Annotated in this window: 56 protein-coding genes (2 of these 56 running past the window's edge); 26 read left to right on the top strand and 30 right to left on the bottom strand. The window is 71.4% G+C overall.

Annotated elements, in window-relative coordinates:
- Positions 1-942 carry the 5' portion of a hypothetical protein gene (locus N1031_RS00550; RefSeq protein ID WP_259477634.1) on the bottom strand. It extends 285 nt beyond the left edge of the window, so 942 of the gene's 1,227 nt are visible here — the first part of the coding sequence; its start codon is at positions 940-942; the stop codon falls past the left edge of the window.
- Positions 943-1,038: 96 nt separating this feature from the next.
- Positions 1,039-1,593 (bottom strand): cupin domain-containing protein, encoded by a 555-nt coding sequence (locus N1031_RS00545; protein ID WP_259477633.1) that lies wholly within the window; start codon positions 1,591-1,593, stop codon positions 1,039-1,041.
- A 237-nt stretch (positions 1,594-1,830) separates the two neighbouring features.
- Here N1031_RS00545 and N1031_RS00540 point away from each other — a divergent pair, with 237 nt between their 5' ends.
- The 4 genes from N1031_RS00540 to N1031_RS00525 all read left to right on the top strand — a co-directional run bounded on the left by N1031_RS00540 (position 1,831) and on the right by N1031_RS00525 (position 5,062).
- On the top strand, positions 1,831-2,493 hold the full coding sequence (locus tag N1031_RS00540; RefSeq protein WP_259477632.1) for a hypothetical protein: 663 nt from the start codon (positions 1,831-1,833) through the stop codon (positions 2,491-2,493).
- Entirely contained in the window at positions 2,490-4,154 is a 1,665-nt protein-coding gene (locus tag N1031_RS00535; protein ID WP_259477631.1) for a polysaccharide deacetylase family protein, read from the top strand. Before N1031_RS00540 ends, N1031_RS00535 begins: the two co-directional genes overlap by 4 nt.
- Before the next feature lie 72 nt (positions 4,155-4,226).
- Positions 4,227-4,859, top strand: coding sequence for an alpha/beta hydrolase (locus N1031_RS00530; RefSeq protein WP_259477630.1), 633 nt, complete (start codon positions 4,227-4,229; stop codon positions 4,857-4,859).
- 32 nt (positions 4,860-4,891) lie between these two features.
- Entirely contained in the window at positions 4,892-5,062 is a 171-nt protein-coding gene (locus N1031_RS00525) for a hypothetical protein (protein ID WP_259477629.1), read from the top strand.
- Between the two features lie 16 nt (positions 5,063-5,078).
- Here the strand turns inward: N1031_RS00525 and N1031_RS00520 are convergent, their stop codons facing one another.
- Positions 5,079-5,918 (bottom strand): class II glutamine amidotransferase, encoded by an 840-nt coding sequence (locus N1031_RS00520; protein WP_259477628.1) that lies wholly within the window; start codon positions 5,916-5,918, stop codon positions 5,079-5,081.
- Positions 5,919-6,004: 86 nt separating this feature from the next.
- Here N1031_RS00520 and N1031_RS00515 point away from each other — a divergent pair, with 86 nt between their 5' ends.
- A complete protein-coding gene (locus tag N1031_RS00515) occupies positions 6,005-6,325 on the top strand; it encodes a hypothetical protein (protein WP_259477627.1) in 321 nt (106 codons plus the stop codon).
- Between the two features lie 21 nt (positions 6,326-6,346).
- Here the strand turns inward: N1031_RS00515 and N1031_RS00510 are convergent, their stop codons facing one another.
- The 5 genes from N1031_RS00510 to N1031_RS00490 are packed head-to-tail and all read right to left on the bottom strand — an operon-like array spanning position 6,347 to position 11,544.
- A complete protein-coding gene (locus N1031_RS00510; RefSeq protein ID WP_259477626.1) occupies positions 6,347-6,745 on the bottom strand; it encodes a PGPGW domain-containing protein in 399 nt (132 codons plus the stop codon).
- A 49-nt stretch (positions 6,746-6,794) separates the two neighbouring features.
- Positions 6,795-8,207 (bottom strand): hypothetical protein, encoded by a 1,413-nt coding sequence (locus tag N1031_RS00505; RefSeq protein ID WP_259477625.1) that lies wholly within the window; start codon positions 8,205-8,207, stop codon positions 6,795-6,797.
- Positions 8,197-9,030: a TIGR03943 family putative permease subunit gene (locus N1031_RS00500; RefSeq protein WP_259477624.1), complete on the bottom strand. Its 834-nt coding sequence runs from the start codon at positions 9,028-9,030 to the stop codon at positions 8,197-8,199. Before N1031_RS00500 ends, N1031_RS00505 begins: the two co-directional genes overlap by 11 nt.
- Positions 9,023-10,060, bottom strand: coding sequence for a permease (locus tag N1031_RS00495; protein WP_259477623.1), 1,038 nt, complete (start codon positions 10,058-10,060; stop codon positions 9,023-9,025). Before N1031_RS00495 ends, N1031_RS00500 begins: the two co-directional genes overlap by 8 nt.
- Positions 10,061-10,110: 50 nt before the next feature.
- Positions 10,111-11,544 (bottom strand): SulP family inorganic anion transporter, encoded by a 1,434-nt coding sequence (locus N1031_RS00490; protein WP_259477622.1) that lies wholly within the window; start codon positions 11,542-11,544, stop codon positions 10,111-10,113.
- A gap of 220 nt (positions 11,545-11,764) precedes the next feature.
- Here N1031_RS00490 and N1031_RS00485 point away from each other — a divergent pair, with 220 nt between their 5' ends.
- The 7 genes from N1031_RS00485 to N1031_RS00455 all read left to right on the top strand — a co-directional run bounded on the left by N1031_RS00485 (position 11,765) and on the right by N1031_RS00455 (position 20,912).
- Positions 11,765-12,775, top strand: coding sequence for a LacI family DNA-binding transcriptional regulator (locus tag N1031_RS00485; RefSeq protein WP_259477621.1), 1,011 nt, complete (start codon positions 11,765-11,767; stop codon positions 12,773-12,775).
- A gap of 141 nt (positions 12,776-12,916) precedes the next feature.
- Positions 12,917-14,212 carry an ABC transporter substrate-binding protein gene (locus N1031_RS00480; protein ID WP_259477620.1) on the top strand — a complete coding sequence of 432 codons (1,296 nt, stop codon included), beginning with the start codon at positions 12,917-12,919 and terminating at the stop codon, positions 14,210-14,212.
- Positions 14,213-14,226: 14 nt separating this feature from the next.
- Positions 14,227-15,219, top strand: a complete 993-nt coding sequence (locus N1031_RS00475; protein ID WP_259477619.1) for a carbohydrate ABC transporter permease — start codon at positions 14,227-14,229, stop codon at positions 15,217-15,219.
- Positions 15,216-16,046 (top strand): carbohydrate ABC transporter permease, encoded by an 831-nt coding sequence (locus N1031_RS00470; protein WP_259477618.1) that lies wholly within the window; start codon positions 15,216-15,218, stop codon positions 16,044-16,046. The genes N1031_RS00475 and N1031_RS00470 overlap by 4 nt, the downstream gene beginning before the upstream one ends.
- Positions 16,047-16,104: 58 nt before the next feature.
- Positions 16,105-18,426 carry an alpha-xylosidase gene (yicI, locus tag N1031_RS00465; RefSeq protein WP_259477617.1) on the top strand — a complete coding sequence of 774 codons (2,322 nt, stop codon included), beginning with the start codon at positions 16,105-16,107 and terminating at the stop codon, positions 18,424-18,426.
- Positions 18,423-19,883 carry a GH1 family beta-glucosidase gene (locus tag N1031_RS00460; protein WP_259477616.1) on the top strand — a complete coding sequence of 487 codons (1,461 nt, stop codon included), beginning with the start codon at positions 18,423-18,425 and terminating at the stop codon, positions 19,881-19,883. Before yicI ends, N1031_RS00460 begins: the two co-directional genes overlap by 4 nt.
- A gap of 30 nt (positions 19,884-19,913) precedes the next feature.
- A complete protein-coding gene (locus N1031_RS00455) occupies positions 19,914-20,912 on the top strand; it encodes an acetylxylan esterase (protein ID WP_259477615.1) in 999 nt (332 codons plus the stop codon).
- On the opposite strand, the gene N1031_RS00450 is transcribed toward N1031_RS00455, so the two are convergent.
- The 3 genes from N1031_RS00450 to N1031_RS00440 are packed head-to-tail and all read right to left on the bottom strand — an operon-like array spanning position 20,876 to position 24,608.
- Complete coding sequence (locus N1031_RS00450; RefSeq protein ID WP_259477614.1) at positions 20,876-22,207, bottom strand: MFS transporter; 1,332 nt, start codon at positions 22,205-22,207, stop codon at positions 20,876-20,878. The two genes, N1031_RS00455 and N1031_RS00450, sit on opposite strands and share 37 nt — an antisense overlap.
- A 56-nt stretch (positions 22,208-22,263) precedes the next feature.
- Positions 22,264-23,253 (bottom strand): amidohydrolase family protein, encoded by a 990-nt coding sequence (locus tag N1031_RS00445; protein WP_259477613.1) that lies wholly within the window; start codon positions 23,251-23,253, stop codon positions 22,264-22,266.
- Positions 23,250-24,608 carry a homoserine dehydrogenase gene (locus tag N1031_RS00440; protein ID WP_259477612.1) on the bottom strand — a complete coding sequence of 453 codons (1,359 nt, stop codon included), beginning with the start codon at positions 24,606-24,608 and terminating at the stop codon, positions 23,250-23,252. Before N1031_RS00440 ends, N1031_RS00445 begins: the two co-directional genes overlap by 4 nt.
- 184 nt (positions 24,609-24,792) lie before the next feature.
- On the opposite strand from N1031_RS00440, the gene otnK reads away from it, so the two are divergent.
- Genes otnK through N1031_RS00420 form a run of 4 tightly spaced genes read left to right on the top strand, consistent with a single transcriptional unit; the run spans position 24,793 to position 29,330 of the window.
- Positions 24,793-26,046 (top strand): 3-oxo-tetronate kinase, encoded by a 1,254-nt coding sequence (otnK, locus tag N1031_RS00435; RefSeq protein ID WP_259477611.1) that lies wholly within the window; start codon positions 24,793-24,795, stop codon positions 26,044-26,046.
- Positions 26,043-26,786 (top strand): class II aldolase/adducin family protein, encoded by a 744-nt coding sequence (locus N1031_RS00430; protein ID WP_259477610.1) that lies wholly within the window; start codon positions 26,043-26,045, stop codon positions 26,784-26,786. The genes otnK and N1031_RS00430 overlap by 4 nt, the downstream gene beginning before the upstream one ends.
- A gap of 25 nt (positions 26,787-26,811) precedes the next feature.
- The gene (locus N1031_RS00425; RefSeq protein WP_259477609.1) at positions 26,812-27,624 is read left to right on the top strand and encodes a DeoR/GlpR family DNA-binding transcription regulator; all 813 of its coding nucleotides are present in this window, start codon (positions 26,812-26,814) and stop codon (positions 27,622-27,624) included.
- Positions 27,625-27,644: 20 nt separating this feature from the next.
- The gene (locus tag N1031_RS00420; protein ID WP_259477608.1) at positions 27,645-29,330 is read left to right on the top strand and encodes a sensor histidine kinase; all 1,686 of its coding nucleotides are present in this window, start codon (positions 27,645-27,647) and stop codon (positions 29,328-29,330) included.
- 25 nt (positions 29,331-29,355) lie between these two features.
- Here N1031_RS00420 and N1031_RS00415 read toward each other — a convergent pair whose 3' ends face one another.
- The 4 genes from N1031_RS00415 to N1031_RS00400 all read right to left on the bottom strand — a co-directional run bounded on the left by N1031_RS00415 (position 29,356) and on the right by N1031_RS00400 (position 33,634).
- Positions 29,356-30,405 carry a LacI family DNA-binding transcriptional regulator gene (locus tag N1031_RS00415; RefSeq protein WP_259477607.1) on the bottom strand — a complete coding sequence of 350 codons (1,050 nt, stop codon included), beginning with the start codon at positions 30,403-30,405 and terminating at the stop codon, positions 29,356-29,358.
- Between the two features lie 4 nt (positions 30,406-30,409).
- The gene (locus N1031_RS00410) at positions 30,410-31,300 is read right to left on the bottom strand and encodes a carbohydrate ABC transporter permease (protein WP_259477606.1); all 891 of its coding nucleotides are present in this window, start codon (positions 31,298-31,300) and stop codon (positions 30,410-30,412) included.
- Positions 31,300-32,229 (bottom strand): carbohydrate ABC transporter permease, encoded by a 930-nt coding sequence (locus N1031_RS00405; RefSeq protein ID WP_259477605.1) that lies wholly within the window; start codon positions 32,227-32,229, stop codon positions 31,300-31,302. Before N1031_RS00405 ends, N1031_RS00410 begins: the two co-directional genes overlap by 1 nt.
- Positions 32,230-32,335: 106 nt before the next feature.
- Entirely contained in the window at positions 32,336-33,634 is a 1,299-nt protein-coding gene (locus tag N1031_RS00400; protein ID WP_259477604.1) for an extracellular solute-binding protein, read from the bottom strand.
- 175 nt (positions 33,635-33,809) lie between these two features.
- On the opposite strand from N1031_RS00400, the gene N1031_RS00395 reads away from it, so the two are divergent.
- Positions 33,810-35,846: a beta-galactosidase gene (locus tag N1031_RS00395; RefSeq protein ID WP_259477603.1), complete on the top strand. Its 2,037-nt coding sequence runs from the start codon at positions 33,810-33,812 to the stop codon at positions 35,844-35,846.
- Positions 35,843-36,784, top strand: a complete 942-nt coding sequence (locus N1031_RS00390) for an aldo/keto reductase (RefSeq protein ID WP_259477602.1) — start codon at positions 35,843-35,845, stop codon at positions 36,782-36,784. The genes N1031_RS00395 and N1031_RS00390 overlap by 4 nt, the downstream gene beginning before the upstream one ends.
- Positions 36,785-36,899: 115 nt before the next feature.
- Here the strand turns inward: N1031_RS00390 and N1031_RS00385 are convergent, their stop codons facing one another.
- The 10 genes from N1031_RS00385 to N1031_RS00340 form a co-directional block, all read right to left on the bottom strand.
- Entirely contained in the window at positions 36,900-37,910 is a 1,011-nt protein-coding gene (locus tag N1031_RS00385; protein ID WP_259478043.1) for a LacI family DNA-binding transcriptional regulator, read from the bottom strand.
- Between the two features lie 102 nt (positions 37,911-38,012).
- A complete protein-coding gene (locus tag N1031_RS00380) occupies positions 38,013-39,407 on the bottom strand; it encodes an NtaA/DmoA family FMN-dependent monooxygenase (RefSeq protein WP_259477601.1) in 1,395 nt (464 codons plus the stop codon).
- The gene (locus N1031_RS00375; protein ID WP_259477600.1) at positions 39,404-40,831 is read right to left on the bottom strand and encodes a UbiD family decarboxylase; all 1,428 of its coding nucleotides are present in this window, start codon (positions 40,829-40,831) and stop codon (positions 39,404-39,406) included. Before N1031_RS00375 ends, N1031_RS00380 begins: the two co-directional genes overlap by 4 nt.
- On the bottom strand, positions 40,828-41,397 hold the full coding sequence (locus tag N1031_RS00370) for a UbiX family flavin prenyltransferase (protein WP_259477599.1): 570 nt from the start codon (positions 41,395-41,397) through the stop codon (positions 40,828-40,830). The genes N1031_RS00375 and N1031_RS00370 overlap by 4 nt, the downstream gene beginning before the upstream one ends.
- The gene (locus N1031_RS00365) at positions 41,394-42,890 is read right to left on the bottom strand and encodes an aldehyde dehydrogenase family protein (RefSeq protein WP_259477598.1); all 1,497 of its coding nucleotides are present in this window, start codon (positions 42,888-42,890) and stop codon (positions 41,394-41,396) included. Before N1031_RS00365 ends, N1031_RS00370 begins: the two co-directional genes overlap by 4 nt.
- A complete protein-coding gene (locus tag N1031_RS00360) occupies positions 42,887-44,254 on the bottom strand; it encodes an FGGY family carbohydrate kinase (RefSeq protein ID WP_259477597.1) in 1,368 nt (455 codons plus the stop codon). The genes N1031_RS00365 and N1031_RS00360 overlap by 4 nt, the downstream gene beginning before the upstream one ends.
- Complete coding sequence (locus N1031_RS00355; RefSeq protein ID WP_259477596.1) at positions 44,254-45,387, bottom strand: zinc-dependent alcohol dehydrogenase; 1,134 nt, start codon at positions 45,385-45,387, stop codon at positions 44,254-44,256. Before N1031_RS00355 ends, N1031_RS00360 begins: the two co-directional genes overlap by 1 nt.
- Positions 45,384-46,244 (bottom strand): class I fructose-bisphosphate aldolase, encoded by an 861-nt coding sequence (locus N1031_RS00350; protein WP_259477595.1) that lies wholly within the window; start codon positions 46,242-46,244, stop codon positions 45,384-45,386. Before N1031_RS00350 ends, N1031_RS00355 begins: the two co-directional genes overlap by 4 nt.
- Positions 46,241-46,972, bottom strand: coding sequence for a GntR family transcriptional regulator (locus N1031_RS00345; RefSeq protein ID WP_259477594.1), 732 nt, complete (start codon positions 46,970-46,972; stop codon positions 46,241-46,243). Before N1031_RS00345 ends, N1031_RS00350 begins: the two co-directional genes overlap by 4 nt.
- Positions 46,973-47,080: 108 nt before the next feature.
- Positions 47,081-47,473, bottom strand: a complete 393-nt coding sequence (locus N1031_RS00340; protein ID WP_259477593.1) for a hypothetical protein — start codon at positions 47,471-47,473, stop codon at positions 47,081-47,083.
- A 95-nt stretch (positions 47,474-47,568) separates the two neighbouring features.
- On the opposite strand from N1031_RS00340, the gene N1031_RS00335 reads away from it, so the two are divergent.
- The gene (locus tag N1031_RS00335) at positions 47,569-48,741 is read left to right on the top strand and encodes an epoxide hydrolase family protein (RefSeq protein ID WP_259477592.1); all 1,173 of its coding nucleotides are present in this window, start codon (positions 47,569-47,571) and stop codon (positions 48,739-48,741) included.
- A gap of 39 nt (positions 48,742-48,780) precedes the next feature.
- Here the strand turns inward: N1031_RS00335 and N1031_RS00330 are convergent, their stop codons facing one another.
- Positions 48,781-49,416 (bottom strand): hypothetical protein, encoded by a 636-nt coding sequence (locus tag N1031_RS00330; RefSeq protein ID WP_259477591.1) that lies wholly within the window; start codon positions 49,414-49,416, stop codon positions 48,781-48,783.
- A 121-nt stretch (positions 49,417-49,537) separates the two neighbouring features.
- Here N1031_RS00330 and N1031_RS20490 point away from each other — a divergent pair, with 121 nt between their 5' ends.
- Both N1031_RS20490 and N1031_RS00325 read left to right on the top strand, forming a co-directional pair.
- Positions 49,538-49,774 carry a type II toxin-antitoxin system HicA family toxin gene (locus tag N1031_RS20490; RefSeq protein ID WP_375163593.1) on the top strand — a complete coding sequence of 79 codons (237 nt, stop codon included), beginning with the start codon at positions 49,538-49,540 and terminating at the stop codon, positions 49,772-49,774.
- Positions 49,771-50,157: a hypothetical protein gene (locus N1031_RS00325; protein WP_259477590.1), complete on the top strand. Its 387-nt coding sequence runs from the start codon at positions 49,771-49,773 to the stop codon at positions 50,155-50,157. The genes N1031_RS20490 and N1031_RS00325 overlap by 4 nt, the downstream gene beginning before the upstream one ends.
- Before the next feature lie 19 nt (positions 50,158-50,176).
- On the opposite strand, the gene N1031_RS00320 is transcribed toward N1031_RS00325, so the two are convergent.
- Complete coding sequence (locus N1031_RS00320) at positions 50,177-51,820, bottom strand: ABC-F family ATP-binding cassette domain-containing protein (protein WP_259477589.1); 1,644 nt, start codon at positions 51,818-51,820, stop codon at positions 50,177-50,179.
- Positions 51,821-52,129: a putative quinol monooxygenase gene (locus tag N1031_RS00315; RefSeq protein WP_259477588.1), complete on the bottom strand. Its 309-nt coding sequence runs from the start codon at positions 52,127-52,129 to the stop codon at positions 51,821-51,823.
- Positions 52,130-52,303: 174 nt separating this feature from the next.
- Here N1031_RS00315 and N1031_RS00310 point away from each other — a divergent pair, with 174 nt between their 5' ends.
- Complete coding sequence (locus tag N1031_RS00310; protein WP_259477587.1) at positions 52,304-52,534, top strand: hypothetical protein; 231 nt, start codon at positions 52,304-52,306, stop codon at positions 52,532-52,534.
- 13 nt (positions 52,535-52,547) lie between these two features.
- Here the strand turns inward: N1031_RS00310 and N1031_RS00305 are convergent, their stop codons facing one another.
- Entirely contained in the window at positions 52,548-52,862 is a 315-nt protein-coding gene (locus N1031_RS00305) for a DMT family transporter (protein WP_259477586.1), read from the bottom strand.
- Complete coding sequence (locus N1031_RS00300) at positions 52,862-53,236, bottom strand: DMT family transporter (protein WP_259477585.1); 375 nt, start codon at positions 53,234-53,236, stop codon at positions 52,862-52,864. The genes N1031_RS00305 and N1031_RS00300 overlap by 1 nt, the downstream gene beginning before the upstream one ends.
- A gap of 113 nt (positions 53,237-53,349) precedes the next feature.
- On the opposite strand from N1031_RS00300, the gene N1031_RS00295 reads away from it, so the two are divergent.
- From N1031_RS00295 to N1031_RS00280, 4 genes are all read left to right on the top strand, one after another.
- A complete protein-coding gene (locus N1031_RS00295) occupies positions 53,350-54,261 on the top strand; it encodes a MetQ/NlpA family ABC transporter substrate-binding protein (protein WP_375163592.1) in 912 nt (303 codons plus the stop codon).
- A complete protein-coding gene (locus N1031_RS00290) occupies positions 54,261-55,304 on the top strand; it encodes a methionine ABC transporter ATP-binding protein (RefSeq protein WP_259477584.1) in 1,044 nt (347 codons plus the stop codon). The genes N1031_RS00295 and N1031_RS00290 overlap by 1 nt, the downstream gene beginning before the upstream one ends.
- Positions 55,297-55,956, top strand: coding sequence for a methionine ABC transporter permease (locus tag N1031_RS00285; RefSeq protein ID WP_259477583.1), 660 nt, complete (start codon positions 55,297-55,299; stop codon positions 55,954-55,956). Before N1031_RS00290 ends, N1031_RS00285 begins: the two co-directional genes overlap by 8 nt.
- Positions 55,957-56,017: 61 nt before the next feature.
- Positions 56,018-56,532, top strand: the start of a protein-coding gene (locus N1031_RS00280) for an amidohydrolase family protein (protein ID WP_259477582.1). It continues 787 nt past the right edge of the window; the window shows 515 of its 1,302 coding nt (coding positions 1-515); its start codon is at positions 56,018-56,020; its stop codon lies beyond the right edge, outside the window.

Genomic DNA, 56,532 nt, shown 5'->3' with positions numbered 1-56,532 from the left:
GGTGAACGGGGTGATGCTGAGCGGCAGGATCTGCCCGTCGGCGGGGTAGCTGCGCGGCGCCCCGAAGATGGGGAACCAGCAGTTGAAGCAGCCGTGCAGCAGGCGCGACACCGAGCCCTCGGTGGCCTTCGGGTGGTTCACCGCCCATCCGGTGCTCGTGGTGGAGAAGTCGTAGCTGTAGAGCCACAGGGGGTCGAGCAGCACGGGGAAGGCGGTGTCGGCGGCGAGTTCCACGTGCTGGATGAGGGTGTGCCCGCTCCAGCTGTAGCTCGTGGCGAGCTCGCGGCCGGTGGCATCCCGCGCCCAGGGCGCCTCGAGGGTGCCGATGTAGTGGTGCGCGGCGTCGGAGAGGAGGGTCTCCCCCGTGGGCAGCTCGGTGGGGTAGGCACCGTCGGGGAGGGCGAAGTCGTACGAGAAGTCGGAACCGGCGGCGGGGCTCGCGAGCGCGGTGAGCAGGCGCACGCCGTTCTCGACCGGTTGCACGTAGGCCGCCGAGTCGTGCCCGCCGGAGTACGCGGTGATGCCGCCGTGATTCTTGGCCTGCCCTTCGGCGCCGCCGATCGTGATGGCCACCGGCAGACCGGAGCCCTCGGTCTCGGTGGGCGTGAGCGAGAGCGCTGAGGACGGGTCGGCGGGGATCTCGACGTCGAACGCGGTGCCCGCACCCGCCGCCCGCAGGTCGGCCCGGGTGCCTGCACCGGCGGGGATGCGCGTGTCGTCGAGGAGCTCGGGGGCGATGGCGCCGAGCACGGCGAGAGGGTCGGCGAGGGAGCCGGCGGACACGGCGGGCGCGGAGGCCGGCAGAGGCGCGGCGGTGGCGGCGGCCGGAGCCGCGGCGGCGATCGCGACCGCGACCACCACGGTCGAGGCGGCGAGCACGCCCGAACGAGCGCGGCGAGGACGTCTGGGAGACGTGACGAACGGACTTCTGGGCAGGGGCATGGGGACCTTTCCTCGTGAATCGCCCCCGCGATGCCGTCGTCACACAGCCTATAGGCATGTGGCGTTTCTACCTCATGCTTTCGAGCAATTCTCTGCTTACGGCGCGTCGCACTTCGTGAGGTCGGTCTCCGCGAGCGGCTGGCCGGCCTCGATGACGTAGCTCACGAGCAGCACCACGTCTTCGGTTCCCTCGTTCCGCCCCTCGTGCACGTAGTGGGCGCCCTCCACGATCGAGTCGCCCGCCTGGTACTCGTGCACGCCACCCGGGTAGATCGGCGCGTAGTGCGTGAACACGCCCTGCTCCACCACGGCGATGAGCTGGCCGTCATGGCAGTGCTGCCCGGTGCCCGCACCGGGCGCGATCGTGATGCGGCGGAAGGCCACCTGGGCGGGGCCTGTGACCTCCACGTCGACGGCGGCCTCCTGCTCGCCGCGCCCGAGCTCCTCGACGGTCACCGGGGCCGGGCTCGCGGTGGCGGCGGCGGTGGCCGGAGCTGCGGCGGTGTGCGACGTCGTCGGCGTGGGCGAGGCGGCGATCGTGGGCGACGCGGTGATCACGCCCGGGTCGGCCGCGCATCCGGTGGCGGCGAGCACGAGGGCTGCGATCGCGAGGCCGGCGAGACGGATGCGGACGGTGCGCTGGGCGGGCATGAAGGACCTCGTCGTTCCTCGGCCGGTGGCCGTGCGGGTGGCGGGCCGGCGTCATGGCCCGCTGCAATGCTGGCAGGCGCGCGGGCCCGGCGGCCCACGGCCCGCACCCCCAGTTCGGGGCGATGCCGGGGTGCGGGGCGATGCGCGGCCCGATCTCTACACGCGTCGCCTATCCTGATCGCTGACCGCCCCGACCCGACCGGGCCGCCGGGCTCCGACCAGCCGAGCGAGCATCCGATGACCAGCACCCGAGAGCGCCTCTCCCGCCCCCGGCGACGTGGGCGCGTGCTGGTGATCGTCGCCGCCGCCGTGGTGGTGATGCTCGGGGCCGCCGCCGCGGTCGCACTCTGGCTGCTGCCACCCCGACTCGCCGAGCAGCCGCGCGAGCGGTTCACCGCCACCACCACGGTGGTGGTCACCGACGGCACGACCGGCGCCTCGGCATCACTCGAGTTCGACGCCGGCTGGCTGGCGATCGGGGTGGGCCCGTTCCTCCCCCACGACCGCGCCACCGTCGTCTCCCCCGACGGCGCCTACCGCGCCGAGCTGAGCCTCGCGCCCGCGGGAGCGTTCGACGCGGCCACCACGCTGCAGGCACTCGGACTCGGGGATGAGGACGAGCAAGCGAGGTGGGAGACCGCGGGGTGGAGCACCGAGACGCTCCCGGACGGCGTGCTCGTGCATCACGCGGAGCTGACGCGGGGTACCGAGACGCTCGTCGTGGCGTGGGCCACTCCGGCCGCCGCCGACCCCGCGGAAGGCACGACCGGGAGCGCTCCGGCCCTCCTGCTCACCGCCCGCGTTCCGACCGACGTCGCCGACGACTATCGCACGGTCACCGCCGCGCTGCTCGCCACGGTGCAGAGTTCCCCCGCCGCCGCGCCCGGAGATGCGTCGTGAGGCGCCGGCGCGCCGGGCGGAGCGCGCTCGCACTCGCCGCCGTCGGGCCGCTGCTCGGACTGCTCGCCGGGTGCGCGAGCATCCCGCCCGCGCCCGACTGGGCGCCGCCGCCGGCCGCCGTGCCCGCGGTGCAGGTGGGAGACACCGCCGCGCAACCGGACGGAACCACCCCACCTGACACCCCCGCTCCCGCCGTCGGCCCGGCCTGGGGCACCGCCGGCGCGGTCGCCGGCTTCGACGTGCGGATGATCTACAGCGCCGACCCCGCGTCGCCGGTGGCGGCGAGGTGGGGCGAGATCCCGGGCGACGCCTCGTTCACGGCCCTGCTGCGGGGCCGGATCGCCGACGCGATCGCCTCCCATGCCGCCGCGACCGGAACGCCGTGGACGCCCTCAGCCGACGCCCCCGCCATCACGCCCGACCAGCGCGGCTGCCTGCCGGGAAGCTCGACCCGCCCCGTCGCCGAACTGCTGGCCGACCCCGGTCTCACTCCCCAGGGGGCCGCGCCCGGAAGCCAGGTGCTCTCCGTCAGCTGCGAGGTACTCGCCGCCGCGGGCGGACTGGTGGTACAGGCGCTCCGCACCGTGACGGCCGTCGACGGCCAGGCGACCTCCGACGACACGACCGTCTACTACGTGCAGACGGATGCGGATGCACCCGGCGGCGCCTTCGTCACCACCTCCGACGGCTTCCTCACCGACGACGGCCTGCGCGTCCTCCACGGCTGGGTGGTGCAGGCTCTCAAGATCTCCGCCGGCGCGCTCCGGCCCGAGCCGACCGAAGACCCGACCGCGCTGGATGTCGCCGCGCTGCGCGCCTCCTTCTCTCACCTGGCCTTCCAGTCGGACGGCTCACTCGTCGTGACCCTGCCCGAGGGGTTCAGCACCCCGGAGGTGGATGCACTCGCGGGCGTCGCGCATCCGTCGCCCTTCGTCGTGACCGTGCCGGCCGCCGAGACCGCACAGCTGCTCGGCGACCAGGGTCTCCAGGTGCAGGCGGCCCTCGGTTCTGGTGCCGCGGTCGCCCTGCCCGCGGCGCCGTTCCGTGGGCGGGAGCAGGTGGACTGCGACTTCTTCGCGTGCGTGGCCGTCACCTTCGACGACGGGCCGGGCGAGTACACCGACGGCGTGCTCGACACCCTCGACGCGCGCCGCGCCGCCGCCACCTTCTTCGTGCAGGGATACCGGGTCGGCGGCCGCGCCGGCACGCTGCAGCGGATGCGCGACGAGGGCCATGAGATCGGCAACCACTCCTGGAACCACCCCGACCTCACCAAGCTCACCGACGACGAGGTGCGCGACCAGCTCGGGCGCACGAACGCGGCCATCGCGGCCGCCGTCGGCAGCCCGGCGACGACGTTCCGGCCGCCCTACGGCGCGGTCGACCAGCGCGTGCTCGACCTCACCCCGCTCCCGGCGATCCTCTGGACGGTCGACACCAACGACTGGCAGCTGCCCGACGACGCCACCCTGCTCGATCGCGCCGTCGGCCAGGCGTCGCCCGGCGCGATCGTTCTGCTCCACGACGTGCACGAGAACACCGCCCGCATGACGCCGGCCATCGTCGACGGCCTCCAGGGCCGCGGCTTCACCCTCGTCACCGTGCAACAGCTCCTCGGCGGCACCCTCCCCTCCCCGCACACCACCACCTCCCGCGGCTGAGCCGGGTCGAAGCGTCGATGCGTCCGTGACCGACCACTAGTATTGGTTGTCGGTACAACAATCGGAGGACCCATGGCCGCACTCGCCGTCTCGCACGCGCTCACCTCGTGGGGCGAAGGGACCCCAGGAGACGCTCCGGTGGTGGTCATGATGCACGGCTTCGGTTCGAACGAGGCCGATCTCGCCGGCCTCGCGCCCGCACTCCCCGCGGGCTGGGCCTGGGCGAGCCTCCGCGCCCCCCTGCCGATGGGCGGCCCCGCCTTCGCGTGGTTCCCGATCACCACCCCCGGCCGGCCCGACCCCCAGACCGTGATCGACGCGACCGACGCCGTCTCGGACTGGATCGCCGCGTCGCTGCCCGCGACCTCCCGCGTGGTCGCGCTCGGCTTCTCGCAGGGCGGGCTGATGGCCTCGCAGCTGCTCAGGGCCGCACCCCGCCGGGTGGAAGCCGCCGTGGTGCTGGGCGGGTTCGTGCTCGACGCCGAACTGCCGGGCGATGCCGCCCTGGCTGCGGAGCGCCCGCCCGTGTTCAGCGGGCGCGGAACCGCCGACACCGTCATCGCCCCCGATGCCGTGGCGCGCACCGAGGCGTGGCTCCCCGGCCACAGCACCCTCACCGAACGCCGCTACCCGGGCCTCGGTCACGGCATCAACCCCGACGAGCTCGCCGACGTGGTCGCGTTCCTGCAGCAGCTGCCCGGCTGAGCCGACCCGCCGCCTCCCGCTATCCTGGTGGCATGAACGCTCCGCACCAGCCCCGGCCCTCGGACGACGCTCCCGACCGCGACGCGGACGGCGACACGATCGGCGGCGAGGAGGTCGACTCCTTCGACCGCGACCTCGAGGCGAAGATCCACAAGTACATCGCCTCGGCCACCCCCACCGACGGGCCGGCCCCGGGCGCCTGAGCCTGCATCCGGCCGCTCACGCCGTCGGCACGAAGACCTCCTGCCGGCACTCCGTCCCGTCCACGATGACGACGCTCGACTCCGGCACCTCCACGAACGCGCCGGGCAGATCGCTCAGCGGCTCCGACACCACCACCCGCGCCCCACGCCCGAACACCCGCAACCGCGACACGTCGGGATAGAGCGACTGCAGCACCTCGATGTCGGCCGAGTGGAACAGCGTGCGCGAGTGGTGCTCGCTCGAGTACCGGAACGCCCACAGCGTGCTGCCGTCGCTCACGGCGAAGGTGCCCTGCACGGGATGCGCGACTCCGCACCGCGCACCGATCGCCTCCACCTCGCCGAGCGCCGCCGCCATCGCCGCCACCGGGTCGTGCGCCAGGCCTCGCGAGAGCGCGAGGTGGAACAGCGCCTCCGAGTCGGTCGTGCCCCGCACCGACGGGAACAGGGACGGTTCGATCGCGAGCATGATCTCGCGCCGCATCGCCGTGAAGCCCCTCAGCGAGCCGTTGTGCATGAACAGCCAGTTGTCGTGCCGGAACGGATGGCAGTTGCTCTGCTGGATCGGCGGCCCACTGGCCGCACGCACGTGTGCGAAGAACAGCGGGCTCTCCACGGCGCGGGCGATCTCGCGCAGGTTCTCGTCGTGCCAGGCGGGCTCGACGCTCCGGAACAGCACGGGCGCCGACCCGGGCACGGCCCCCGCCGGATACCAGCCGAGACCGAACCCGTCGCCGTTCACGGTCTCCTTGCCGAGCTCCGAGGCGAGCGACTGGGCCACCAGCGAGTGCGGGGTGTCGACGACCAGGGTGGAGGGATGCAGGGGTTCACCGGCGTAGGCGATCCAGCGGCACATGGCGACTCCTTCGTCCGGGCCGCGGCGCGCGCGGCTGCCTGGCCCGACTGTACGCCGCGGCGGAGCGGTCGCGGTAGCCTCGCTGCATGACCGTGCACCGGATCGTGATCGAACTGGAGATCGACGTCGACGACGAGGACGCCTTCAAAGACGCCCAGATCGTGGACATGGACCCGCGCGCGATGGCGCTCTCCGACGCCGACGACGAGTCGGTCACGCGGATGGTGACGGGGGCGGTGCTCTTCGACGTGCACTGGCGCCGCCGCGGCCTCAACCCGCGGCTGAGCTCGAGCGGTTGGCGGGTGCACGCCTCCGACGGCGGCTACCTCGAGCACGTGCTCCCGGCCGAGCCGCGCCCGGACGACCTGCAGCCGGACGAAGGGCCCCCGAACGACTCGCAGAGCTGAGCCTCAGGCACAGCCCGAAGTTCAGGATGCAGGACGCGCGGCGCGAGCGGCCCGTCGCCGATCCCGCACCTCGCCGGCCTTCGCGAGGGCCGACTTCGCCACACCCTCCGCCTTCACCCGGGCGCGTTTCGCCCCCTCGAACTCGCTGGAGAGGATGCCGAGCCCACCGAGCGCCACGAGCGCTCCCGGCCCGGGCAGCGGGATCATGACGACGCCGAGCGCAACCGTCCCCGTGCCCACGACCCCGACCCCCGCGCGGTAGACGCGGTCTGCGGTGGGGTTCCTGCGAATGCTCTCCCTGGTTCCCCGCGCGGCCCGGCCCGCGGTGCGGCCGGCGGCACGACCGAGCGCGAGGCCCAGGTCTTTGGCGGCGGCCCCGACCGTCGGCTGCTGCCCGGCTCCGGTCTTCTCCTCGCTCATGCCGCCCACCCTAGGCACCCAAGCTGAGCGGTGCCCGCGACCCGCGGCCTCAGCTGCACCAGTCGGGCAGGAACCCGGGAACGCTCCGCGTGCTGAGCCCGGTGGACACGTCGACGAACGAGGTGCTCACCTCGGAGTACCCCGGCAGGGGATATCCGTCGGTGAGCGCCCCCGCACCGACGGTCTCCACCGCGATGTACTGCCCGTTGGGCGAGAGGCAGAAGTCGCGCACCCGCGACCCAGGTGTCGCCGTGGTGTAGAGCTCCCGGGTGCCCGCGGCGTCGGCGACGACGATCCGCGACCCCGTCACCGGCACGTCGGAGGCATAGTCGACCTCGTCGTACTGCCGCAGCACCACCCCGTCGGCCGCCGTGACGATCGTCTTGGGGTACAGCGCCGGGTCGACGTCGGGGGCCGGTTGCGCGAGGGGCGACACGGCGCCCGTGGTGAGGTCGATCTGCGACACCGTCTCCCCGTCGGCCACGACCAGTGCTGCTCCTCCGGGCAGGAACCCGCGCAGTTCGGCGTGACGGCCGAGCGGTGTGGGCTCGCCGCCCGAGAGGGGGTCGATGAGGTAGAGCTGCTGGTCGACGCCCTGCGCCACGAGCGACGACGTTCCGGGCACGAACTCCCAGTCGACCACCCGCAGCGACTCGCCGCCGAACCCGGTCACCTCTTCGGCCCGCCCCGAGGTGCCGAGCGGATCGAGCACGAACAGGGCGTTCTGGTAGTCGCGGCCCTCCGCATCCGTGCCCCCGCTCACGGTGAAGCCGAACAGTCTCGCCGACGCGGAGGAGCGCAGGTTCTGCAGCCGCCCGCCCGAGGGGGTGTGCACCGTGTAGGGCGTGCCTCCGTCGAGGGCGAGCGTGAGCGAGTCCGATCCGTCCTCGCCCAGCTCCACCACGGCGAGCGCCCCGTCGACCACGGCGAACTGCTGGATGCGCGGGGCCTGGAAGGCGACGGTCGAGGTCGCCTCCGCTCCGCCGGCCAGCGTCGAGCGGATGATGCGGTCGTCGTCGCGCACGAGAGGCGTGCTGCCGTCGCCCAGCCCGCCGCCGCGCAGGAGGGTGTAGACCGGCACGTCGGGGGTGCGGAAGTCGTGGGTGAGCGTCGACGAGATGCCGGTCCCCTCCCCCTCGGCGTCTCGCACGACCACGCGGTAGTCGGTGTCGTAGTCGAGCATGCCGTCGAAGGCGAGCGTGATGTCGGTGCCCGCCGCGGTGACCGTGAACGGAGCGTCCGGAGTGAGCGCGACCTGGCCGGGGTCGAGGGCGGCAAGGGCCTGGTCGGCGTGCAGCACGAGCCGCGAGCCGTCACGCGAGACGGTGGCGCCGAGATTGACCGAGGCGGAGGAGAGCACCGGGCCGCGCAGCACGGCGGCGGCTCCCAGCCCGATCGAGAGCACGACCAGCACGATGATCGTCACGACGCTCGCGCGACGGAAGGTGTGCTCAGTAGACATAGGGCTCCGCCGGCTGGTCGACCGCGGTCAACTCCGCGGGCTCGAACACGATCGCCTGGGCGCTGGTGCCGCTCGGGTTGGGGCCGAATCCACCCGTCGCCGACACCCAGCTGTCGATCGCGTAGTCGTGCTGCCACCCGGGGAGGTAGACGGGCACCCCCACGGGCTGGGCGTCGACCGCGCAGCAGGTCACGACGAAACGCGCGATGTAGAACACGTTCTCGGGGTCGTCGGCGTCGGGGGTGACGAAACCGGTGATGTCGGCCGTCTTGCCGGCGAAGTACTCCTCGCCGGCGCCCTGCCGCAGGAGCGACGCCCAGTCCTTCACGGTGAAACCGGCGGTGTCGGTGCCCACGAGCTCCGGGGCCTCCTCGGCGACGGCGGCGGAGGCGTTGAGGTCGCGCTGGGCGACCGTGGCGCTCGTGAGCGTGGCGGGAGGGATGACGAGCAGGGCCACCGCGGTCGCTGCCACCACCACCACGCTGAGCACGGCCCACACGGCGCGCGTGCCGGAGCCGCCGCCCCGCGCATCCTGGATCCCGGGGTCGCCGACGTGATCGTCGTGAGCATGACCGTGAACGTGGTCGTGGTCGTGATCCGGCTCCGCGCCGGGCACCACGGCGAACGCGGCGACCACCGCCATCCCGGCGATCACCGCCATCACGATCGTGAACTCGAAGTAGCGGGGGTGGATGTAGAGACCGAGTTGCCCGGTGAGCGCCAGCCACACGATGGCCACGACGCCCACGAGCGAGAGCAGCACCCCGCGCCACCGGTTCTGCAGCGCGGCCAGGGCCGTGCGCCATCGGGAACGTTCAGGCAAGGAGGTTCACCCCGAATCCGAGTGCGATGCTCGCCAGGGCCACCACGGTCACGAGCAGCGCCAGGGCCTTCGTGGTGAAGGTGGTGCGCAGCAGCGTGAGCATCTTGATGTCGATCATCGCCCCGAACACGAGGAAGGCGACCACCCCGCCGGGGAGGAACGTCGACCCGAAGGCGAGCACGAAGAAGGCGTCGACGTTGGAGCAGATGGCGATCACGAAGGCCAGCGCCATGAGCGCCAGCACCGACCAGACCGGGTTGCCGCCGAGCGCCACCAGCACGTCGCGCGAGATGCCCACCTGGATGGCCCCGGCGATCGCCGAGCCCACCACGAGGGCGGGCAGCATGGTGGAGGTCTCCTCGGCGAAGGCCACGACGGCCCGCCGCAGGCGCACGCGCTGGCCGGCGGGCGCGTCGTGCCCCGCCTCGGCCCGGCAGGCGGCCTCGAACGACGGTGTGAGCAGCGACCACGGCTGCGGGTGCCGGCTGAACAGCCAGCCGACGAGGTTCGCGATGACGAACCCGCCGATGATGCGGCCCGCCAGGATGCCGTCGTCCCACCCGAACGCCTGGTAGGTCGTGACGATGGTGACGGGGTTGAGGATGGGGGCGGCCAGGATGAACGTCATGGCCTCGGGCACGCTGAAGCCCTTCATCAGGAAACCACGCGCGAGCGGCACGTTGCCGCACTCGCACACGGGCAGCAGCACTCCGACCAGCGAGATGGTCACTCGTCGCAGCCACGGCGTGCGCGGCATCACCCGCTGCAACCACCGGTCGGGCACCCAGAACCGCACCACGGCCGAGATGAGGATGCCGAGGAACACGAACGGCAGCGACTCGATCACCACGCTCACCGAGAGCGTGACGAAGTCGCTCACGCGGTCGGGCAGCCCTGCTCCGCCGGGCCCGGCCGTCACCGTCCTCAGCACCAGGAGCAGCCCCACCAGCGCGGCTCCCGCGAGCACCCCCACCAGCACGCGCGATCGCCTCGCCGCCGTGGGGGTGCGGCGGCGGAGCTCGATCGTCACACCAGCCAGGCTAGACGACCCCGCCGTGAACTCGGGGAGACACCCTCCGTTCAGCCCAGGTGGCCGGAGAGCCGGCCGTGGAAGGCGGTGGAGCGTGCGTCGAGGCCGACGATGCTCGCCTCCACGCCGTGCTGGGCGAACTTCGTCACCACGGCGTCGAGGGCGGCGACGCTCGAGGCGTCCCAGATCTGCGAGTCGGAGAAGTCGATCAGCGCGCGCGGCGGGTCGTCGGCGTAGGAGAAGCGCTCCACCAGGTCGTTGCTGCTGCCGAAGAAGAGCGGTCCGTGCACCGCGTAGGTGACCTGCGCCTCCTGCCCCTCACCCGCCACGACCCGGTCGACGGTGATGACGTGCGCCACCCGCCTCGCGAAGAGCACCATCGCGAGCACCACGCCCACCACGATGCCCACCGCGAGGTTGCCCGTGGCGACCACGACGGCGATGGTCACCGCCATCACGAGCGTCTCGGGAACCGGCATGCGCCGAAGCGTCTTCGGCCGAACGCTGTGCCAGTCGACCGTGGTGACGGCCACCACCATCATCACGGCGGCGAGGGCAGCCATGGGGATCTGCGCCATCACGTCGCTCAGCAGCGTGACGAACAGCAGCAGCACGAGGCCGGCGACGAAGGTGGAGATGCGGGTGCGGGCACGCCCCATCTTCACGTTCACGACGGTCTGGCCGATCATGGCGCACCCGGCGATGCCGCCGTAGAACCCGGCCAGGATGTTCGCCACGCCGAGCGCCCACGACTCGCGGTTCTTGTGCGACCGGGTGTCGGTGATGTCGTCGACCAGCTTGGCGGTGAGGAGTGTCTCGAGTAGACCGACGAAGGCGACACTCAGCGCGGTGGGCCAGATCAGCGCCAGCGTGTCGAGGGTGAGCGGCGCGAGGAAGGGCGTGAGACCGGGCAGCGCTCCCCCGATCTCTCCCTCGTCGCCCACGTTCGGCACGCCGATGCCGGCGATCATCACGATCGCCGTGACCACCACGATCGCCACCAGGGGCGCCGGCACCGCCCGGGTGAACCGGGGCAGCACGAGCACGATCACGACGGTGAGCGCGAACAGCGGGTACACCGCCCACGGCACGTCGATGAGGTGCGGCACCTGCGCAACGAAGATCAGGACGCCGAGCCCGTTCACGAACCCGAGCATGACGCTGCGCGGGATGAAGCGGGCGAGCCTCGCCAGGCCGAGCGCGCCGAACGCGATCTGCACGATCCCCGCCAGCAGCACGGTCGGCAGGAGGTACTCGACGCCGTGCTCCTTCACCAGCGGTGCCACCACGAGCGCGACCGAGCCCGCGGCGGCGGTGACCATGGCGGGGCGGCCGCCGAGCACCGACATGCTGAGGGCCAGCACGACCGAGGCGATGAGACTCACCTTGGGGTCGACGCCGGCGATCACCGAGAACGAGATGACCTCGGGCACGAGGGCGAGAGTGGTGACGATGCCGGCGAGCACCTCACGGCTGAGCAGCACCGGTGAGCGCAGCGCGCCGAGCGTGGTCGTGGGGGTGGCGGCGGGAGCGCTGATGGGCTGAGCCTTCCGAGCGGCGGAGAAGATTTGGTGTGGGAATCAACATATTTCGCCGAAACGGTTGACTCGCGCCGAAACGCTTGTCTATCGTAGCCGTCGAAGCGTTTCGGCGAAGCGCTTCGACACCCACATCACCTGACGACGGAGCCGGCGAGGAGGCACGATGGCGACCATCCACGACGTGGCCCGCGTGGCCGGGGTCTCGATCTCCACGGTGTCCTACGCCCTCAGCGGCAAGCGCACGATCGGCGCGGCGACCCGCGACCGCATCGACGCCGCAGTGGCCGAACTGGGCTACCGCCCGAACGCCGGCGCCCGGATGCTCGCGGGCACCCGCACGAACATCCTCGCCCTCAGCGCACCGCTGCACGCCGACACCTACGCCCCCGCTCACATGACCTTCGTGCTGGCGATCGCCGAGGCCGCCCGCGACTTCGACTACGACACGGTGCTGCTCGTGCAGGACGAGGCGGTGAACGGTCTGCGCCGGATGGTGTCGAGCAAGCTCGTCGACGGCATCGTGGCGCTCGACATCGATCACGACGACGCCCGGGTGCCGCTGCTGCGCGAGCTCGACATCCCAGCGACCCTCGTGGGCATCCCGGGCGACACCTCGGGGCTCACCTGCGTCGACCTCGACTTCGAGGCGGCCGCCCGGCTGAGCCTGGAGCGTCTCGTGGCCCTGGGGCACCGCTCCGTGGGCCTGATCGGCCACCCCGACGAGCTGTATGAGCGCGGGTCGAACTTCCCGATCCGCTTCCGCGACTCCTTCGAGGCCGAGGCCACCGCGCTCGGCGTCGATTCCCTCGTCGTGACGCCCGATCAGGAGCCCGCCGCGGTGCGGGCGGCCTTCGAGCGGTTGCGCTCCGAACTGCCCGGCCTCAGTGCGATCGTGCTCAACTGCAACGAGCCCGTGCACACCATGCTCCTCGAACTGCTGAGAGAGAAAGGGCTGGGGGTGCCGTCGGATCTGTCGATCGTCTCGGCCTGCTCCAGCTTCCCCACCGACCAGCTCGATCCCCCGCTCGACGTCATCCCCCTGCCGGCCCAGATCACGGGCCGGCGCGGGGTCGAGCTCACCCTGAGCCAGCTCGCCGGGTACACCACCCCGGTCGTCGAGCTGGTGGCCCCCTCATACGTCGGCAAAGGCTCGACCGCTCCGGTCACTACCTGAGACGGCGTCCGGCCCCGCCGGACCACCATCCGCCCACCACTCGTCGCGGCAGCAACTGTCGAAGCGCTTCGACGATCGAGACGCACTCTTCACCACGACACGCATCACGAGCACCCCGCTCACTACAAGGAGGTAGACACAGTGAAACGACGCATCAGACTCATCGCGGGCCTGGCCGCGGTGGCCGCCGGCACCGCTGCCCTCTCCGGCTGCTCGGCCGGATCGGGCGAGGGCGACGCCGACACCCTCACGCTCTGGCACTACGAGGGCGCCGACAGCGCCATGGGCAAGGCCTGGGACGAGGCCATCCGCATCTTCGAGGAGGAGACCGGTGCCACGGTCGAGTTCGAGGAGAAGGGCTTCGAGCAGATCCGCTCCACGGCCAGCCAGGTGCTCAACTCCAACGAGGCCCCCGACATCCTCGAGTACGCCAAGGGCAACGGCACCGCGGGCCTGCTGGCCAGCCAGGGCCTGCTCACCGACATCACCGACGCCGTGGAGGAGTACGGCTGGGACGACAAGCTCGCTCCCGCGCTGCAGACCACGGCGCGCTACAACGACCAGGGCGTGATGGGCGACGGCCCGTGGTACGGCATCCCGAACTACGGCGAGTTCGTCACCGTCTACTACAACAAGGACGCCTTCGCCGAGCAGGGCATCGAGGTGCCCACCACCTACGCCGAGTTCGAGGCGGCGCTGCAGACGTTCACCGACGCGGGCGTGACGCCCCTCGCCGAGTCGGCCCAGGAGTACCCGCTCGGCCAGCTGTGGTACCAGCTGGCGCTGAGCCAGGCCGACCGGTCCTGGGTCGACGACTACCAGCTCTACGCGGGCCCCGTCGACTGGCAGGGCGAGCCGCTCACCTACGCCACCGACACCGTGAAGGACTACGTCGACAAGGGCTACATCTCGCCGGACGCCTCCGGGCTCAAGGCCGAGGACGCCGGTCTGGAGTTCATCAACGGCGAGGCGCCGATCTTCGTGTCGGGCAGCTGGTGGTACGGCCGGTTCATCAGCGACATCAGCGGCTTCGACTGGGGCATCTTCGAGTTCCCGGAGGCCGAGCTGAACCTCGGCTCGGCCGGCAACATGTGGGTGGTGCCGACCAGCGCCAAGAACCCCGAACTGGCCTACAAGTTCATCGACATCACGATGCGCCCGGAGATCCAGGCGATCCTCGGCAACAGTGGAGGTCTTCCGGTCGCAGCCGACATCGCCGACATCACCGACGAGAAGAGCAAGGAGCTCATCGAGCAGTTCAACACGATCAACGAGCGCGACGGTCTGGCCTTCTACCCCGACTGGCCCACCCCCACGTTCTACGACGAACTGAACGGCGAGCTGCAGAACCTCATCAACGGCACCTCCGACAGCACGACCGTGCTGACCAACCTCGGCGAGTACTACGACTCCTACGTCGCCGACTTCCGCGAGTAACGGAAAGTCACCACATGGCCACCACCGTGCCCTTCGTCCGCGCGACGAAGCGCCCGGCCAAGGCCGCTCCGACTCCGGATGAGCCACTCATCCCGAGTCGGGGCGGCCGCGGCCGCGGCGCCTACTGGCTCTACCTGCTCCCCGGCTTCGTGCTGCTGACGGTGATCGTGCTCATCCCGCTGGGATGGAACGTCTACCTCAGTTTCACCGAGTGGCGCGGCATCAAACCGCCCGAGTTCATCGGCCTGGAGAACTGGATCGAGCTCTTCGGCGACTCCGCCTTCTGGGCGTCGTTCCGCAACTCGATCGCGATGATCGTCGCGATGGTGATCGTGCCGACGCTGCTCGGGCTGCTGCTCGCCGCCCTGCTGTTCGACCTCATCGGGCGCAAGTTCGGCGGGCGCCTGGCCAGTTTCCTGAGGGCCACCTATTACCTGCCGCAGATCCTCCCGGTCGCGGTGGCCGGCATCGTGATCGGGTGGATCCTCCGCCCGGGCGACGACGGCGCGCTCAACCAGATGCTCGAGTCCGTGGGCCTGGGCGCCCTCGCCCACAACTGGCTCGGCAGTCCCGACACCGCCCTGGCCAGCATCATGGTGGTGATGGTCTGGGTGCAGATCGGCTACCCCATCGTCATCTTCATGGCCGCGCTGCAACGGGTCGACCCGGAGCTGTACGAGGCGGCCGAGCTCGACGGCGCCAACTGGCTGCAGCGCTTCCGGTCGATCACCATCAGCATCATCCGGCCCGAGGTCTACGTGGTGGCGCTGACCTGCACCATCGCCGCGCTGAAGGTGTTCGGGCCCATCTACGTGCTCACCGGCGGCGGCCCCGGCACCTCGACCCTGGTGCCCGCCTACTACGCGTACAGCGAGTTCTTCCAGTCGCAACAGGTGGGCTACGGAGCCACCATCGCCACCGCCCTGACCGTCATCATCGCGATCGTCGCGATCGCGTTCATCCGCGCCCAGCTGCGCGGCGAAGAGAAGGAGAGGGCCGGCCTGTGACCCGCCGCCGCACCGTCACCGACTGGGTGCTCCTCGTCGCCGCGATCGTCGTGGCCGTCGTCATCGCCTTCCCGTTCATCCTCATCCTGCTGAACTCCTTCAAGTCGCCGCAGGACTATGCCACCGGCGGCCCGCTGCAGCTGCCCACCCAGATCTACCTCGACGGCATCGTGAGGTTCTGGGAGCGGGTCGACTTTCCGCAGAAGCTCTGGAACTCGGTGTTCATCTCGGGCGTCGTGGCGATCCTCGCCGTGCTCATCTCGGTGCTCAACGCCTTCGCCATCGGCATCGGCCGGGTGAAGGCGCGCACCTCGATCATCGTGCTCTTCCTGCTGGCGAACCTGCTGCCGCAGGAGGCGCTGCTGTATCCGCTGTACTACATGTTCAAGCAGGTGGGGCTCTACGACAACGTCTGGAGCGTCATCATCGTCTTCACCGTCATCCAGAGCGCGTTCGGCACCTATCTGCTCTCGAGCGTGTTCGGCACCTTCCCGAAGGAGGTGCTCGAGGCCGCCGCCCTCGACGGGGCGGGGCGCTGGCGCACGCTGTGGCGGGTGATCGTGCCGATCTCGCGGCCCACGCTCGCCGTGCTGCTCATCTTCTTCTTCATCTGGACCTGGAACGAGTTCCTCATCCCGCTCACCTTCCTCGTCTCCAACGCCAACCAGACCGTTCCGGTGGCGATCAGCGTGCTGCAGGGCGACCGCCTGATGGATGTGACCACCACGAGCGCCTCCGCGCTGCTCGGGCTCATCCCGACCCTGGTGTTCTTCCTCATCTTCCAGCGCACACTCACCCGAGGCATCACCGCGGGAGCCGTGAAGTGATGCACCGGCACCCGCACTCGCCCCAGCGCCCGACCCCACGCACCACGAAGGATCTCGCATGAAGTTCACCGACGGGTTCTGGCACGTCCGCCCCGGAGTCGACGCCGTCTACGCGCAGGAGGCGTACGACATCGACGACCGCGGCGACGCGCTCGTCGTCTCCGCACCCACGAAGCCGATCGTGCTGAGGGGCGACACCCTCAACCGCCCGCTGCTCACCGTGACGCTCTCCTCCCCGCTGGAGGGTGTGGTGCGGGTGCGCATCGAGCACCACCGCGGCGCGGTGCCGTCGCCGGGGTTCGACCTGGTGGGCGCCCGGCCCGGCCACGGCCGTGCTTCGGTCGACGAGCACGGCGGCACGCTCACCTCGGGCTCGCTCTCCGCCCGCGTCTCCGCGGGTGCGCCTTGGTCGCTGGAGTTCGTCTCAGCCGGCCGGCCGCTCACCGCCTCGGGCCACAAGTCGGTCGGCTACCTCACCCTCGCCGCCGATGCGCCGATCACCGCCGAACCCACGGGCATCGCCGGGGTCACGACCACCGGCCTGGCCCCGGCACGCCACTACCTCCACGAGCAGCTCGAGCTCGGGGTGGGCGAGACGATCTACGGCCTCGGCGAGCGCTTCGGGCCGCTCGTGAAGAACGGCCAGTCGATCGACTCCTGGAACGCCGACGGCGGCACCTCGAGCGAGCAGGCCTACAAGAACGTGCCGTTCTACCTCTCCAGCCGCGGCTACGGGATCCTCGTCAATCACCCCGAGCACGTGTCGTTCGAGGTCGGCTCCGAGGCGGTCGAGCGCGTGCAGTTCTCGGTGGCCGGCGAGGCGCTGGAGTACCTCGTCATCGACGGCCCCACCCCGAAAGACGTGCTGGCGCGCTACACCGAGCTCACCGGCCGTGCCGCACGGGTTCCCGCCTGGTCGTACGGCCTGTGGCTGTCGACCTCGTTCACCACCGAGTACGACGAGCACACCGTGAACTCGTTCATCGAGGGCATGCGCGAGCGCGAGCTGCCGCTGTCGGTGTTCCACTTCGACTGCTTCTGGATGCGCGAGTTCAACTGGACCGACTTCGACTGGGACGCCCGCACCTTCCCCGACCCCGAGGGCATGCTCGCCCGTCTGCACGACAAGAACCTGCACGTGTCGGCGTGGCTCAACCCCTACATCGCCCAGCGCTCCCCGCTCTTCGACGAGGGCCGCGCATCCGGCTACCTGGTGAAGCGGCCCGACGGTTCGGTGTGGCAGTGGGACATGTGGCAGGCCGGCATGGGGCTGGTCGACTTCACCAACCCGGATGCGCGGAGCTGGTTCCAGGAGAAGGTGCGGGCACTGGTGCGCCAGGGGGTCGACGCCGTCAAGACCGACTTCGGCGAGCGCATCCCGCTCGAAGTGGTGTGGCACGACGGCAGTTCACCCGAGGTGATGCACAACCTCTACACGCAGCTCTACAACGAGGCGGTGTTCGAGGTGCTGGAGCAGGAGCGCGGCGCCGGTGAGGCGGTGCTGTTCGCGCGCTCGGCCACCGCCGGGGGGCAGCGGATGCCCGTGCACTGGGGCGGCGACAACTCCTCGTCGTTCGTGTCGATGGCCGAGACGCTGCGCGGCGGGCTCTCGCTCGCCTTCAGCGGGTTCGGTTACTGGAGTCACGACATCGGCGGCTTCGAGGGCACACCCGACCCCGAAGTGTTCAAGCGCTGGGTGGCGTTCGGGCTGCTCTCGTCGCACTCCCGTCTGCACGGCTCCACCAGCTACCGGGTGCCGTGGGCGTTCGACGAGGAGGCGGTCGAGGTGACGAGGCGCTTCGCCCGCCTGAAGCTCTCACTCATGCCGTACCTCTACCAGGTGGGCCTCGAGGCGCACCGCACGGGCATCCCGTTCATGCGGCCCATGCTGCTGGAGTTCCCGCACGACCCCGCGGTGCGACACCTCGACCGGCAGTACCTGCTGGGGCCGTCGCTGCTCGTGGCACCCGTGTTCAGCGCCTCGGGCGAGGTGGAGTACTACCTGCCGGCCGGCACCTGGACCCAGCTGCTCACGGGTGAGAGCGTCACGCTCGCGGCCGGCGAGTGGCGCCGCGAGACGCACGACGCGTTCAGCCTGCCGGTGTGGGTGCGCGGCGGTGCCGTGCTGGCCACCACGACGCGGCTCGACCGGCCCGATCACGAGTACCTCGACTCGCTCGAGCTCGTGGTGTACCCGGGGGCGGCGGGGGCACCGGATGCGGGTGCTCCGGATGCGGGGCGGGCGCGATCGGTGACGGTCACCTCGCCGGTCGACGGCCGCGAGGTGGAGTTCACTCTGAGGCGGGCCGACGACGGCACCTGGACCGCCGAGACGACGGCCGACGGGGTTGCGGTGAGCGTGCGGGTGGAGGGAGCATGAGCGACGTGACCGGTTCCCCCGACTATCGCGACGTGGGTCTGCGATTCCCCGACGGCTTCCTCATCGGCTCGGCCACGGCGTCCTACCAGATCGAGGGCGCCTACGACGAGGACGGTCGCGGAGCCTCCATCTGGGACACTTTCAGCCACACCCCGGGCAAGGTCTGGAACGGCGACACGGGAGACGTGGCCGACGACCATTACCACCGCTGGGAGGCCGACCTCGACCTCATGCAGCGGCTGGGGCTCGAGTCGTACCGGTTCTCGATCGCGTGGCCGCGCATCCAGCCCACCGGTCGCGGCCCCGCTCTCGAGGCGGGGCTGGCGTTCTACTCGCGGCTCGTCGACGGGCTGCTGGCGCGGGGCATCACCCCCATCGCCACCCTCTACCACTGGGACCTGCCACAGGCCCTCGAGGACGAGGGCGGGTGGACCGTCCGGTCGACCGCGCTCGCCTTCGCCGACTACGCGCGCCTCGTGGGCGAGGCGCTCGGCGACCGAGTGGCCGTGTGGACGACGCTGAACGAACCGTGGTGCTCGGCCTATCTCGGCTACGGGTCGGGGGCGCACGCGCCCGGGCGCACCTCCCCCGAGGCCGCTCTGCGCGCCGTGCACCACCTGAACCTCGCGCACGGGCTCGCCATCGAGGCGCTGCGCGAGGTGGTGACCAACGACCCGCAGTACTCGGTCACGCTCAACCTGCACGTGCTGCGGGCGGAGGAGGGCTCGGGCGAGTCGGGCGCCGACGCGGTGCGGCAGATCGACGCGATCGCGAACCGCGCCTTCACGGGGCCCTTGCTGCACGGCGCCTATCCCGCCGACCTGTTCGCCGACACCGCGTCGATCACCGACTGGGGCTTCGTGCAGGAGGGCGACCTCGCGCGCATCCGTCAGCCGCTGCACGTTCTGGGGGTCAACTACTACTCCACCACGCTCGTGCGCCGTTGGGACGGCAGCTCTCCCCGCTCGATGAACGACGGACACAAGGACGTCGGCGGATCGCCCTGGCCAGGAGCCGACGATGTGGAGTTCCTGCCGCAGGCCGGGCCGTACACCGAGATGGGCTGGAACATCGACCCGTCGGGACTCGAGGAGCTGCTGATGGCGTTGCACGAGGAGTTCCCCGCGCAACCGCTCATGATCACCGAGAACGGAGCCGCCTTCGCCGACGAGGTCGTGCTCGATGACGGCACGCCACGGGTGCACGACCCCCTCCGAGTCGACTACCTCCGTCGCCACTTCACCGCGGCGCATCGGGCGCTCGAGCGGGGCGTCGACCTGCGCGGCTATCAGGTGTGGAGCCTCCTCGACAACTTCGAGTGGGGCTACGGGTATTCGAAGCGGTTCGGCATCGTGCGGGTCGACTACGACACGCAGGAGCGCATCCCTAAAGACAGCTCGCTGTGGCTGGCCCGGCTCATCACCACACGGAGCATCCCCTCGACCGAGGGGCTGTGACCGCCCTCGCGGGTGTGGCAGTCTGACTCCGTGCCCCGATTCGATCTCCCCCTGGAGGAGCTGCGCGAATACCGCCCGGCCCTCACCGCACCGGCCGACTTCGACGGATTCTGGGCGACCACGCTCGACGAGGCGGCCGCGCGGGCCACGCCCACCGTGCTCACCCGCGCCGACGGGCCGCTCGCCGGTTTCGAGGTGAGCGACGTCACGTTCTCGGGCTTCGCGGGGCAACCCGTGAAGGCCTGGTTCATCACGCCGGCATCGCCCTCGCGCGACGAGGTGCAGCGGCCCTGCGTGGTGCAGTTCATCGGGTACGGCGGCGGGCGCGGCCTGCCGGTGGAGAACATCGCGTGGGCGGCGGCCGGCCACGCGCTGCTGGTGATGGACACCCGCGGTCAGGGCAGCGTGTGGGGCACCGGCGGCGACACGCCCGACGATGCGCCGAGTGGGCCGGCGGCGCCGGGATTCGTCACGCGCGGCATCGACGACCCCTCGACCTACTACTACCGTCGCGTGTTCACCGACGCGGTGCGGGCCGTGGCGGTGGCCCGTGAGCTGCCGGGTGTCGATGCCGCCCGCGTGGCCGTGCAGGGCGGCAGCCAGGGCGGCGGAATCGCCCTCGCCGTGGCCGGGCTCTCGGGCGCGGGCCTCGCCGCGCATCCGCTCACCGCCGTGATGGCCGACGTGCCGTTCCTCAGTCACTTCGAGCGCGCCGTGGGCATGACCTCCACCGACCCGTACAACGAGGTGGTGCGCTACCTCTCGGTGCACCGCACCCGCACCGAGCGGGTGTTCGAGACCCTCGCCTACTTCGACGGCATGAACTTCGCCGCCCGGGCCACGGCGCCCGCCTACTTCAGCGTGGCGCTGCTCGACCCGATCTGCCCGCCGTCGACCGTGTTCGCCTCGTACAACCACTACAGCGGCCCGAAGCAGATCGAGGTGTACCCGTTCGACGAGCACGTCGGCGGCGGGCCGCTGCAGTGGTGGCGTCAGGCGGAGTGGTTCGCGGGGCTGCTCGCCGGCTGATCTGTCACGTCGCTCTCGCGCGGCACGCGGCCGCTGCGCTTGATGGTGAGCACCAGCACGGCACCCACCAGCATGATCGCCCCCGTGATGTAGAGCGCCACGGTGGCCGAGCCCAGGGAGTCCTTCACCGCGCCGATGAGGTAGGGGGCCGCGAACCCGGCGAGGTTGCCCGTCGAGTTGATGAGCGCGATCCCGCCGGCGAGGGCGGTGCCCGCGAGCATCGAGGTCTGGAAGCTCCAGAATATGGCCGGGATGGAGAGGGCGCCCGCGTTGGCGAGGCTGAGGCCCACCACGCCGAGGATCGGGTTCTCGGTGCCCGCGATGATGCAGAGCGCGAAGCCGATGGCCGAGAGCACGAAGGCGGCCGCGATGAACTTCTTGCGCTCGCCCGCGCGGTCGGAGAGGAACCCGAAGGTGACCATGGACACGATGGCGGCGAGCGAGGGGATGGCCGAGATGAAGCCGATGGCCACCGGTCCCGCGAAGCCGAGCTCACCCACCAGGTTGGGCAGCCAGAAGCTGATGCCGTAGAGCGCGAAGTTGTACGAGAAGTAGACCGCGGTGAGCATCCAGATGAGCTTGCTCCTGAACACGTCACGGAGCGGGGTGTGGCCGCCGGCCGGAGCCTCGGCCGCGAGCAGGGCACCGAGGCGCTCCTTCTCGGTGGTGTTCAGCCACTTCACGGTGCGGAAGTCCTCCTGCAGGAAGAACAGGATGACGACACCGAGCAGCACGGTCGGGATGGCCTCGATGAAGAACAGCCACTGCCAGCCGGCGTGGCCGCCCACGCCGTCCATGCCGGCGAGGATGATGCCCGAGACAGGACCGCCGATGAGGCCGGAGGAGGCCAGCGCGATGTAGAAGATGCCCCAGGCGCGGCCACGGCGGCTCGGCGGGAACCACGACGCCATGTAGAAGAGGATGCCGGGAATGAAGCCCGCCTCCGCGACGCCGAGCAGGAAGCGCAGTCCGTAGAACATCCACTCGCTGTTCACGAAGAACATCAGGCCCGAGATGATGCCCCAGGTGATCATGATGCGCGCGATCCACTTGCGCGCACCCACCTTGGCGAGGATGAGGTTCGAGGGGATCTCGAAGATGAAGTACCCCACGAAGAACAGGCCGGCGCCGAGGCCGTAGACGGCGTAGGAGAAGCCGAGGTCGGCGCTCATGGTCTCCTGGGCGTAGCCCACGTTCACACGGTCGAGGTAGGAGAGGAAGAACCCGAGCATGGCGAGCGGAAGGACGCGGAGCATCACCTTCCGGAACAGCTTGTCGTCGTTGACGGTGGTCATGGGGTCAGCTTTCTGTGTCGGGGAGGGGTTTCGGGAGGAGGGAGTGATGCGGGGAGTTACGGGAGCTCGACCCGGTACACGCGTGACGCGGTGCCGTGGAACAGGTCGTCGAGCTGGTCGGGGGTGGCGCCCTGGGCTCCGGCGAGGATCACGTCCATGACCTCGTCGAAGCTCGGGGCGGTGAGGGTGGCCACCGGGAGGTTCGAGGCGAACATCGCCCGGGAGTGCCCGAAGATCTCGAGGGTCTCGCGCACGATCTCGATGTTGGAGTCGCGGTTCCACACATTGCGGTAGAGGCCGAGCTCCGACACCTTGACCGCCGTGTTCGGCAGCGCGGCCAGCCGGTGCATCCCGTCGCGCCAGATCGCGAGCCCGTCGGCGCTGCGATCCAGCGGCAGGCCGCAGTGGTTCACGACGACGCTCGTGCCGGGGATCGTGGCGACCACCTCGGCCGCCTCGGCCAGGTGGTAGTAGGGCACCCGGAGGTCCCACGAGAATCCGTGGTCGGCGAGGGTTCGGAGGCCGGCCAGCCAGCGCTCGTCCTGCAGCGAGCCCGGGGCCCCCGCCACCGCGCCGGCGGCGGCACCCGCGGCATCTGTCGCGATGACGGGCTTCGAACGGATGCCCTTGACCAGCGGATGCGCGGCGTGGCCCGCGAGCACCTGGGCGAGGTCGTCGCGAAGGAAGGTGGCGTGCGCCACCACCGCGGCGGGGAACCGGGGGTCGAGGGCGTGCAGTCCGTCGAGGAACTCGTCTTCGGCCACCTCCTCGGAGCGGCTGCGCTCGGCCTCGCAGTGCACCGTGCCCAGCACGGTCCAGCCGGCGGTGGCCGCGAGGTACTGCTCCGCGAGGAAGGTGCGCCGCATGGCGTTGTAGTCGCCGAGGAAGAAGTCGGGGTTGTACTCGTCTTGGATCCAGGGCCAGTGACCCTCGCCCTCGAGATCCCAGAAGTGGTGGTGGGCGTCGAGGATGCGCAGGTCGTAGCCCTCAGGGAGGCGCGCCGCGCGGATGCGCTCGGCGGCGGTCGAGGAGGTGTCGCCGGTCACAGTGCGAACCCCGCCCGAAACGCGGCCAGCGCCTGCGCCGGCACCTCGTCGAGGTCGGCGAGGGCGATCAGTTCCCCCTCGACCACGTCGCGCGTGAGCACGGCGCCGCTCAAGAGGTAGTAGGCCGAGATCGCGACCTCACCGGGCGCATCCGGGGCCGCGGCGACCGCACGGTCGACGATCACGGGTGCCACACCGGCGATCTCGTGGTGGTGCCCCTCGACCCGGAACCGGGTTCCGGCGGGGAGGTCGCGCGCGGCACGGGCGGCGAGCACGGTGTGCTGCTGCGGGATGCGCGCGGCGACCGGGGCTGTCGGCGCCACACCGTCGAAGGCGTCGAGCACCGTGAGCACGGTCTCCACTCCCATGAAGTGGTAGGGCCAGTAGATGGTGGCGTAGTCGCCCGAGCGTGAGACGACGTGGCCCTTGCCGCGCAGCATCTCCCAGGTCTCGGAGTCGTTCGTGCGCACCACGGCGAAGACGCCGCCCGCGAAGCTGGCCTCGCCGGGCAGCCGCAGCGCCGAGAACACGTCGACCACGCGGTCGCGCTCGCGGATGCCGCCCTCGGCCACGGCGGCGTAGATGTCGGCGAGCTCGTCGGGCCGGGCGACCGGGTAGTGCATGCGCTCCACGTCGGAGAGCGCCCCGGTGTGCAGCGAGACCACCGCCATCTCGCAGGAGTCGGCGGCGGCGGCGCGCTTGAGACCGGCGACCGCGGCCGCGCGCGCGGCGAGGGTCGCGGGAACGTCGTCACCCAGGGTGAGCAGGTCGCCGAGACCCGGAGCGAGGATGGTCTGGTCGAGCTGGGTGACCGTCTCGGCCTCGGGGTCGAAGACCAGGTCGTACTCCCCCGACTTGCCGAGCGCCACCACCTCGAGACCGGTGCGCTCGACCCAGGCGAGCAGGCGCACGAGGTTCGCGGGCTGGTCGCCGTCGCCGGGAAGATAGAACACACCCGCGGCCCGGGCGTCGGCGGCGAGGGAGACCCCGGCGAGCGACTCGACCTCTTTGCTCACCATCACCACGTGCACGCCGTGCGCGAGGGCGGTGGCGGCGTAGTCGTACCCCGCGTCGATGCGGCCGGTCGCCTCGACGAGCACGTCGATGGAGTCCCAGTCGATGTCGGCGGCGCTCGCGACGAGGGTGGGCACGCCCTCTGAACCCTCAGGGCCGAAGCCGAGCTCGTCGAGCATGGTGCGCACCCCCACGGTGTCGGGGTCGATCAGCTGGCTCGCCACCAGACGGGGCACGGCGCGCACCTGGGCCAGGAAGGTGCGGCCGAATCCGCCTCGTGCGCCGGTGAGGGCGACACGGACGTCGGCAGCGGCCGGCATGGGATGCTCGAGGGAAGTCACCGTTGGTCCCGTCTGCGCGGCTCGTTCCGCGCGGTCGATGTGCAGGGCGTCGGTCGGCAGCGAGGTGCTGGCGACGATTGGGCCACCATACACACGATCGAATCAAATTTTCAAACTTTGCAACACGGATTCACATGTGGTGGAATGTCGAGGTCTTGTTCCGTCACCTCGAAGGGGAGTCCTCGTGATCCGTCTCGCTGCGATCGCCGACGACTTCACCGGCGCCACCGACCTCGCGACCTCGCTCCGTGAACGCGGGCTGCGGGTGGCCGTGGTGCTGGGCGCCGAGGCCGTGCCCTCCTCCGCAGAGGCCAAGGGGCTCGACGCGGTGATCGTGGCGCTCAAGTCGCGCACCGCACCCGTGGCCGAGGCCGTGTCGGTCTCCCTCGACTCGGTGCGCGCCCTGCGGGAGCTCGAGCCCGGGCAGTACTTCGTCAAGTACTGCTCGACCTTCGACTCCACCTCGGCCGGCAACATCGGTCCTGTGCTCGACGCCGTGCTCGGCGAGCTGGGCGAGCGCCGCACCGTCGTCGTGCCCGCCTTCCCCGACAACGCGCGCACCGTCTTCCAGGGCCACCTCTTCGTGGGTGGTGAACTGCTGAGCGACTCCCCCATGCGCCACCACCCGCTCACGCCGATGACCGAGTCGCGGGTCTCCGCGCTGCTCACGCCCCAGACCTCGCACCCCGTCACCGAGGTCTCGGTCGACTCGGTCTGGGCGGGCGCCGACGCGCTCCGCGACACCCTCGACGCGCTGCCCGACTCTTACGTGGTGGTCGACGCCACCACGAACGCCGACCTCGAGACCATCCAGGCCGCCACCACGAGCTGGCGCGTGCTCTCGGGCAGTGCGGGGCTGGCGTTCGGGATGCGCGGAGACCACGACCCGGCGAACCAGCGCTTCGACGCCCCTGAGGGTCGCCGGCTGGTGGTGTGCGGCAGCGCCTCTGCGAAGACCCGCGAGCAGATCGCCGCTGCGCTCGCGGCGGGCGCGGCGGGGTTCAAGCTCGACGTCCAACGCCTGCTCGCCGATCCCGGCGCGGTCGTCGCCGAGGTCTCGGCCTGGCTCGCCGGCCTCGATCCCGAGGTCGTGCCCGTGGTGTACTCGGTCGCCACGCTCGACGACATCCGCGACGCCTCGCATGACGCCGCCCCCGCGGTGGAGGGGGTGCTCTCGCGTGTCGTCGTCGACGCCGTCGCCCGGCTCGGCGTGCGCCGCGTCATCGTCGCCGGGGGCGAGACCTCGGGGGCCGTCACGACCGCGCTCGGCTGCACGCGCCTCCTCATCGGGCCGCAGATCGCACCCGGGGTGTGCTGGTCGCTCTCCACGACCGGCGCCGCGTCCGGATCGCCGGGCACGCCGGTCGCGCTCGCGTTGAAGTCGGGCAACTTCGGCTCCACCGACATGTTCAGCACCGCCTGGGAGGCCCTCTCGTGACCGACGTCGACGTCACCGCATCCGTCAGCACCGCGACCGCCGGCGCCGCATCCGCGCCTCCCGCCCCCGGCTTCGCCGACCCGGTCGACGTGGTGATCGGCATGGGCGCGCGCGTGGCCGCCGCCGGCATCAGCCCGGGCTCGAGCGGCAACGTGAGCCTTCTCCAGGGCGGGCACGTCTACGCCACCGGCACCGGCACCGATCTGGGCCGGCTCACGCGTGCCGACATCGCGGTGCTCAGCGCCGACGGCACGCACCTCGACGGGCCGCGCGCCTCGAAGGAGACCTCGCTCCACCTCGCGTTCTACCGCAAGAACCCCGGGCACACGGCCGTCGTGCACGTGCACTCGCCGCACGCGGTCGCCCTGTCGTGCCTCGAGCCCTGGAGCGCGCTGAGCGCGGTGCCGCCGCTCACGCCCTACTTCGTCATGCGCGTGGGCCAGACCCCGCTCATCCCGTTCCGGGTGCCGGGCAGCCCCGAGCTCGGTGAGCTCGTGCTCGAACTCGACGAGCCGTTCCACGCCGCCCTGCTGGCCAATCACGGCCAGATCGCGAGCGCCGTCGACGCCGATCGCGCCGTCGAGGCGGCGATCGAGCTCGAGGAGGCGTGCCGGATCGCGCTGCTCACCGACGGCCGCGCCCGGCGCACGCTCCCCCACGCCGAGATCGCCGCGCTCAGCGAGAAATGGGGCACGCCGTGGACCGCCGGCTCCGCCGAGGACGCCCTCACCACCCCCTAGGCTGGATGGATCGAGGAGGAGTGCCGTGTCCGACGCAGACGAGACGCCGCTGATCCCCGAGCAGCGCCGCGAGCTCATCGTGAAGCACCTGCGGCGTGAATCGGTGATGAGCTACCACCAGCTCACCGCCCTGCTGGGGGTCAGTCAGATGACCATCCGGCGCGACATCGCCGCGCTCGAGGCGGCGGGCCGGGTGCTCGCCACACCGGGGGGCGCGAAGATCTCCTCGCGCCTGTCGGTGGAGCCCAGCCGGCTGGAGAAGGCCACCCTCGACCTGATCGAGAAGGACGCCATGGCCCGCGAGGCCTCGCGCCTGGTGCGAGACGGGATGACGGTCTTCCTCGACGCCGGCACCACCATCCAGGCCATGCGCCCCTACCTCGACTCGATCGCCGATCTCACGGTGGTGTCCAACGACCTCGCCGTCATCGGGTCCTTCCTCGACCACCCCACGGTCGACCTCATCGCCCTGGGCGGCCGGGTCGAGAAGGGCAACCAGTCCACGGTCGGCCGGCTGGCCGCGATGACCCTGCGGGAGCTCTCCGTCGACGTGGCGTTCCTCTCGTCGAGCTCGTGGGACCTGCAGCGCGGGGTGACCACTCCCGCCGAGTCGAAGGTCGACCTCAAGAAGGCGGCGCTGGCCATGTCGTCGGAGGCGGTGCTGGTGGCCGGTTCGTCGAAGTACGGCAGCTTCGGCCGCTACCGCATCTTCGGCATCGACGAGGTCGACCTGGTCATCTCGGATGCCGGACTCGGCGAGGCCGCCGCGGCGAGCATCCGTGATCTCGGCACCTCGGTGGTGCTCGCCGAGCCCGCGGAGGATCGCGCGGCGGGCTGATCGCGCGGTACGCTTCAGCGATGGGGGATGCCGGGGCTCCGCAGCCGCCGGCGGCTCGGCCGTCGATCGCATCGCAGGCGCGCCGTCAGCCGTTCGCGCAGGTGATGCTGCTGTTCGCGGTGACGGTCACGGTCGTCGCGGTGGCGATCATCGACCCCGCCCACTTCACCGCGGAGTTCCTCGCCGGGGTGGCGACGGTCGTGGTGCTCACCGCGGTGCAGGTGGCTATCTCGCTCTCGCGGCGGTTCGATGCCGGGAGCACACCGGGCGCGTGGCTCGCGATCGTGCCCCTGCTCGACATCGTGGCGTGCACGTTCATCCGCGCCGACGTGATCGACATCCTGCCCGCCGTGGGCCTGCTCGTCGTGTTCCCCCTGGGCTGGCTGGCGTTCGCCTTCCCCGCTCCCCTCGCGGTGGCCGGAGTGCTCGCCACCTGCTTCGTCACGAGCTACCCGCTGCTGCGCACGGGTTTCGACGTGCAGTCTCCCGCAGCCTGGGCGCAAGTGCTCGCCCTCCCCGTGATGATCTCGTTCTTCGCGGTCACCACCTCCTCCATCGGCCGCGACCTCACCCGGCGGCAGCGCGACGCCGAGCGCGAGGCGGAGCGCGCCCGCGCCGCCCAGCGGCAGTCCGAGGGAGCCGAACTCACCATCCGAGCGCTGGCCGAGACCACCTCCGACGCCCTCGCGGTGTTCGGGCTCGACGGCCGGGCCATCGTGGCCAACGACGCGGCGCTGGCCATCGGGATGCGCGTGGGCCGGCCAGAACTCACCCTCGACGGGCCACCCGCCGAGGTGTACGAGCTCTCCGGCGGCGAGCGCATCGAGGTGGACCTCGACATCGTGCGACGCATCGTGGCGGGCGAGCTGAGGGGCAAGAACCGTCTGCTGGTGGGCCCGCCCGGCGACCAGCTCGTGCTCTCGATCACGGCGCGGGCGGTGTCGGGCCCCGACGGGGAGGTCACCGGCGTGGTGCTCGTGGGGCACGACATCACCGAGCTGGTGCAGGCGGTGGAGGTGCGCGACCGGTTCCTCGACGACGTGGGCCACGAGCTGAAGACCCCGCTCACCACCATCCTCGGTCACGCCGAACTGCTCGCGCTCTCGCCCGACGAGCAGGTGGCCGCCCAGGGCGAGACCATCTCACGGGCCGCCGAGCGTCAGCTCGCCATCGTGAACCAGCTCATCACCGCCGGGCGGGCCGTGCTCGCCGAGGTCGAACCGCGCACCGCCGTCTCCCCCGTGGTCGAGCAGGGCGTGCACCAGGCGCGTTCGGCCGCCGAGGCGAAGGGCGTCTCGTTCGCGCTGGTCGACGACCTGGCGTCGGCCGCCGGCGCGGGAACCCCGGTGAGGTTCCCCGCGCGAGACCTCGAGACCGTCGTCGACGCCCTCGCGTCGAACGCGGTGCTGTTCACCCCGAGCGGGGGCACCGTCGTGGTGGGCGTGCGGCGCGACACCGACTCCGACGCCGTGCTCGTCGAGATCTCCGACTCGGGCGTCGGCATGAGCGACGTCGAGCTCAGGCAGGCGTTCGAACGCTTCTACCGCACCGCGTCGACCAGGCGGAACGCCGTTCCCGGCCTGGGGCTCGGCCTCTCCATCGCCCGTACCCTCGCCGAGGCGCACGGCGCGCACCTCGACCTCACCTCCCGCCCGGGCAAGGGAACGGTGGCCACGCTCGCCCTCCCCCTCGCCGACATCGCCTGAGGGGCCGCCATCGGGCGGTCTTGCCTCAGGCGGTCTCGCGCAGCACGAGCGAGGTGGGCAGCGTGACGGATGCGGGCTGCTCGCCCCCGATGGTCTCGAGCAGCACACGCACCATCTCGGCGGCGATTCGCGGGAAGGGCTGCCGCACGGTCGTGAGCGCCGGGGTCGAGCGGGCGGCGAAGTCGTTGTCGTCGAAGCCCGCCACCGCCACGTCGTCGGGCACCCGCCGCCCGGCCGACCGCAGGGCGTCGAGGGCACCCACCGCCATCGCGTCGTTCGCGGCGAAGACCGCGTCGAGGTCGGGCCGACGCGCGAGCAGGGCGCGCATCGCCGCCGCTCCTCCGCCGACCGTGTAGTCGGAGACCTCCACGAGAGCGTCATCGGCGTCGACAAGGCCGCCCTGCTCCGAGATCACCTGCCGATACCCCTCGAGCCGGGCGATGCCCCCAGGGGTGTCGGCGGGCCCGGCGATCGTCGCGATGCGCCGATGCCCCCGCGACACCAGGTACCGCACCATCTCCACCGCGCCGTGCCTGTCGTCGGCCGACACACTGCCGATCGCGCCGTCGAAGCCGCCCACGGGCATCCCGCAGGCCACCAGCGGCACGCCCGCCTCCACCAGTCGCCGCATGAGCGGGGTGCCGCCCGCCGAGGTGAAGGCCAGCAGCACACCGTCGACGTGCCCGGCCGCGATGTAGGCCATCGCCCGCGACTGCTCGGGCAGGTCGCCCGCCATGATGAGCACGCTCGACACGTCGCGCGCGGCGAGCGCTTCGGTGGTGCCGCGCACCAGGCGGGCGAAGTTCGGGTCTTCGAACAGCACCTGCTGCGTCTCGGTGAGCAGGAAGGCGACAGAGTTCGCGCGGCTGAGCGCGAGGTTGCGCGCGTGCGGATTCACCCGGTAGCCGGTCGTGGCGATCGCCGCCTCCACCGCGCTGCGCGCATCCGGACTCACCCAGTTCTTGCCGTTGAGAACCCGCGACACGGTGCCGCTCGACACCCCGGCCATCGCCGCGACGTCACGGATCGTGGGGCGGGCGGCACGGGGCCGGCCGCCGCCGCGCGGGCTCGTCACCGGTTCACGCCTTCACGGCTCCGGCCCCGAGGTCGACCTTCCAGAACCGCTGCAGCACGAGGAAGAGGGCGACGAGCGGGATGATCGACAGCAGCGCCCCGGTGACCACCAGCGAGTAGAGCGCGGGCACGCTCGATCCCTGGTTGAGCAGACCGTTCAGGCCCACCGTGATGGGGTACAGCGCGTCGTTGCCGAGCATGATGTAGGGCAGCATGAAGTTGTTCCAGATGCCCACGAACTGGAACAGGAAGATGGTCACGAGCGCGGGCGACATCATGGGGATCGCGATCCGCCAGAAGATCCTGAAGTCGCCGGCGCCATCGGTGCGGGCGGCCTCGATCACGTCGGTGGGCACCGAGGCCGAGGTGTAGATGCGCGCCAGGTAGATGCCGTACGGGCTCACGATCTGCGGCAGCAGCACCGCCCAGTAGGTATTGGTGAGCCCGATCTGCGCGAGCATGAAGTATTGCGGAATGGCCAGGATGACCCCCGGCACGAGCACCCCGGCGAGCAGCACGGTGAACACGGCGCTCTTGCCCTTGAACTCGTACTTCGCCAGCGCGAAGCCCGCCAGCGACGACACCACGGTGGAGAGCAGGGCGCCCACACCGGCGTAGAGGGCCGTGTTGAGCATCCACCGCCAGTAGAGCCCGCCGCGGTACTGGGTGAGCTCGACGATGTTCTCCCACAGGTGCGTGCTCGGCACGAAGGTGTTGGTCGAGAACAGCTCGCCGCCGCTCTTGGTGCTCGCCACGAGCACCCAGGCGATGGGCAGCAGGCAGTAGAGGGCGCCGATGAGCAGCACGGCCGTCGAGGTGATGCTGGTGCGCTGCCCTCGGGGCAGGGCGAGGGCGCGGGATGCGCGGGGTCGGGCGCTGACGAGCGTGGCCGCCATCAGTTCTCACCTCCGAAGGCGCGCCGCTGCACGACGCGTAGGAACAGGAAGGACAGGGCGAAGGTGGCGACGGCGATGATGATGCTCGTCGCCGAGGCCGCGTAGACGTCGTTGCGGGTGAAGGCGTCGCGGTAGACGGTCATGAGCGGGGTGAAGGTCGACGAGATGGAGTTGCTGAGCGGCTTCAGCGTGACCGGCTCGGCGAACACCTGCAGGGTGGCGATGATCGAGAAGATCGCGGTCATGATGAGCGACGGCATGATGATGGGGATCTTGATGCGCAGGGCGATCTGCACCTCGGTGGCCCCGTCGAGCGTCGCCGCCTCGTAGATGTCGCTGGGGATCGCCTTGAGCGAGGTGTACATCACCACCATGTTGAAGCCGACACCGCCCCAGAGGGCGATGTTGGCGATCGCGATGATGACGGCGTCTCCCGAGAGCAGGTCGGGCAGCATCACACCGAGGGCGTCGGCGATGTCGAAGAACGGGCTCACCGCGGGCAGGTAGAGGAAGCCCCAGAGCAGCGACGAGATGACGGCCGGCACAGCGTAGGGCAGGAAGATGGTGACGCGCGAGAAGCCCTTGGCCCTGGTGCGCTTCGAGTCGAGCAGCAGGGCGAACAGCAGCGCGAGGCCGAGCATGGTGGGCACCAGGATGAGGCCGTAGACGCCCACCCGCACGACGCTGGCGATGAAGTCGGGGTCGGAGAGCGAGGAGACGTAGTTCGCGAAGCCCGCGAACACGGTCTCACGGCCCCCGGAGCCGAGGCCGAGCCCGTTCACCTGCGACTTCTGGAAGCTCAGCACGAGCGTGTAGGCGATCGGCGCGGCGAAGAAGAGCACGAACAGCACGATCGCGGGGATGAGCATCAGCCACGGGGTGGCGAGTCCGCGGCGGGCTCCCGGCCGGCGGGCGGTCACGGTGGTCATGGGGTCTCGGTCTCTCCTGTGAGGGTGGGGGCGTGCGAGGGGATGGGGGCGCGGGAGGGGGCGCGGGATGCGGCGGGGCCGGGCATCGCCCGACCCCGCCTGGGCACTACTTCGTGGTGAACCCGGTGTCTTCGAGGTCGGTCAGCGTGATCTCCTGCATCTGCGTCACCGCGGTGAGGAAGTCGGCCTGCGACTTCGAGGCCGCCGCCTTGCCGAATTCGTCGTTGAACGCGCTGTAGGCGACGTTGACGTTGGGCCCGTAGGTGAAGGGCTGCACGGTGTCGGCGATCTCGGCGGCCAGCTCGTAGAAGTCGGGCTGGTTGCTGAAGAACTCGAACGGCTCGGTGAGCGCCTCGGCCGAGTCGGCGGTGTCGGCGGGGTAGAGCCCGCTCACGCTCACCAGCTGCGCCACGGCCTCGGGAGAGGTGTTCAGCCAGGTGGCGAACTCCACGGCGGCGTCGACGTTCTGCGACTGCGACGAGACCGCGACGGCCGAGCCGCCCCAGTTGCCGGTGGCGGGGTCGGAGGCGTCCCACTGCGGCAGGGGCGCCATGCGCCACAGGCCCGCGGTGTCGGGCGCGTTGCCGGCGAGCACGCCGGGAGCCCACACCGAGGAGACCCAGCCGATCTGGCTGCCGTCGTTGAGGGCGGCGTTCCACTCAGGGGTGTACTGCGGCTTGTTGTCGATCACGCCCGACTCCACCAGGCCGCCCCAGAACGAGGCCACCTCCTGCACCGGCTCGGAGTCGATGTCGACGCCCCAGGCGCCGTCGTCGGACGACCACCACGAGGCCCCGGCCTGCTGGGTGAGCCCGGCGAACTGACCGGGATCGATCGAGGAGAAGGTGCCGAGGTACTTGCTCGGGTCGGCCTCGTGCACGGTCTTGGCCACCTCGGCGTACTCGTCCCAGGTGGTGGGCACGGTGAGACCCATCTGGTCGAAGATGTCCTCGCGGTAGTAGAACATCATCGGCCCGGAGTCCTGCGGCAGGGCGTAGACGCCGTCGGTGCCGAGGGTCACCGACGACCACACGCCCTCGCTGAACTTGCCCTCCGTCTCGGAGTCGACTTTGTCGGCGATGTCGATGATGGCGTCGGAGGCCAGCAGCGTCGGGATCTTCTGGTACTCGGCCTGCATGAGGTCGGGGGCTCCGCTGCCGGCCTGGATGGCGGTGAGGAACTTCGTGACGGCCGGGTCGCCCGCGTCGGTCTTGACGTAGGTGACGTGGATGCCGTCCTGGCTCTCGTTGTAGGCGTCGACGATCTGCTCCATGTTGGGCGCCCAGCCCCAGTAGGTGAGCTCGACCGGGCCGTCTGAGCCGCCCGATGAACCGGAGCATCCGGTGAGTGCGAGCGCCGTGATGGCGATCGCGGCGCCGATTCCGGCGCGGAGTGTGCTGCGCATGGTCCTCCTCGTTGAGTGCGGGGGCCGCTGTGAGTGATGCGGCACGGCGAATGTAACCGGTTTTAGTTCAGAACGCAATTGCGACACAGCAGGTGCCTACTCGACTTGCCAATCCGCCAGTCTTGGCTTCATCATGTGCTGTAACCGCAAACAGTCACATCCCCAGGAGTAGCCCATGACGTCCCTCCCCGCTCGCGTCGACGACGACACGACCCCCGACGCGGAGACCTCGGTGCTCCCCCGGAGCGGGTGGATCCCCGGCACCACGCGCATCGCCTTCGGCGGCGACTACAACCCCGAGCAGTGGCCCCGTGCGGTGTGGCTCGACGACGTGGCGCTCATGCGCGAGATCGGCGTCGACCTGGTCTCCATCGGCATCTTCTCGTGGGCCCTGCTCGAGCCCCGCCCGGGAGAGTTCGACTTCGGCTGGCTCGACGAGGTGATCGGGCTGCTGCACGAGAACGGCATCGGCGTCGATCTCGGCACCCCCACGGCCTCACCGCCCGCGTGGTTCTGGAGCGCGCATCCCGAGGCCCGCCCCGTCACCCGTGACGGCGTGCTGCTCGGCTTCGGGTCGCGCGGCATGGCCAGCCCGAGCTCGCCCGAGTACCACGAGGCCGCGGCGCGCATCACCAGCGCGCTGGGCGAGCGCTACGGCGCGCATCCGGCGGTGAAGCTCTGGCACGTGCACAACGAGTACGGTGCGCCCATCTCCGAGAGCTTCGACGAGTCGTCGGTGCGGGCCTTCCGCGTGTGGCTCGAAGAGCGGTACGGCAGCCTCGAGGCGCTCAACACGGCCTGGGGAACCACGTTCTGGGGCCAGTACTACTACGACTGGGCCCAGATCGACGCACCCCGCACCACCGCCGCCGTGGTGAACCCGGCGCAGAAGCTCGACTGGGCGCGGTTCTCGAACCACGCCATCCTGCAGTGCTTCGTGCGCGAGCGCGACATCCTGCACCGGCTCTCCCCGGGCGTGCCCGTCACCACCAACTTCATGGCCACCAACTGCCTGGCGATGGACTACTGGAGCTGGGCCCGCGAGGTCGACATCGTCTCCAACGACCACTACCTCGTGGCGGAACGGCCCGACAACCACATCCTGCTCGCGCTCGACGCCGACCTCACCCGCTCGCTCGCCGGCGGTGACCCGTGGCTCCTCATGGAGCACTCCACGTCGGCCGTGAACTGGCAGCCGCGGAACCTCCGCAAGCAGCCCGGGGAGCTCGTGCGCAACAGCATGCAGCACTTCGCGCGCGGCGCCGACGGCATCCTGTTCTTCCAGTGGCGGGCCTCGCGGTTCGGTGCCGAGAAGTTCCACTCGGCGATGATCCCGCACGCCGGCACCGACTCGCGGCAGTTCCGCGAGCTGACCGCGCTCGGGGCCGAGCTCGACTCGCTCGCCGATGCTCTCTGCAGCCGGGTCACGGCGCGCGTGGCGATCCTCTGGGACTGGGAGTCGTTCTGGGCGCAGGACGCCGAGATGCGCCCGAGCGTGGAGCTCGACCACCGGCGCCAGGTGGAGACCTACTACTCGCGGCTCTGGCACGACGGGGTGACGGTCGACTTCAGGCACCCGTCGCACGACCTCTCCGGCTACGACCTCGTCATCGCCCCGATGCTCTACGTACTGAGCCTCGACGATGCCGAGGCGCTGCGGGTCTACGTGGAGAACGGCGGCGTGTTCGTCGCCGGCTATTTCTCGGGCATCGTCGACGGCACCGGCAGGGTGCACGAGGGACCGATGCCCGGGGCCCTGCGCTCGCTGCTCGGGGCGTCGGTGCAGGAGTTCGCGCCGCTGCGCGACGGCGAGGTCGTCAGGCTGTCCACCGGAGTCTCGGGCTCGCGCTGGACCGACGACCTCCGGCTCGAGGGTGCGGATGCGGTGGCCGTGTACGAGACCGGCCCGGTGGCCGGCGGGGCCGCGGTCACCCGGCACCGGGTGGGGCTCGGCTCCGCCTGGTACGTCTCCACCGACGTCTCCGTCGATGAGCTGCGCACCGTGCTCGCGGGAGCATATGCCGATGCGGGAATAGTTCCCACCCCGGCCTCGCTCGACGGCGTCGAGGGGGTGGTGCGCCGCGGCGACGACGGCCGCACCTTCACCACCTGGATCAACCACACGGCCCAGGATGCGACGCTGCCGTCGGGCGCGACCGTCGCGGCCGGCGGGGTGCTGGTGGAGCGGTCCTCCGCTCCGGCGACGGCGTGATCGGCGAGCGGCGGCGCTTCGGTCGCACCGGCTTCGCCGTGACCCCGCTCGCGCTCGGCACCTCCTCGTGGGGTGCACCGCGCGACGGGGAGTCGGACCTCGACCGCGACCGCCGGGTGGGCGAGGTGGGCGACGCCTTCTTCGCGGGCCGGCTCGCCACCAACCTCGTCGATACCTCCAACATCTACGGGCCGGCGCCCGAGGGCCCCCTCGCCGAGCTGCTGCTCGGGGCGGCGGCCGCCCGTGCCGGCTCGGGAGCGGCCTCTGGCCTGGTGCTGCAGACCAAGCTCGACCGCGATCTCGCCACCGACGACTTCGGCGCCGACCGCATGTGGCGCTCGCTCGAGGAGTCGCTCACCCGCCTCGGCGTGGAGCGGGTCGACGTGCTCTATCTGCACGACCCCGAGGTGGTGGGGTTCGAGAGCGTGATGACTCCCGGCGGTGCGGTCGAGGCTCTGGTGGAGATGAAGCGGCAGGGCGTGACGGCGTCGATCGGCATCTCGGGAGGCCCGGTCGACATGCTGCAGCGGTTCGTGGAGACCGATCTCTTCGACGCGCTCATCACGCACAACCGCTTCACGCTGCTCGACCGCTCGGCCGACGAGCTGCTCGACGCGGCGGCCGCCCGCGACGTCGGCGTGGCCAACGCCGCGCCCTACGGCGGCGGCGTGCTCACGGGGCGGCCCGAGTTCGCCGGCAGCTACGGCTACCGGCCCATCACCGAGGCGCAGTCCGCCGAGCTGCGCCGGCTGGCCGCCGTCGCCGAGCGCTTCGGTGTGCCGATCAGCGCCCTGGCCCTCGGATTCAGCCTGCGTGAGCCGCGCATCCACACCACCGTCGTCGGCGCCTCCTCGCTCTCGAGCTGGAACCGCGCCACCACCGACGCCCTCGCCGCCGCCACGGCCCCCGCCGCCCTCTGGGACGAACTCCTCCCTTGATCCCCCTCCCCTCGTCCTCGAGTAGGCGCAATCGGTCGCTTCCCGCATCCCGAAGCGACCGAATTCGCCCACTCGGTGAGCGTGAGGCTAAGGCGCGAACGGGGATGCGCGGAAGTCAGGCGCTCTCGCGGAGCACGATCGTGGTGGGCAGCGTGATGCTCGCGGGCGACTCCCCCGCGATGATCTCGGTGAGCAGACGCACCATCTCCGCGCTGATGCGCTCGAACGGCTGGTGCACGGTGCTGAGCGGCGGCGTGGTGGACTGGGCGATGACGTTGTCGTCGAATCCGGCGACCGCCACGTCGTCGGGTACGCGCATCCCGGCCTCCGTGAGCACGTCGATCACACCGGCGGCCATCGCGTCGTTCGCCGCGAACACGGCGTCGAACGGCACTCCTCGCGCGAGAAGCTCGCGCGCGCCGGCCGCGCCACCCGCCCGCGTGTAGTCGCCGTTCACCACGAGCCGCTCGTCGACCGCGTCGCCGAGCACCCTGCGGTAGCCGTCGAGCCGGCTGATACCGCCGTTCATGTCGAGCGGACCCGTGACGGTGGCGATGCGGGTGCGGCCCGAGTCGACGAGGTGCCGCACCATCGCGACGGCCCCGATGCGGTCGTCGGCCGAGACGCTGCCGAGCCGGCCCTCGAAGCCGGCGGGCTGGCCGCACGCGACGATCGGCACGTGAGCCGCAAGCAGCGCCTCGATGAGGTCTTCGCCGCCCGAGGTCGAGAAGCCGAGCAGCACGCCGTCGACGTGACCGGCGGTGATGTACGACAGCGCGCGCTCCCGCTCGGCCTGGTCGCCGGCCATGATGAGCACCGAGTACATGTCCCGAGCGGCGAGCGCTTCGCTGGTGCCCCGAACGAGGCGCGCGAAGTTGGGGTCTTCGAAGAGCACCTGCTGGCTCTCGACGAGCAGGAAGGCGATCGTGTTCGAGCGGCTCATCGCGAGGTTCCTGGCGTGCGGGTTCACCCGGTAGCCGGTCTTCTTGATGGCGGCCTCGACGGCGGTGCGCGCCTCGGGGCTCACCCAGTTGCGACCGTTGAGCACCCGCGACACCGTGCCGCTCGACACGTTCGCGGCGGTCGCCACGTCGCGGATCGTCGGCCGCTTGGGCGCAGCATCCATCACCCGCTCAGCTTAGAGCCACCGAGTGGGCGCGATCGGTCGCTTCGCCGTGGGTGAAGCGACCGATTCGGTCCACTCGAGGGGGTGGTGGGATGCGCGGGGTCACGACCAGCGCAGCGCCGCGCCGTAGTGGGTGTCGGGGAGGTGGGCACCCGCACCCGGGAAGAGCCGCTCCCGCAGGGTGGTCGCCGGCGCGCCGGGGTCGGCTGAGTCCGCGCGCGACTCGCGCACAAGCCCGCGGGCGCGGAGCTCGGGCAGCAGCAGCCCGATGAAGTCGTCGTAGGTGGCGGGCACCACGTTGGGCTGCACGAGGAACCCGTCGACCCCGGTGGCCGCCACGAACGCCTCGGTCTCGTCGGCCACCTGCTCGGGCGTGCCCACGAACACGCTGCCGTTCAGGCCCGTGCGGCGGAAGTCGTCGACGATCTCGCGCACCAGCGGCCCGGGCTGCTCGGCGGTGCCGAGGTAGCGCTGCAGGTTGCTGAGTCCGAGCTCGGTGGAGAGGTCGTGCGGCAGCGGTGCGTCCTGGTCGAACTGCAGCAGGTCGACACCGGTGTTGCCGGCGAAGATGGCCGCTGCGCCGTCGTACGACGAGAGCGAGAGCATGCGCTCGTGCTTGGCGATGGCCTCCTCCTCGGTCGGCGCCACGAGGAACATCACGCCCGCCACGATCGTGATGCTGTCGGCGGGCCGCCCGGCGGCCACCGCCGCGTCGCGGATGTTCTGCACCCGCCGCGCCACCACCTCGTGCGGGCCGCCCGCCACGAACACCACCTCGGCGTTGCGCCCTGCGTACTCGCACCCTCGCCCCGACGTGCCCGCCTGCACGAGCAGCGGTGTGCGCTGCGGCGACGGCGGCACGTTGAGGATGCCCTTGGCCTGGTGGAACGGCCCGTCGTGGCTGATCGACCGCACGCCCTCGGGGTCTGCCCACACGCCGGATGCACGGTCGGCGACCACCGCATCCGTTCGCCAGCTCGACTCCCAGAGCTTCAGGCACAGCTCGAGGTAGTCGTCGGCCTTGTCGTAGCGCAGGTCGTGCGGGGTGACCTCCTCGCCCATGAGCGAGGCGGCCGTGGCCCCCTGCGAGCCGGTGACGATGTTCCAGCCGATGCGGCCCTTGGTGAAGTGATCGAGGGTGGCGAAGCGCCGGGCGAGCGCGGCCGGCTTCTCCACGGTCGTGGAGGCGGTGACCACGTAGCCGAGGTCGCGCGTGGCGGCGGCGAGCGCCGACACCACGGTCACGGGGTCGGCCTGCGGAATGGAGCGGCCCTCGCGCACGGTGGCCGCGAGAGGCTCTCCGTCGAGGCCCGGGAAGCCGTAGCTGTCGGCGAAGAAGAGGAAGTCGAAGCCCGCGTCGTCGAGCTGTCGCGCGATGCCGATCCAGTAGTCGAGGTCGGTGAAGGCCACCGAGGTGTCGTCGGGGTCGAGCCACGAGGCGCCGATCATGCCGTTGAGGCCGATCATCTGGAAGCCGGCGAGCACGTACGGTTTCATCGGGGGCTGCTCCTGGGGTCGTGGGGTGAAGAGGATGCGGGGGCCGCGGCGGCCGAGTCCAGCAGCGCTGCCGCTCGCTCGCGCGCCGCGTCGGAGGTGACGATCGGGATGCCCTCGAAGGGCTGCCGCCGCGTGGCGTCGATGCCCATGCGCGAGGTGGTGCCGTCGGCGGATGACGACGGGTCGAGCGGGCTGCCCGGCAGTCCGTCCACCACGAACACGTCGGCGGCGGGCTGCACGTGCACGGCGGCGGCCCAGAGCACCGCGGAGTCGTCGGTGATGTCCACATCCGGATCGACCGCGATCACCGTCTTGAGGTAGGGATCCCAGCCGAGCAGGCCCAGCATGATCTGCCGCGCCTCCCCCGGCCGCTTCTGGTCGACGGCGAGATAGGCGTGGAAGTGCGTGCCCGAGTTCGGGTAGTGCACCCGCACCACCTGGGGAAAGCGCGCCATGAGCTTGTCGACCATCTCGGCCTCCCGCGGCAGCCGCGCCAGGGTGAGGTGCTCGGCCGATCGGCCGCCCGTCACGCTGAGCAGCACCGGGTCGGGCCGGGTCATGACGGCCTCGACCGTCATGAGGTTGTTCGTGGAGCGGTTCGAGCTGTAGCCCGAGAACTCGCCGAACGGCCCCTCCGCCTCGTGCTCGGCGGGGTCGATGTAGCCCTCGAGCACGTACTCGGCCGTGGCCGGCACCTCGATGCCGTGCACCGGCGTGCGCACCACGTCGAGGCCTGCGCCGAAGAGGCCGCCCGCGATCTCGCGCTCGTCGACCGACTGCGGCACGCGCGCCGAGGCCGCGAGCAGAAAGAGAGGATGCGCGCCGATGACCATCGCCACGGGCATCCGTTCGCCCCGCTCGGCGTACTTCGCGAGCAGGCGCCACAGATCGCCCCGCGAGTGCAGGCTGAGCGCCAGGCCGGTGCGCGACGCGGGCGTGGCGCGGTGGTAGCTGAGGTTGCCCACCCCCGTGTCGGGGTCGACGGCCACAACCACCCCGCTCGTGATGTAGGGCCCCTTGTCGGAGGCGAAGTGGGTGAGGATCGGGAGCGCCCCGAGGTCGACGTCGTCGCCCCGCACGATCATGTGGTCGCTCGACGCGACCGCATGCATCGGCCGCGGCCTCGCGCTGCGGGCCGCGTACTCGCGGTGCAGCGACTCGAGCGGCACCCCGAGCATCCTCGCCAGTCGCTCGCGCGAGGCGAACAGGTTGGCGAGCACGGGCACGTCGGCGCCCGTGCCGGTGACGCCGGGAGCGACCACGAGCGGGTACCGGTCCTCGGTGCTGAGGGCGTCGACCACCGCGGTGAGGTCTTCGCGCGCGTCGATCGGCGCGGGCAGCTCGAGCACGTCGTCGGGATGCGCGCGGCGGTACTCGTCGAGCCACACGCGCAGGTCTTGCGAGAGCGGTTGCTGCTCGGTCACGTGGTCTCCCCCCAGCGGGTGTACAGGTCGTGGTCGATCCCGAACTGCTCCAGGATGCGGCCCACTGTGTGGTCGATCACGTCCTGCAGCGAACGGGGGTGGTGGTAGAAGGCCGGCACCGGCGGCATGACGATCGCGCCGGCCTCGGTGACCGTGGTCATGTTGCGGAGGTGGATGAGCGACAGCGGGGTCTCGCGCACCGCGAGCACGAGCCTCCTGCGCTCCTTGAGCGTGACGTCGGCCGCCCGTGAGAGCAGGTCGCTGCCGATGCCGGCCGCTATCTGGCCGAGGCTCTTCACCGAGCAGGGCACCACGGCCATGCCGAGGGTGGCGAACGAGCCGGAGGCGATGGAGGCGCCGAGGTCGTCGGGGTTGTGCACCACGTCGGCGGCGCGGCCGAACTCGGCGATCGACAGGCCGATCTCCTCGGTGAGCGTGCGCCGGGCCCCGCGCGAGACCACGAGATGAGTCTCGACCTCGGGCCGCTCGGCAAGCACCTCGAGCAGGCGGTGGGCGTAGTGCGGTGCACTGGCACCGGTGACGCCGATCACCAGGCGGCCGGTCACGCGGCACCTGCCCGGAGTCCGTCGGCGGGGCGGGGCGTCCACACGCTCTTCAGCGCCGTGTAGCCCTCGTAGCCCCAGTGGCCGCCCACGGTGCCCGATCCGCTCGCGCCGCGCGGCGAGAACGGGATGGCCGCGTCGAACTTCGAGTAGCAGTTCACCCACACCACTCCCGCCTGCAGCGCAGCCGCCGCCTCGCGCCCGCGGTCGGCGTCGGCCGTCCACACCGAGGCCGCCAGACCGTAACGGGTGCTGTTGGCCAGCGCGAGTCCCTCGGCGTCGGTGACGAAGCGGTCGAGAACCGCCACCGGGCCGAAGATCTCCTCGTTCCAGGCCTCCGCACCGCGGTCGACACCCGCCAGCACGGTGGGGCTGAAGCGCGAGTATCCCGTCGACTCACCACCGGTGAGCACCGAGGCACCGGCCGCCACGGCACGGTCGACGTAGCCGGCGACCGTGCTGCGGTGCGCCTCCGACACGAGCGGGCCGCAGCGCGTGCCCCGGTCGAAGCCGTCGCCCACGGTGAACGCGGCCGTGGCCTCGGCGAAACGCTTGGCGAACTCGTCGGCGACGGCGTCGTGCACGAGGATGCGCGTGGCGGCCATGCAGTTCTGGCCCTGGTTGCCGAAGGCGCCGGCGGTGGCCGCTAGCGCCGCGGCGTCGAGGTCGGCGTCGTCGAACACGACGAACGGAGCCTTCCCTCCGAGCTCGAACAGGGTGCGCGCCTCGGTGACCGCGGCGATGCGGCGTGCGGTCGCGCGACCGCCGGTGAAGGTGATCAGGTCGACCCGGGGATCGGAGGCGAGCGCCTGACCCGCCTGCTCCCCCGTGCCGGTGACGACGTTGACCACGCCGGGCGGGAACCCCGCGCGGGCAGCCAGGCCGGCGAGCAGAAGCGCACTGATCGGCGTGAGCTCGGAGGGCTTCACCACGACGGTGTTGCCCGCGGCCAGGGCGGGGGCGAGCGCCCGCACCACCATGAGCAACGGGTAGTTCCAGGGCGTGATGAGCCCCACCACGCCGACGGGCTCCCGGTACACCTCCGCCGCGGCGGCTCCCCCGGCGTCGACGATGCGTTCGGCGGTGCGCGTCTCGGCCACCGTGGCCTGGTGGCGCAGGTGCGCCACCGCCTGCGGCAGGTCGACGGCGGTGGTGAGCGCCAGTGGCTTGCCGTTGTCGAGCGTGTCCACGGCCGCGAGCTCTGCGGCGTCGGCCTCCACGAGCGCGGCCAGGGCACGAAGCAGGCGCGCGCGGGCGGCCGGGGTGGCGCGCGACCAACTCGTCGCCGCGCGCCGTGCGGCCGCGACGGCGTCGTGCACGTCGGTGGCCGAGCCGGCCGCCAGGGTGGTGATGACGGCTCCCGTGGCCGGATCGATCGTCTCGATCTCGTCGGCTCCGCCGAGGGCGTCGTGGGAGGGCTGCCGCCACTCGCCGTCGATGAACAAGGGGGCGACGGTGCTGCGGGCCAGCTCCAGGGCCCGGGTGCGGTTGCTCACGCGGGCACCTCCATCCGGCGAGCGGGTGCGGACGACCGGCCGGGCAGGGCGACGAGCGCCGCCCCGCGCGCCGCGAGCTCGGGCTCGGCGACCAGAGTGACCGGCACATCGATGCGGCGGCGGATGCGCTCCACGATCGTGGTCGACCTCGCTCCGCCTCCGGTGAGCGCGACCGCCTCGAACGGGGCGATCGCGCCGACCCGTTCGATGGCCCCGACCGCACCGTCGGCGACGAAGTCGAGCACCGAGCGCGCCAGTTCTGCGCGGCCGAAGTCGCGGCCGAAGCCCACGATCGATCCCTCGCGGCGCACGCCCCACACATCCATCGACGGCAGCTCCATCCGCAGCCCGTCGCCCGGCACCGCCTCCTGGCCGAGCGCGTCGAGCTCGTGCGGACGCACGCCCAGAAGGTTCGCTGCCCAGTCCACGTTGGCCATCCCGCTCCCGTCACCCGTCTCGATGCTGCGGCGGCCGTCGCCGAGGACCTCGAGTGTGAAGCCGTAGGGCACCGCCTGGGTGCCGTCGTCGGCGCGCGGCGCCAGCACCACCGTCGAGGTACCCAAGGTCACCAGGGCCGACCCGGCGCGCGCATCCGGCAGCGAGTCGAGGGCTCGCAGCGCGGCCGGGCCGTCGCCCGGAGCGGCGACGACCCGCACCTCGGAAGACAGCCGGTGCCGGGCCGCCACGCGCGGCTCGATCGTGCCGACCTGGTCGCCGATCGCGACCAGCGGCGCCACCACGTGGTCGGCCAGTCCGAGCTCGGCGAGCAGCGCGCGATCGTACTCGCCGCCGTCGCGGGTGAGCACTCCGAGCCGCAGAGCCGAGCCCGTCGAGCACACGAGAGCACCCGTCAGCAGCCAGCCCACCGCATCCTGAACGCTCACCCAGGTCGCACCCGGCAGATACCCGGTGCCGGCCAGGATCTTCGGCAGGCCGGAGAGCGGGAAAGCGGGGCAGCCGGTGCGCTCGGCCAGCGCGTCGCCGTATCGGTCGCGCAGCGCCTCGGCCTCCGCCTGCACGGCGGGTTCGAAGTCGGGCAGCACCTCGGTGACCGCGTGCCAGCGGCCGGTGCCCTGGCGTTCGAGGCCGACGACCGAGCCGCGCACGCCGGTGACCCCGATGGTGCGGATGCGCGTGCGCACTCCGATGGGCAGAGCAGCCATCGCCGACTCCAGGGCGTCGGCGATCGATCCGAGCGGTCGCCTGGCCGGTGGCAAGGCACCGGCGTAGTCGGCGCTCGAACTCGCGATCGTGCGGGCACCGGCGTCGATCACCACGGCACGCACGCCGTGCGAGCCCACATCGAGCCCCAGCGCGAAGCCGTCGTGCGCGAACGGGGAGGCGTCGCCGCCGGCGCCGGTCATCACGCCGCCTCGGCCTTCTCGGCGGCGACGGGGGCGGTGGCGCTCTCTTCGAGTGCGGAGTCGCCGAAGAGGATCGCGGTCTTCAGCACGCCCGGGTCGAGTACGCCCGCGAAGGCCTCGCCCAGTCGTGCGAGCGGCAGCGACGGCTGCCGCACCAGCTCCACGCTGATGCCCCCGGAGGCGAGGATGCGCATCGCCTCCACCGCGTGACGGCGGTCGAAGCCGACGACACCGGTGAGGGTCTGGCGGCGGTAGTGCATCCGGTTGCTGTCGACGGTGAGGGCGACGCCCTTCGCACCCGAGGAGAAGAGCACGACTCGGCCGCCCGGCGCCAGCCGTTCGAGAGCGTGCTCCGTGGCGGGCACGTGCGCTCCCCCGCCCGCGGTGATGAACACCGCGTCGACCGCGGGCAGCTCATGGGGCACGACCGCGGTGGCGCCGAGCGCCTCCACGACGGCGCGGCGGTCCTCCCGCGGGTCGACACCGATCACCCGGTGCCCGGCGAAGAGCAGCGCCTCCACGTGCAGCACGCCCATCGGGCCGAGGCCGACGACCGCCGTCACGTCGCCCGGGCGGAGCCGTGCCGCCTCGAGGGCGTGCACCACGTCGGCGAGCGGCTCGACGAGGGCGCCGTCGGCGAAGGAGAGCTCGTCGGGCAGCGGGATGACGTTGCGGGCGGGCACGACCACGTGCTCGGCGAACCCGCCGCCGAGGCCGGCCACGACGCAGGCGACGGGGTCGCCGGCCGCCGCGCCGATACCGAGCAGCTCGACGCAGTACTCCGGATGGCCGTCGGCGCACCAGCGGCACGCGCCGCAGCGCAGCACCGGGTCGACCGTCACGCGATCACCGACGAGCACGTCGGTCACGCTCTCGTGCGTCTCGATCACGACGCCGGCGAACTCGTGGCCGAGCACGAGTCCCCGGGCCTTGACGGAGGCCTCGGCCTCGGCCTCGGCGAGCGCCGCCAGACGAGCGGGCAGCGCGGCGTCGTCCCATTTCTTTACGTCGGTGGGGCACAGGCTCGCGGCCTCCACCCGGATGCGCACCTCGCCCACCGCGAGCGGGGCGTCGTCGCGCTGCACCGGTGCGACCATCCGGTGCCCCACGAGCTCCATCGAGAGGTAGCTCATACCCCGGCCTCGACCCGCTGCTCGACCTCCAGGAGCGCCAGGGCCGCATCCGGATCGCGGTCGAGCACGATCGCCCGGAGCGCCGCCACCATGAGGGCGGGGTTCGGCCGCGCCCAGACGTTGCGGCCCACCACGACGCCGAGCGCGCCGGCGCCGATCCACGCGTCGACCGAGCTCACGAACTCCTCGGCGGTGGCCGGGTCGCCGCCCAGCACGAACACGGGGCCCTCGCTGTGCTGCACGATCTCGCGAAGCACCTCGGGGTCGCGGGGTGCGTGGATCTTCACCATGTCGGCGCCGAGCTCCCAGGCCTGGCGCGCCGAGTGGGCGATCACCCGGTCGTAGGCGGCGTCGTCGGCCGTGGCGTTCGCCCCGACCACGCGCTCACCCCACAGGGCTGGTTCGACCATGAGCGGCAGGCCCACCTCGTGCGACTCCTCCGCCGCGCGGGCGACGAGCTCGAAGCTGTCGGAGAAGTCGTACCTCGAGCCCGGGCCGATCGGCACCACGACCTTCGCGGCCGTCGCACCGTTCGCGAGGGCGGCCTTCGCCGAGAGCACCCGGCGGTGGCCGAGGATGGCGCCGTGCCCGCCGGGGATGTCGTCGAACACGGGGGCGTCGAGCGCCGTGATCATGGCGGGGGCGCCCGCGCGGGCGAAGCGCGCCGCAGCCAGGCGCGAGACGCCCGGGCCGAGCAGTACGCCCTGGGCGGCGCTGCCGGTGACGATGTCGAGCACGGCGGGCAGGTCTTCGCCGCCCCGGGGCATCCCGCCCCCACCGTGGTCGAACGCGAGCATCACGCTCCGTCCGGTCGCCGGGTCGAGCAGCTGCTGAGTGCGAATGGCGCACCCGTTCATACGGTCCTCCACATGGATACTGAGGGCTGGTGGCGGTCGGAGCGGATCCAGGTCTCGGCCACGTCGACGACGCGGTCCTGGGCGTCCCACGCCACCTGAACGAAGGAGAGCACCGGATGCCCGGGCTCCACGTCGAGCAGGGTGGCGAGTTCGGCGTCGGCCGGCAGGGCGCTGAAGGTGCGCTCGGCGCGGGTGAGCACGCATCCGTAGTCCTCTTCGAGCACGGTGTAGAGCGGGCGCGACTCGAGGTCTCTCGTGTCGATGCCGGGGAAGAGCGCGGTGGGCACGGCGTTGCTCAGCACGGCGACGGCGTTGCCGCCGATCGAGCGCAAGCGCCGCACGACGAGGGCGGGTTCGCCGTCGAGGCCGGCCTCGGCGCCGTCGGCCGCGACGCGGCGGTCGAGCTCTCGGGTGGTGAAGTCGAGGCCGGCGCGGGTCATGCGCTCGCCGAGCGATTCCATCCGGTTGGCCAGCGGCTGGTCGGCGGCGCGCTTGGCGACGAAGGTGCCGCGGCCGTGGCGCTGCACGAGGTGGCCGCTGGCGCTGAGCTCCTTGATGGCGCGGCGGAGGGTGCCGCGGGCGACGCCGAGCTCGGCCGCGAGATCGGCTTCACCGAGCAGCTGCTGGCCGGTGGCCCAGAAGCCCGAGTCGATGCGGCGGCGCATCTCGTCGGCGATGCGCTCCCATAGGGCTGTGTCGCCGTCGGGAACGGTCTGGAGGGTGAGCATGCCACGACGCTACCCCAAGACGTTCATAGAGGTACATAGACGTCCACAGACGTTCACACACTCGTAACACGCGCGCCCGAGATCGGGCCGTCGCCGCCGGTCTGGCGCTCAGGGCCCGAAGGAGAAGGAACTCGACGTGAGGTAGTTCCAGAGAACGGAGAGGACGACGCCCGGGAGCACGGCGAGCACCAGCGCGATGACGGGCAGCAGAACGGATGCATGGGTGCGGATCGCCGTGATGAGCGAGACCAGCCCGAGCACGAAGGCGACCACGCCCACCACGCCGAGCACCGGGGCGAGCCCGAACATCCAGATCATCGTGAGTCCGCCCGCGGAGTAACCGAAGATGATCGGCAGGCACACCGCGTGCACGACGATCACGATCCCCGCCAGCACGATCGCCGCGACGGCGAGCTTCGGGCGGCGGGCGGGGGCGGCGGCGGATGCGGATGCGGATCCGGCGGCTGCGGCGGCTGCGGGCTCGGGTGCGGCTGTGGACATCGGATCCCCCTCGAATGCGGCGCCGGCGGCGCGGTCGTGGTCTCAGTCTGGCAGAGGCCCCGGGCTGTGTCGGCCGTCGCGCGTACGCTGGGCGCATGGCCACCGCGAGCCTCACTCCGTTCACGCTCCGCACCGATCCGGCCGCGCTCGACGAGCTGCGCGCCCGGCTGAGGGCCACGCGCTGGGTCGACGCGCCGCCCGGCTCGGGGTGGGAGCTGGGTGTCGACACCGAGTGGCTGCGGCAGCTCGTCGAGTACTGGGCGGACGGCTTCGACTGGCCGGCCGTGGAGGCACGGCTCAACGAGCTGCCCCACTTCCGCGCGGCCCTCGGCAACGGCGATCCCCTCGGGGTGCACTTCGTGCACGTGCGCGCCCCCCGCATCCAGGGCGCCCCCGCGCCGCTGCCGCTCGTGCTCTCCCACGGCTGGCCCGACTCGTTCTGGCGCTACCTCAAGGTCATCCCGCTGCTCACCGACCCGGGGGCGCACGGCGGTGACCCGGCCGACGCCTTCGACGTGGTGGTGCCCGACGTGCCGGGCTTCGGCTACTCCGCCCGCCCCGCGCATCCGCTCGACTCGCGGCAGGTGGCCGACCTCTGGGCCGAGCTCATGACCCTTCTCGGCTACGAACGCTTCGCCGCCGCCGGAGGCGACATCGGCAGCCATGTGAGCCGCTACCTCGCGCTCGACCATCCGTCGAGGGTCGTGGCGGTGCACAGAACGGATGCGGGTCTGCCGCCGGCCGCGCTCGACCCGACGGTGCTGAGCGACGAGGAGCGTCGCTGGGTCTCCGAGGCGATGGCGTGGGGAGCCGCCGAGGGGGCGTACGCGGCAGTGCACCGCACCAAGCCGCAGACCACGGGGGTGGCGCTGACCGACTCCCCCGCCGGACTCGCCGCGTGGATCGTGGAGAAGCTGCACGCGTGGAGCGACCTGCGGCCGGGAGGGTCGCTCGACGGGGTGTACACGCGCGACGAGATCCTCACGAACCTCACGATCTACTGGCTCACCGGCACGATCGCGTCGTCGATGCGCATGTACCGGGCGAACGCCGCGCTGCCGCCCGAGCAGTTGCTGAGGCGGGTGGAGGTGCCGTCGGGGTTCTCGCTGTTCGCGGGCGACATCGTGCGACCCCCGCGGGCGTGGCTCGAGCGCAGCGCGAACACGGTGTGGGTGACCGAGCCGTCGCGGGGCGGGCACTTCGCGGCGTTCGAGCAGCCGGAGCTGTACGCCTCCGAGCTGCGGGAGTTCTTCAGGCCCTTCCGCTGAGGCCCCTCGGCTCAGGCCCTCGGCTCAGACCGCCTCGGCTCAGGCCGCGGATGAGGTGCAGCGCGACTCGCTGGTCACGGTCACGGTCACCGCGCCGTCCGCATCCGAGTCGACTTCGACGGCCACCGGCACCAGCGCGTGCCCCAGCAGGCTGATGTCGACCCCGCCGCGATCGCCGACCGTCTCCACCCCCACGTTCCACCCCTCGGCCTCGAAGTGCTCGCGCACGGATGCCGCCCACTCGCGCGGCTCGAACCCGGTCGCCGGGGTCAGCACGCGCGTGACGACAGCCTGCTCGTCGGCGGTGCCGTCGGGGCACTCCTGCACGGTGGTGGTCTCCTCGTCGGAGGTGGGGGCGGGGTCGAGCGTCTGCACGACCTGATCGACGAGCGCAGAGGCCTCGGCCGTGACGCCGTCGAGTGTGGTCGGCGTGCTCGGCCGCACCGTCGCGACTCCGATCCACACCACGGCGACCAGCACGCCCACGATCCCCACCGTGACCAGAGTCGCGGGCCGCAGCAGCCCACTCCACCTCTCACCACGCGGCGGCAACTGCGGAAGCTTGCGGCGCGGCAACAGCCTGAACTGCCGCAACGAGTCCCGCGGCGTCAGCTCCTGCACCGGGTCGACCCCGCTCCTCTCGGCCTCCTCGCGCGCCGTCCTCCCGTCATCCATACCCTCGACGCTACCCGCCACCCCCACTCCCCGCTCTCCACAAGCACCCACTACTCAGGTTGCCCCGTGCTCGTCCGCCACGAAGCTGAGTTCATGATGTGTTCAAATTGTCTAGCCCTTAATGACTTGTTCTGTCTATTCACCCTGGACTATTATCGTGGTCACTGAACAACCGACGCGGAGAGTTCGGGCGTTGCTGCGACGTTCCGGATGGATCATCGTGACCTCATCCGGTTCCCACACGAAGTGGCGTGGGCCGGGCGGGACGAGTTTCACCATCCCTGACGGACACCGCACCATCAGTCCGGGCGTCTACCGACGGCTCCTGGCGGCGATCGAGGAGGACGAGCACCGATGAGATACACGGCTCACGTGACGCGTGAGGGCAAGTGGTGGATGATCCGCGTTCCCGAGATCGACGGTCTCACCCAAGCACGCAGACTGTCCGAGGCCTCGGTCATGGCGGCCGACTACATCGCGCTGGTCACCGAAGCACCGGCCGACTCGGTCGAGGTCGATCTGGTGGTCGACAGCATCGGTGAGGTCGACGTGGCCCACACGCTCGAAGGAATCCGGTCGACGAGGTCCGAAGCGGCCCAGCTCGAGGAAAAAGCGCGCCGCGAGACGGCTCTCCTCGCCCGACGTCTGGCCGACGAACGAGTCCCCGTGCGCGACATCGGCTCCATGCTCAACGTCTCCTTCCAGCGCGCCCACCAGCTCGTTCACAGCGCTCGGCCGTGACCCGGTGTCGCGTCGCCCCTCAGGCTTCGGTGACGCGGCCTCCGGCGACGTGCCAGCGGCGGGTGAGGTGCACGGTCTCGAGCATGCGCCGGTCGTGGGTGACGAGCAGCAGGGTGCCGGTGTAGGAGTCGAGCGCCTGCTCGAGCTGCTCGATGGCCGGGAGGTCGAGGTGGTTGGTCGGTTCGTCGAGCACGAGCACGTTCACCCCACGCGCCTGCAGCAGCGCGAGTCCCGCGCGGGTGCGCTCCCCCGGCGACAGCTCGTCAACCGCGCGCCCGACATGGTCGGCCTTAAGACCGAACTTCGCGAGCAGAGTGCGCACCTCGGCCGCGGGCAGATCGGGCAGCTGCGCCGAGAGCGCGTCGAGCAACGACGACGACCCCGCCAGCACCGCCCGCGCCTGGTCGATCTCGCCGACCGCCACCGACGCCCCGAGCGACGCCGAGCCCGACACCGATTCGGGCGGGACCCGCCCGAGCAGCAGCCGCAACAGCGTCGACTTGCCCGCCCCGTTCGGCCCCGTGATCCCGATGCGGTCGCCCGCATCCACCTGCAGCGTCACCGGCCCGAGCGTGAAACCGCCCTGCCGCACCACCGCCTCCGACACCGTCGCCACCACGCCCGACGAACGCGGCGCCGCCCCGATGGTGAACTGCAGCTGCCACTCCTTGCGCGGCTCCTCCACCTCGTCGAGCCGCGCGATGCGGCTCTCCATCTGCCGCACCTTCTGCGCCTGCTTCTCGCTCGACTCGGTCGCCGCCCGCCGCCGGATCTTGTCGTTGTCGGGCGCCTTGCGCATCGCGTTCCGCACCCCCTGGCTCGACCACTCGCGCTGCGTGCGCGCCCGCGCCACCAGATCGGCCTTCTTCGCCGCGAACTCCTCGTAGTCCTCGCGCGCGTGCCGCCGCGCCACCGCCCTCTCCTCGAGGTACGACTCGTACCCGCCCCCGAACAGCCGGTGCGAGTGTTGCGCGAGATCGAGCTCGAGCACCTGGTTCACGCTCCGCGCCAAGAACTCCCGATCGTGACTCACCAGCACCACACCCCCGCGCAGGCCCCGGATGAACGCCTCCAGCCGATCGAGACCGTCCAGGTCGAGGTCGTTGGTGGGTTCGTCGAGCAGCACCACGTCGAACCGCGAGAGCAGCAGCGCGGCGAGCCCCACCCGAGCCGCCTGGCCGCCGGAGAGCGCGGTCATCTGCGCGTCGGCCGACACCTCCAGCCCGAGCTCGGCGAGCACCACGGGCATCCGCTCGTCGAGGTCGGCGGCCCCGCTGGCCAGCCAGCGTTCCAGGGCCGCCGAGTAGGCGTCGGCCGACGCGTCGGTGCCGTCACCGAGCGCTGCCGCCGTCGCATCCATCTCGGCCGTCGCTGCGGCCGTACCCGTGCGGCGCGCCACGTAGCCGGCCACCGTCTCCCCGGGCATCCGCTCGTGCTCCTGCGGCAGGAAGCCCACGAACGCGTCGGCAGGGGCGAGCGACACCACTCCCTCGAGCGGCGCGTCGAGACCGGCGAGGATGCGCAGGAGGGTCGACTTGCCCGCCCCGTTGGCCCCTACCACCCCGACCACGTCGCCGGGGGCGACCACGAGATCGAGGCCTTCGAAGAGCACACGGTGGTCGTGGCCTCCGGCCACTCCCCGCGCTACGAGCGTCGCGGTCACCTAGAGCAGACGCCCGCGGCGCACCGACTTGCCGTCCTCTTCGAAGAACGTTCCCGCCACGGCCTTCCACACGGCGTAGTGCTCGGAGGCGCCGTGGGCGGTCACCGCGTCGGCGTCGCGGTACACCTCGTAGATGCCGTAGACGCGCTCGGCCGCGTCGAGCTCCACCACGTCGTAGTGCAGGCAGCCCTCCTCGTCGGCCAGCGACCGGGCGGCGAGCTCCGCCGCCACCGTCACGAACTGCTCCACGCTCTCGGCGCGCACCCGCAGTTCGACCCACAGCACGACCCGCTCATCGGCATCCGTCACGGTCACTCCTTCGTTCGTCGTCCACGCCTTCGCGTCCCCATCCTCCCACGGCATCGCCGCCACCCCGCCGGCCCCGTGAGCGTCACGCGACGCAACAGAGTGACACGCGGGCGTCACACACCGAGCTCCCGCGCCGCACGGGCGTAACGTCGCGCGGGAGCGAAAGGACACCCCATGACCTCCACCGCACTCTGGCCCCGCGACCTGCTCGAGAAGCGACGCGCGCTGCACTCCCGCGTCGATTCGATCGCGCACGGTCAGCCGGCCGCCGCAGCACGGCTGCGCCTCGCGCTCTACACGGCCGCGCACCGATTCGACACCCGTGCGAGCGACCTCGCCGGGCTGGCGGCCGAGCTCGACTCCATCGCACACGATCTCGACGCCCGGCTCGCCCCCGCCGCCTGACCGGCCCCGCTGCTCAGTGCCCGAGCTCGATGAGGAGCACTCCCCCGGCGATGAGCACGATGCCGAGACCCATGAGCCACGTCAGCGGCTCCTTGAACAGCACCCGGCCCGCGATCGCCGTGAGGGCCACGCCCACGGCCGACCAGATGCCGTAGGCGACACCGAGCGGCACGCCCTGGCCGAGGCAGAGGGCGAGCGAGGTGAAGGCCGCCACGTAGCCCACGCCGACGGGCAGGTACCAGATCGCCCTGCCGTGGGTCGCCATCCGCAGCGATAGGGTGCCGCCCACCTCGAACAGGATCGCCGCGGCGAGAAACAGCCAACCCATCAGCGGTTCTCCGTCGAACGAACCGCCGCGGCGCGCTGGGAACCGATCTCCACCACGAGCACCCCGGCCATCACCAGCGCGATCCCCACGAGCATGAGCGGGGTGACCGACTCGCCGAACAGCGGCACCGCGAGTCCCGCGGTGAGCGCCACCCCGAGCGCACCCCAGACCCCGTAGGCGACCCCGAGCGGCATGCCCGCGCGCAGCACGAACGCCAGCAGCACGAAGGCGGCGAGATACCCGCTCACGACCAGCACGTACCAGCCGGGATGGTCGAGCGCGGCTTTCAGCGACAGGGAGGCCGACACCTCGGTGACGATCGCCCCGGCGAGTAGCAGCCACCGCCTCACCACGACTCCCCGCTCCCCCGCCATGACCTCCACGCTAGGTCACACGGCGCAACACCATGACGGCGGCACGTCATATTCCGGCACGGGAATGCACCCCCGTTCTAGGGTCACCCCTCGTACCACCGAGAGGAAATCACATGTCCATCAGCAAGAAGTTCCTGGCCGCCACCGTGGCACTGCCTCTGATCGCGCTGCTCGCCGGCTGCGCCTCGTCGGGTTCCGGCAGCACCGACGCGGGCGACTCGACCGGCAACAGCGATCCGGTGAAGATCGGGGTCGTCGGGGCGAGCGACCCGTACTGGGAGACCTACAAGAAAGCCGCCGCCGAGGAGGGCATCACGGTCGACATCGTCGACTTCACCGACTACGCCCAGCCCAACCCCGCGCTCACCGAGGGCGAGCTCGACCTCAACCAGTTCCAGCACATCGTCTACCTGGCGCAGTACAACGTCTCGGCCGGCGAAGACCTCACGCCCATCGGCGCCACCGCGATCTACCCGCTCGGCCTCTACTCTACGAAGTACGACGACGTCGCCGACATCCCCGAGGGCTCGACCGTCGCCATCCCGAACGACGAGAGCAATCTCGCCCGCGGCCTGCTCGTGCTGCAGTCGGCGGGACTCGTGGAGCTGAAGGACGGCGGCAGCATCTTCGCCACGCTCGACGACATCGACGAGTCGGCCTCGAAGGTGAAGGTCACCACGCTGGAGGCCTCGCTCACGCCCACGTCGCTGCCCGATGTGGCCGCCGCCATCATCAACAACGACTTCGTCGAAGACGCCGGTCTCACCGCGGCCGACGCCATCGCGCAGGACGACCCGTCCGACCCCAACGCGCTGCCCTACGTAAACATCTTCGCCGCCCGCGCCGACGACGCCGACAACCCCACCTACGCCAAGCTCGTGGAGATCTACCAGACCACGCAGGCGGTGCTCGACGGCGTGCAGGAGGCCTCGGGAGGCACCGCGGTGTTCCTCACCACCCCGGTCGACGACCTGCGGGCGTCGCTCGCCGACGTCGAGGCCGATACCGCGGCGCACGGCGGCTGATGCCGCTCGTCAGCCTGCGCGAGGTCACGAAGGCGTACCCGTCCCGTTCGCGGGGCGGGTACGCCGTGACGGCCGTCGACCGCGTGAGCCTCGACATCGAGGCCGGGGACGTCTACGGCATCATCGGCTATTCGGGCGCGGGCAAGAGCACCCTGGTGCGCCTGGTCAACGCGTTGGAGCCGGTGACCTCCGGCAGCATCCTCGTCGACGGCGTGGAGGTGACGGGCCTCGGAGAGCGGGAGCTCCGCCGCCTGAGGCTCGGCATCGGCATGATCTTCCAGCAGTTCAACCTGTTCACCTCGCGCACGGTGTGGAAGAACGTCGCCTACCCGCTCCGCGTCGCCGGTCTCGGCAGGGCCGAGACCGCGGCCCGGGTCGACGAGCTGCTGGCGTTCGTCGGACTCTCCGACAAGGCGCAGGCCTACCCTGAGCAGCTCTCGGGCGGCCAGAAGCAGCGCGTGGGCATCGCCAGGGCCCTCGCCACCCGGCCGCGCATCCTGCTCGCCGACGAGGCCACCAGCGCCCTCGACCCCGAGACCACCCACGAGGTGCTCGCGCTGCTGAAGCGCGTGAACGAGGAGTTCGGCGTCACCATCATCGTCATCACGCACGAGATGGACGTCATCCAGACCCTGGCCACGAAGGTGGCGGTGATGGATGCGGGGCGCGTGGTGGAGCACGGCGAGGTGTTCGAGGTGTTCTCGCGCCCCCGGCAGGCGTCGTCGCAGCGCTTCGTGTCGACCGTGGTGCGGGGTGTGCCCTCGGCCGCGGAGATCGCGGTGCTGCGCGAGCGGCACCCGGGGCGACTGGTGACCTTCTCGTTCCGCGAGGGCGAGGCGGATGCGGGCGCCCAGGGCCGTCTCTTCGCCGGGCTCTCGGCGGCGGGGCTCGAGTTCGAGCTCGTCTACGGCGGCATCAACGACATCCGCGGGCGGGTGTTCGGGCACCTCACGCTCGCTGTGCGAGGCGCGGACGCCGCGATCGACGGCGCGCTGGGGGCCTTGCCGGCCGGCGTCGAGGTGACGGAGGCGCACCGTGGATGACCTCATCCGGCTGCTGCCCCAGCTCGGCCAGGCGACCGTCGAGACGCTCTACATCGTGGGGCTCAGCCTGCTGTTCGGCGGCATCGGCGGGCTTCTCGTGGGGCTCGGCCTGTACACCACCAGGCCGGGCAGCATCTACTCGAACCGGCCCGTGTTCGCGGTGCTCAACGTGGTGGTGAACGTGTTCCGGCCCATCCCGTTCATCATCTTCCTGGCAGCGGCCCAGCCGCTCGCCCGGGCGGTGACGGGCACCGGCATCGGCAACACCGCCATCATCTTCACCCTCTCGCTCGCAGCCACCTTCGGTATCAGCCGGGTGGTGGAGCAGAACCTGCTCACCGTGCAGCCCGGGGTGATCGAGGCGGCGCGCTCGATGGGGGCGAGCAGGCTGCGCATCGTGCTCACGCTCGTCATCCCCGAGGCGCTCGGGCCGCTCACGCTCGGCTACACCTTCGTGCTCATCGCTATCGTCGACATGTCGGCGGTGGCGGGCTACGTGGGCGGTGGCGGTCTCGGCACCTTCGCCATCCAATTCGGCTACCGGCAGTTCAACCCGGTGGTCACCTGGGCCGCGGTGATCGTGATCGTCGTGATCGTGCAGGCCGTGCAGTTCATCGGGAACGGTCTGGCGCGCAAGGCGCTGCGGCGCTGAGTGTTCCGGATTGTTGCGCCCTCGCTCGCACCGGCCGCGCCGCAGCCCTAGGCTCCAGCGCGTGCCATCCACCGTGACCGTCCACCGTGCGCCCGTGCTCCTCCCGGTGTCCGGCCCTCCGGTCGCCGACGGCGCGGTGGCGGTGCGCGGGGGTGTCGTCGTGGCAGCCGGTGCGCACCACGAGGTGGTGTCGGGCCTGGAGACCGGGTTCGAGCAGATCGAGTGGCAGGGCACGATCGCCCCTGGCCTGGTGAACGCCCACACCCACCTGCAGTACAGCGACATGGCCGCAGTCGGACTCGGCCGCTACGACGGTTTCGAGCACTGGTCTCACGCCTTCCAGGAGGCGTACGAGCGCCCGCACGACTGGGCCGCCTCGGCGGCCTCCGGGGCGGCTGAAGCACTGCGCTGGGGCACGACGGCGCTGGCCGACATCGTCACCGACCCGGCGGCGGGCGGAGCGCTGCACGACGCCGGGCTGCACGGCATCGTCTATTGGGAGGTGTTCAACTGGAAGGCGGGGCGGTGGGATGCGGAGGGCCGCGCCCGCGTGACCGAGGCGCTGGGCCGCATCCC

The organism is Herbiconiux moechotypicola (assembly GCF_024979255.1).
Lineage (GTDB): Bacteria > Actinomycetota > Actinomycetes > Actinomycetales > Microbacteriaceae > Herbiconiux > Herbiconiux moechotypicola.
This window is presented reverse-complemented; position numbering and strand designations above follow the sequence as displayed.

Bases quoted from the DNA above. Each gene is read 5' to 3' on its own strand.
- N1031_RS00545 (WP_259477633.1), bottom strand. From the start codon at position 1,593: ATGCCCGCCCAGCGCACCGTCCGCATCCGTCTCGCCGGCCTCGCGATC.
- N1031_RS00540 (WP_259477632.1), top strand. From the start codon at position 1,831: ATGACCAGCACCCGAGAGCGCCTCTCCCGCCCCCGGCGACGTGGGCGC.
- N1031_RS00530 (WP_259477630.1), top strand. From the start codon at position 4,227: ATGGCCGCACTCGCCGTCTCGCACGCGCTCACCTCGTGGGGCGAAGGG.
- N1031_RS00525 (WP_259477629.1), top strand. From the start codon at position 4,892: ATGAACGCTCCGCACCAGCCCCGGCCCTCGGACGACGCTCCCGACCGC.
- N1031_RS00520 (WP_259477628.1), bottom strand. From the start codon at position 5,918: ATGTGCCGCTGGATCGCCTACGCCGGTGAACCCCTGCATCCCTCCACC.
- N1031_RS00515 (WP_259477627.1), top strand. From the start codon at position 6,005: ATGACCGTGCACCGGATCGTGATCGAACTGGAGATCGACGTCGACGAC.
- N1031_RS00510 (WP_259477626.1), bottom strand. From the start codon at position 6,745: ATGAGCGAGGAGAAGACCGGAGCCGGGCAGCAGCCGACGGTCGGGGCC.
- N1031_RS00505 (WP_259477625.1), bottom strand. From the start codon at position 8,207: ATGTCTACTGAGCACACCTTCCGTCGCGCGAGCGTCGTGACGATCATC.
- N1031_RS00485 (WP_259477621.1), top strand. From the start codon at position 11,765: ATGGCGACCATCCACGACGTGGCCCGCGTGGCCGGGGTCTCGATCTCC.
- N1031_RS00475 (WP_259477619.1), top strand. From the start codon at position 14,227: ATGGCCACCACCGTGCCCTTCGTCCGCGCGACGAAGCGCCCGGCCAAG.
- yicI (WP_259477617.1), top strand. From the start codon at position 16,105: ATGAAGTTCACCGACGGGTTCTGGCACGTCCGCCCCGGAGTCGACGCC.
- N1031_RS00460 (WP_259477616.1), top strand. From the start codon at position 18,423: ATGAGCGACGTGACCGGTTCCCCCGACTATCGCGACGTGGGTCTGCGA.
- N1031_RS00450 (WP_259477614.1), bottom strand. From the start codon at position 22,207: ATGACCACCGTCAACGACGACAAGCTGTTCCGGAAGGTGATGCTCCGC.
- N1031_RS00420 (WP_259477608.1), top strand. From the start codon at position 27,645: ATGGGGGATGCCGGGGCTCCGCAGCCGCCGGCGGCTCGGCCGTCGATC.
- N1031_RS00410 (WP_259477606.1), bottom strand. From the start codon at position 31,300: ATGGCGGCCACGCTCGTCAGCGCCCGACCCCGCGCATCCCGCGCCCTC.
- N1031_RS00405 (WP_259477605.1), bottom strand. From the start codon at position 32,229: ATGACCACCGTGACCGCCCGCCGGCCGGGAGCCCGCCGCGGACTCGCC.
- N1031_RS00400 (WP_259477604.1), bottom strand. From the start codon at position 33,634: ATGCGCAGCACACTCCGCGCCGGAATCGGCGCCGCGATCGCCATCACG.
- N1031_RS00395 (WP_259477603.1), top strand. From the start codon at position 33,810: ATGACGTCCCTCCCCGCTCGCGTCGACGACGACACGACCCCCGACGCG.
- N1031_RS00385 (WP_259478043.1), bottom strand. From the start codon at position 37,910: ATGGATGCTGCGCCCAAGCGGCCGACGATCCGCGACGTGGCGACCGCC.
- N1031_RS00380 (WP_259477601.1), bottom strand. From the start codon at position 39,407: ATGAAACCGTACGTGCTCGCCGGCTTCCAGATGATCGGCCTCAACGGC.
- N1031_RS00360 (WP_259477597.1), bottom strand. From the start codon at position 44,254: ATGACCGGCGCCGGCGGCGACGCCTCCCCGTTCGCGCACGACGGCTTC.
- N1031_RS00355 (WP_259477596.1), bottom strand. From the start codon at position 45,387: ATGAGCTACCTCTCGATGGAGCTCGTGGGGCACCGGATGGTCGCACCG.
- N1031_RS00350 (WP_259477595.1), bottom strand. From the start codon at position 46,244: ATGAACGGGTGCGCCATTCGCACTCAGCAGCTGCTCGACCCGGCGACC.
- N1031_RS00345 (WP_259477594.1), bottom strand. From the start codon at position 46,972: ATGCTCACCCTCCAGACCGTTCCCGACGGCGACACAGCCCTATGGGAG.
- N1031_RS00340 (WP_259477593.1), bottom strand. From the start codon at position 47,473: ATGTCCACAGCCGCACCCGAGCCCGCAGCCGCCGCAGCCGCCGGATCC.
- N1031_RS00335 (WP_259477592.1), top strand. From the start codon at position 47,569: ATGGCCACCGCGAGCCTCACTCCGTTCACGCTCCGCACCGATCCGGCC.
- N1031_RS00330 (WP_259477591.1), bottom strand. From the start codon at position 49,416: ATGGATGACGGGAGGACGGCGCGCGAGGAGGCCGAGAGGAGCGGGGTC.
- N1031_RS20490 (WP_375163593.1), top strand. From the start codon at position 49,538: ATGACTTGTTCTGTCTATTCACCCTGGACTATTATCGTGGTCACTGAA.
- N1031_RS00325 (WP_259477590.1), top strand. From the start codon at position 49,771: ATGAGATACACGGCTCACGTGACGCGTGAGGGCAAGTGGTGGATGATC.
- N1031_RS00310 (WP_259477587.1), top strand. From the start codon at position 52,304: ATGACCTCCACCGCACTCTGGCCCCGCGACCTGCTCGAGAAGCGACGC.
- N1031_RS00305 (WP_259477586.1), bottom strand. From the start codon at position 52,862: ATGGGTTGGCTGTTTCTCGCCGCGGCGATCCTGTTCGAGGTGGGCGGC.
- N1031_RS00300 (WP_259477585.1), bottom strand. From the start codon at position 53,236: ATGGCGGGGGAGCGGGGAGTCGTGGTGAGGCGGTGGCTGCTACTCGCC.
- N1031_RS00295 (WP_375163592.1), top strand. From the start codon at position 53,350: ATGTCCATCAGCAAGAAGTTCCTGGCCGCCACCGTGGCACTGCCTCTG.
- N1031_RS00290 (WP_259477584.1), top strand. From the start codon at position 54,261: ATGCCGCTCGTCAGCCTGCGCGAGGTCACGAAGGCGTACCCGTCCCGT.